51 protein-coding genes (1 of these 51 running past the window's edge) are annotated in these 56201 nt (G+C 69.9%); 20 read left to right on the plus strand and 31 right to left on the minus strand.

What is annotated here, in order from left to right:
• Positions 1-148 precede the first annotated feature (148 nt).
• The 3 genes from B7Z76_RS07600 to B7Z76_RS07610 are packed head-to-tail and all read right to left on the minus strand — an operon-like array spanning position 149 to position 3152.
• A complete protein-coding gene (locus tag B7Z76_RS07600; RefSeq protein ID WP_174504306.1) occupies positions 149-952 on the minus strand; it encodes an SDR family NAD(P)-dependent oxidoreductase in 804 nt (267 codons plus the stop codon).
• Entirely contained in the window at positions 949-2490 is a 1542-nt protein-coding gene (locus B7Z76_RS07605; protein ID WP_174504305.1) for a cryptochrome/photolyase family protein, read from the minus strand. Before B7Z76_RS07605 ends, B7Z76_RS07600 begins: the two co-directional genes overlap by 4 nt.
• Positions 2490-3152: a DUF6134 family protein gene (locus B7Z76_RS07610; protein WP_291343124.1), complete on the minus strand. Its 663-nt coding sequence runs from the start codon at positions 3150-3152 to the stop codon at positions 2490-2492. Before B7Z76_RS07610 ends, B7Z76_RS07605 begins: the two co-directional genes overlap by 1 nt.
• Before the next feature lie 161 nt (positions 3153-3313).
• Here B7Z76_RS07610 and B7Z76_RS07615 point away from each other — a divergent pair, with 161 nt between their 5' ends.
• Complete coding sequence (locus tag B7Z76_RS07615) at positions 3314-3835, plus strand: histidine phosphatase family protein (protein ID WP_174504303.1); 522 nt, start codon at positions 3314-3316, stop codon at positions 3833-3835.
• 137 nt (positions 3836-3972) lie between these two features.
• On the plus strand, positions 3973-5292 hold the full coding sequence (gene gltA, locus B7Z76_RS07620) for a citrate synthase (protein ID WP_174504302.1): 1320 nt from the start codon (positions 3973-3975) through the stop codon (positions 5290-5292).
• Here the strand turns inward: gltA and B7Z76_RS07625 are convergent.
• The gene (locus B7Z76_RS07625) at positions 5265-5417 is read right to left on the minus strand and encodes a hypothetical protein (RefSeq protein WP_291343127.1); all 153 of its coding nucleotides are present in this window, start codon (positions 5415-5417) and stop codon (positions 5265-5267) included. The two genes, gltA and B7Z76_RS07625, sit on opposite strands and share 28 nt — an antisense overlap.
• On the opposite strand from B7Z76_RS07625, the gene B7Z76_RS07630 reads away from it, so the two are divergent.
• The 3 genes from B7Z76_RS07630 (at position 5397) to B7Z76_RS07640 (ending at position 7647) form a co-directional block, all read left to right on the plus strand.
• Positions 5397-5744, plus strand: coding sequence for a helix-turn-helix transcriptional regulator (locus tag B7Z76_RS07630; RefSeq protein ID WP_291343129.1), 348 nt, complete (start codon positions 5397-5399; stop codon positions 5742-5744). The genes B7Z76_RS07625 and B7Z76_RS07630 overlap by 21 nt on opposite strands.
• A gap of 30 nt (positions 5745-5774) precedes the next feature.
• Positions 5775-6842, plus strand: coding sequence for an alkene reductase (locus tag B7Z76_RS07635; RefSeq protein WP_174504300.1), 1068 nt, complete (start codon positions 5775-5777; stop codon positions 6840-6842).
• A gap of 61 nt (positions 6843-6903) precedes the next feature.
• Positions 6904-7647 (plus strand): SDR family NAD(P)-dependent oxidoreductase, encoded by a 744-nt coding sequence (locus B7Z76_RS07640; RefSeq protein ID WP_291343131.1) that lies wholly within the window; start codon positions 6904-6906, stop codon positions 7645-7647.
• Between the two features lie 72 nt (positions 7648-7719).
• Here B7Z76_RS07640 and B7Z76_RS07645 read toward each other — a convergent pair whose 3' ends face one another.
• From B7Z76_RS07645 to B7Z76_RS07690, 10 genes are all read right to left on the minus strand, one after another.
• On the minus strand, positions 7720-11694 hold the full coding sequence (locus tag B7Z76_RS07645; RefSeq protein WP_291343132.1) for a translocation/assembly module TamB domain-containing protein: 3975 nt from the start codon (positions 11692-11694) through the stop codon (positions 7720-7722).
• Positions 11694-13610 carry an autotransporter assembly complex family protein gene (locus B7Z76_RS07650; protein ID WP_291343133.1) on the minus strand — a complete coding sequence of 639 codons (1917 nt, stop codon included), beginning with the start codon at positions 13608-13610 and terminating at the stop codon, positions 11694-11696. The genes B7Z76_RS07645 and B7Z76_RS07650 overlap by 1 nt, the downstream gene beginning before the upstream one ends.
• 217 nt (positions 13611-13827) lie before the next feature.
• Complete coding sequence (locus tag B7Z76_RS07655; protein WP_174504296.1) at positions 13828-15189, minus strand: UDP-glucose/GDP-mannose dehydrogenase family protein; 1362 nt, start codon at positions 15187-15189, stop codon at positions 13828-13830.
• Positions 15190-15193: 4 nt separating this feature from the next.
• Positions 15194-15823 (minus strand): histidine phosphatase family protein, encoded by a 630-nt coding sequence (locus tag B7Z76_RS07660; RefSeq protein WP_291343134.1) that lies wholly within the window; start codon positions 15821-15823, stop codon positions 15194-15196.
• Positions 15807-16649 carry a transporter gene (locus B7Z76_RS07665; protein WP_291343135.1) on the minus strand — a complete coding sequence of 281 codons (843 nt, stop codon included), beginning with the start codon at positions 16647-16649 and terminating at the stop codon, positions 15807-15809. The genes B7Z76_RS07660 and B7Z76_RS07665 overlap by 17 nt, the downstream gene beginning before the upstream one ends.
• Positions 16646-18454, minus strand: a complete 1809-nt coding sequence (locus B7Z76_RS07670) for an ABC transporter ATP-binding protein (RefSeq protein ID WP_291343136.1) — start codon at positions 18452-18454, stop codon at positions 16646-16648. The genes B7Z76_RS07665 and B7Z76_RS07670 overlap by 4 nt, the downstream gene beginning before the upstream one ends.
• Positions 18451-19650, minus strand: coding sequence for a glycosyltransferase family 4 protein (locus tag B7Z76_RS07675; protein ID WP_174504292.1), 1200 nt, complete (start codon positions 19648-19650; stop codon positions 18451-18453). The genes B7Z76_RS07670 and B7Z76_RS07675 overlap by 4 nt, the downstream gene beginning before the upstream one ends.
• Positions 19647-21014, minus strand: a complete 1368-nt coding sequence (locus tag B7Z76_RS07680) for a glycosyltransferase (protein WP_174504291.1) — start codon at positions 21012-21014, stop codon at positions 19647-19649. The genes B7Z76_RS07675 and B7Z76_RS07680 overlap by 4 nt, the downstream gene beginning before the upstream one ends.
• Positions 21014-22435, minus strand: coding sequence for a glycosyltransferase family protein (locus B7Z76_RS07685; RefSeq protein WP_291343139.1), 1422 nt, complete (start codon positions 22433-22435; stop codon positions 21014-21016). The genes B7Z76_RS07680 and B7Z76_RS07685 overlap by 1 nt, the downstream gene beginning before the upstream one ends.
• Before the next feature lie 162 nt (positions 22436-22597).
• Entirely contained in the window at positions 22598-23401 is an 804-nt protein-coding gene (locus B7Z76_RS07690; RefSeq protein WP_236656435.1) for a hypothetical protein, read from the minus strand.
• Between the two features lie 176 nt (positions 23402-23577).
• Between B7Z76_RS07690 and B7Z76_RS07695 the strand changes: the two genes are divergently transcribed.
• The 3 genes from B7Z76_RS07695 to B7Z76_RS07705 all read left to right on the plus strand — a co-directional run bounded on the left by B7Z76_RS07695 (position 23578) and on the right by B7Z76_RS07705 (position 26314).
• Positions 23578-24411, plus strand: coding sequence for a DUF6502 family protein (locus B7Z76_RS07695; protein WP_174504289.1), 834 nt, complete (start codon positions 23578-23580; stop codon positions 24409-24411).
• Positions 24392-25651 (plus strand): DUF5666 domain-containing protein, encoded by a 1260-nt coding sequence (locus tag B7Z76_RS07700; RefSeq protein WP_291343141.1) that lies wholly within the window; start codon positions 24392-24394, stop codon positions 25649-25651. The genes B7Z76_RS07695 and B7Z76_RS07700 overlap by 20 nt, the downstream gene beginning before the upstream one ends.
• Positions 25652-25783: 132 nt before the next feature.
• Positions 25784-26314 carry an Hsp20/alpha crystallin family protein gene (locus tag B7Z76_RS07705; protein ID WP_174504287.1) on the plus strand — a complete coding sequence of 177 codons (531 nt, stop codon included), beginning with the start codon at positions 25784-25786 and terminating at the stop codon, positions 26312-26314.
• A gap of 125 nt (positions 26315-26439) precedes the next feature.
• Here the strand turns inward: B7Z76_RS07705 and B7Z76_RS07710 are convergent, their stop codons facing one another.
• Positions 26440-27333 carry a M48 family metalloprotease gene (locus B7Z76_RS07710; protein WP_291343143.1) on the minus strand — a complete coding sequence of 298 codons (894 nt, stop codon included), beginning with the start codon at positions 27331-27333 and terminating at the stop codon, positions 26440-26442.
• A gap of 224 nt (positions 27334-27557) precedes the next feature.
• On the opposite strand from B7Z76_RS07710, the gene B7Z76_RS07715 reads away from it, so the two are divergent.
• Positions 27558-28271 carry a ribonuclease activity regulator RraA gene (locus B7Z76_RS07715; protein ID WP_174504285.1) on the plus strand — a complete coding sequence of 238 codons (714 nt, stop codon included), beginning with the start codon at positions 27558-27560 and terminating at the stop codon, positions 28269-28271.
• Positions 28272-28386: 115 nt separating this feature from the next.
• Here the strand turns inward: B7Z76_RS07715 and panE are convergent, their stop codons facing one another.
• From panE to ptsP, 5 genes are all read right to left on the minus strand, one after another.
• Positions 28387-29301, minus strand: coding sequence for a 2-dehydropantoate 2-reductase (panE, locus tag B7Z76_RS07720; protein WP_174504284.1), 915 nt, complete (start codon positions 29299-29301; stop codon positions 28387-28389).
• Between the two features lie 115 nt (positions 29302-29416).
• Positions 29417-29854 carry a PaaI family thioesterase gene (locus B7Z76_RS07725; RefSeq protein ID WP_291343146.1) on the minus strand — a complete coding sequence of 146 codons (438 nt, stop codon included), beginning with the start codon at positions 29852-29854 and terminating at the stop codon, positions 29417-29419.
• A 68-nt stretch (positions 29855-29922) separates the two neighbouring features.
• Positions 29923-31617, minus strand: coding sequence for a PTS fructose transporter subunit IIC (locus B7Z76_RS07730; RefSeq protein WP_291343148.1), 1695 nt, complete (start codon positions 31615-31617; stop codon positions 29923-29925).
• Positions 31614-32582 (minus strand): 1-phosphofructokinase, encoded by a 969-nt coding sequence (gene pfkB, locus B7Z76_RS07735; RefSeq protein WP_291343150.1) that lies wholly within the window; start codon positions 32580-32582, stop codon positions 31614-31616. Before pfkB ends, B7Z76_RS07730 begins: the two co-directional genes overlap by 4 nt.
• Positions 32579-35074, minus strand: a complete 2496-nt coding sequence (gene ptsP, locus B7Z76_RS07740; protein ID WP_291343152.1) for a phosphoenolpyruvate--protein phosphotransferase — start codon at positions 35072-35074, stop codon at positions 32579-32581. The genes pfkB and ptsP overlap by 4 nt, the downstream gene beginning before the upstream one ends.
• A gap of 303 nt (positions 35075-35377) precedes the next feature.
• On the opposite strand from ptsP, the gene B7Z76_RS07745 reads away from it, so the two are divergent.
• Positions 35378-36385, plus strand: coding sequence for a LacI family DNA-binding transcriptional regulator (locus B7Z76_RS07745; RefSeq protein ID WP_174504279.1), 1008 nt, complete (start codon positions 35378-35380; stop codon positions 36383-36385).
• A gap of 3 nt (positions 36386-36388) precedes the next feature.
• Here B7Z76_RS07745 and B7Z76_RS07750 read toward each other — a convergent pair whose 3' ends face one another.
• From B7Z76_RS07750 to B7Z76_RS07760, 3 genes are all read right to left on the minus strand, one after another.
• Positions 36389-38680: an adenosylcobalamin-dependent ribonucleoside-diphosphate reductase gene (locus B7Z76_RS07750; protein WP_291343154.1), complete on the minus strand. Its 2292-nt coding sequence runs from the start codon at positions 38678-38680 to the stop codon at positions 36389-36391.
• A 147-nt stretch (positions 38681-38827) separates the two neighbouring features.
• On the minus strand, positions 38828-39868 hold the full coding sequence (locus B7Z76_RS07755) for a CHAD domain-containing protein (protein ID WP_291343156.1): 1041 nt from the start codon (positions 39866-39868) through the stop codon (positions 38828-38830).
• A 63-nt stretch (positions 39869-39931) separates the two neighbouring features.
• Complete coding sequence (locus tag B7Z76_RS07760; protein WP_174504276.1) at positions 39932-41209, minus strand: DUF4010 domain-containing protein; 1278 nt, start codon at positions 41207-41209, stop codon at positions 39932-39934.
• 133 nt (positions 41210-41342) lie between these two features.
• Between B7Z76_RS07760 and B7Z76_RS07765 the strand changes: the two genes are divergently transcribed.
• Positions 41343-42416 (plus strand): tartrate dehydrogenase, encoded by a 1074-nt coding sequence (locus B7Z76_RS07765; RefSeq protein ID WP_174504275.1) that lies wholly within the window; start codon positions 41343-41345, stop codon positions 42414-42416.
• Between the two features lie 80 nt (positions 42417-42496).
• Entirely contained in the window at positions 42497-43492 is a 996-nt protein-coding gene (gene hemB / locus B7Z76_RS07770; RefSeq protein WP_174504274.1) for a porphobilinogen synthase, read from the plus strand.
• 133 nt (positions 43493-43625) lie between these two features.
• Here the strand turns inward: hemB and B7Z76_RS07775 are convergent, their stop codons facing one another.
• Entirely contained in the window at positions 43626-43901 is a 276-nt protein-coding gene (locus B7Z76_RS07775) for a DUF2312 domain-containing protein (RefSeq protein WP_007422238.1), read from the minus strand.
• A gap of 57 nt (positions 43902-43958) precedes the next feature.
• Positions 43959-44273 carry a DUF1244 domain-containing protein gene (locus B7Z76_RS07780; protein ID WP_174504273.1) on the minus strand — a complete coding sequence of 105 codons (315 nt, stop codon included), beginning with the start codon at positions 44271-44273 and terminating at the stop codon, positions 43959-43961.
• A 146-nt stretch (positions 44274-44419) separates the two neighbouring features.
• On the opposite strand from B7Z76_RS07780, the gene pyk reads away from it, so the two are divergent.
• The 4 genes from pyk (at position 44420) to B7Z76_RS07800 (ending at position 47593) form a co-directional block, all read left to right on the plus strand.
• Positions 44420-45844 (plus strand): pyruvate kinase, encoded by a 1425-nt coding sequence (gene pyk / locus B7Z76_RS07785; RefSeq protein ID WP_174504272.1) that lies wholly within the window; start codon positions 44420-44422, stop codon positions 45842-45844.
• A 61-nt stretch (positions 45845-45905) separates the two neighbouring features.
• On the plus strand, positions 45906-46217 hold the full coding sequence (locus tag B7Z76_RS07790) for an EthD family reductase (RefSeq protein WP_174504271.1): 312 nt from the start codon (positions 45906-45908) through the stop codon (positions 46215-46217).
• A gap of 106 nt (positions 46218-46323) precedes the next feature.
• Positions 46324-46818 carry a hypothetical protein gene (locus B7Z76_RS07795; RefSeq protein WP_174504270.1) on the plus strand — a complete coding sequence of 165 codons (495 nt, stop codon included), beginning with the start codon at positions 46324-46326 and terminating at the stop codon, positions 46816-46818.
• Positions 46819-46825: 7 nt separating this feature from the next.
• Positions 46826-47593: a tyrosine-protein phosphatase gene (locus B7Z76_RS07800; RefSeq protein WP_291343167.1), complete on the plus strand. Its 768-nt coding sequence runs from the start codon at positions 46826-46828 to the stop codon at positions 47591-47593.
• A 287-nt stretch (positions 47594-47880) separates the two neighbouring features.
• On the opposite strand, the gene B7Z76_RS07805 is transcribed toward B7Z76_RS07800, so the two are convergent.
• The 4 genes from B7Z76_RS07805 to B7Z76_RS07820 form a co-directional block, all read right to left on the minus strand.
• Positions 47881-48951: an OmpA family protein gene (locus B7Z76_RS07805; protein ID WP_174504268.1), complete on the minus strand. Its 1071-nt coding sequence runs from the start codon at positions 48949-48951 to the stop codon at positions 47881-47883.
• A gap of 385 nt (positions 48952-49336) precedes the next feature.
• Complete coding sequence (locus B7Z76_RS07810) at positions 49337-49903, minus strand: DUF2155 domain-containing protein (RefSeq protein WP_174504267.1); 567 nt, start codon at positions 49901-49903, stop codon at positions 49337-49339.
• Entirely contained in the window at positions 49900-50400 is a 501-nt protein-coding gene (gene mlaD, locus B7Z76_RS07815) for an outer membrane lipid asymmetry maintenance protein MlaD (RefSeq protein ID WP_174504918.1), read from the minus strand. The genes B7Z76_RS07810 and mlaD overlap by 4 nt, the downstream gene beginning before the upstream one ends.
• Positions 50401-50449: 49 nt before the next feature.
• A complete protein-coding gene (locus B7Z76_RS07820) occupies positions 50450-50887 on the minus strand; it encodes an NADH:ubiquinone oxidoreductase subunit NDUFA12 (RefSeq protein WP_371808638.1) in 438 nt (145 codons plus the stop codon).
• Between the two features lie 160 nt (positions 50888-51047).
• Here B7Z76_RS07820 and B7Z76_RS07825 point away from each other — a divergent pair, with 160 nt between their 5' ends.
• From B7Z76_RS07825 to eno, 3 genes are read left to right on the plus strand one after another with little or no spacing between them, the layout of a single operon-like run.
• Entirely contained in the window at positions 51048-52589 is a 1542-nt protein-coding gene (locus B7Z76_RS07825) for a TSCPD domain-containing protein (RefSeq protein WP_291343169.1), read from the plus strand.
• Positions 52590-52592: 3 nt separating this feature from the next.
• Entirely contained in the window at positions 52593-53054 is a 462-nt protein-coding gene (locus tag B7Z76_RS07830; protein ID WP_174504265.1) for a RidA family protein, read from the plus strand.
• 57 nt (positions 53055-53111) lie between these two features.
• Positions 53112-54389 (plus strand): phosphopyruvate hydratase, encoded by a 1278-nt coding sequence (eno, locus tag B7Z76_RS07835; protein ID WP_174504264.1) that lies wholly within the window; start codon positions 53112-53114, stop codon positions 54387-54389.
• Positions 54390-54509: 120 nt separating this feature from the next.
• Here eno and B7Z76_RS07840 read toward each other — a convergent pair whose 3' ends face one another.
• Positions 54510-55361: a hypothetical protein gene (locus B7Z76_RS07840; protein WP_291343172.1), complete on the minus strand. Its 852-nt coding sequence runs from the start codon at positions 55359-55361 to the stop codon at positions 54510-54512.
• Positions 55362-55549: 188 nt separating this feature from the next.
• Between B7Z76_RS07840 and B7Z76_RS07845 the strand changes: the two genes are divergently transcribed.
• Complete coding sequence (locus B7Z76_RS07845) at positions 55550-56101, plus strand: DUF4334 domain-containing protein (protein ID WP_201712629.1); 552 nt, start codon at positions 55550-55552, stop codon at positions 56099-56101.
• A 90-nt stretch (positions 56102-56191) separates the two neighbouring features.
• Here the strand turns inward: B7Z76_RS07845 and B7Z76_RS07850 are convergent, their stop codons facing one another.
• Positions 56192-56201, minus strand: the 3' end of a protein-coding gene (locus B7Z76_RS07850; protein ID WP_291343176.1) for a YoaK family protein. 740 nt of this gene lie beyond the right edge of the window; only the last 10 of its 750 coding nucleotides appear in the window; its start codon lies off the right edge, out of view; its stop codon occupies positions 56192-56194.

Genomic DNA, 56201 nt, shown 5'->3' on the forward strand with positions numbered 1-56201 from the left:
GACTTGAATCAGACGCCCCGTAGTCATGGCAATAGGTACAGAACCTAGAGCACGTTCCGATCCATCAGGATCGGATGTCGTGCTCTATCTTGTTGATAAATAGAGCATCTTTATCCGATCAGATGATTCCATCCGATCGGATGATGCTCTAGCTCTCCGGGTCCAGGTCCGGCTCCGCCCCGCCCTGGGTGCGCGAGCCAGTGAAGCGGGCGACGAGCGGGAAGAAGGCGGCATGGGGCAGCAGGCGCAGGATGCGCAGCGGGCGGGCCAGGCCTTCGGGGAAGGCGATGAGGAACCGCCCGGCATCGAGCCCGCGCATGATGGCGTGGGCGGCAGCGGGGGTTTCCATCAGGAAGGGCATCGGGAAGCGGTTCTGCGCGGTGAGCGGCGATTTCACGAAGCCGGGGCAGATCGCCGAGATCGCGACGCCGTGGCGGTCGAGATCGAATTTCAGGGCTTCGGCGGTGGCGATCAGCGCCGCCTTGGTCGTCGAATAAGAGACCGAGCCGGGCAGGCCGGCGAGGCCGGCGAGCGAGGACATCAGCGCGATCTGGCCGCGCTTGCGGGCGATCATCGCCGGCATCACCAGTTCGAGTCCGTGCGCGGTGCCGAGCAGGTTCAGCTCGACCTGGCGGCGCAAGCGCTCGGCGGTGAAGGTTTCGGCGGTGTCACGCTCATAGGTGCCGGCGTTGAGGATGGCGCGGGCGATCGGGCCGTCGCGGGTGATGGTGTTCACCGCCTCGCGCACAGCGTTGGGATCGGTGACGTCGGCCGGGGCGACGATGATGCGGCTCGGATGGGTTTCGGCGAGGGCGCGAAGCTCGACCTCGCGCCGGGCGGTGATGGCGACGCGCCAGCCCTGTGCGACATGCGCCTCGGCGAGGGCGCGGCCGATGCCGCTGGAGGCGCCGGTGATCCAGACGATGCCGTCGGCGCTGGTGACGGGTTTCACACTCGGTCTCCGTGTTGCAGGCGGCGGCGCAGGTCGGCGGCGCGGTCGCGCAGGGCGCGGCGCTTCGGCTCCGCCATCTTGTGCCATGTCCGCACCGGCATGGCCATGCGCGGATTGGCGGCGAAGCGATCGGCGTGGCGGGCGATGAAATCCCAGTAGAGCGCGTTGAAGGGGCAGGCGCGCGGGCCGGTCGCGTCCTTCACGTCGTAGCGGCAGCCGGCGCAGTAATCGCTCATCCGGGCGATGTAGGCGCCGGAGGCGGCGTAGGGTTTCGAGCCGACGATGCCGCCATCGGCGTGCAGCGCCATGCCGCGGGTGTTGGGCATCTCCACCCATTCATAGGCATCGGCGTAGACGGCGAGATACCAGCGATCGACCGCATCCGGCGCGATGCCGGCGAGGAGGGCGAAATTGCCGGTGACCATCAGGCGCTGGATGTGATGGGCATAGGCGCGGCGCAGCGTCTGCCCGATCGCCTGCGCCATGCAGCGCATGTCGGTCTCGCCGGTCCAGTAGAATTCGGGCAGCGGCAGCTCGGCGCCGAGGGCGTTCAGCGTCGCGTAGCCGGGCATGTGCCGCCAGTAGATGCCGCGGATGAATTCGCGCCAGCCGAGGATCTGGCGGATGAAGCCCTCGACGGCGTTGAGCGGGGCGCGGCCAGCTTCGTATTCCGCCTCGGCGCGGCGGCAGAGATCGAGCGGGTCGAGCAGGCCGAGATTGAGCGGGACGGAAACCAGCGAGTGGAACATGAAATCCCGGTCCGCCGCCATCGCGTCCTGCCAGTCGCCGAAGCCGGGGAGACGGCGGGCGAGGAAATCGGCGAAGCCCGCCTCGGCATCGCGCGCGGTGACCGGCCAGTCGAACCCGTCGAGGCTGCCGTAATGACCGGCGAAGCGGGCGGCGACGAGGGCGAGCACCTCGCGGGTTTCGGCCGTGGGCGGGAAGCGCTTCGCTTCGGGGGGCACAAGCCCGGCGGGCAGGGATTTGCGGTTCTCGGGGTCGTAGTTCCACTTGCCGCCGACCGGGTCGTCCCCCTCCATCAGGATGCGGTGGCGGCGGCGCATCTCGCGGTAGAAGAACTCCATTCGGAGCTGCTTCTTCGATCCCGCCCAGGCGGCGAAATCGACGCGGGAGCAGAGGAATCGCGTGTCGTCGCGGATGTCGCAGGGAATGCCGGTCTGCTCCGCCCAGCCGCGCATGGCTTCGAGCACGCGGTATTCGCCGGGTTCGGTGGCGATGATGGCGTCGGGCTTCAGCGCGGCGCAGGCGCGGGCAACCTCGCCGGCAAGCGTGCCGGTATTCGCCGGATCGTCGAGCGCGATGTAGCGGACGGCGACGCCGCGAGCGCTCAGCGCCCTGGCGAAGTGGCGCATCGCCGCGAGGACGAGCGCGATCTTCTGCGGATGATGCGGGACATAGGTGCACTCGCCCATCACCTCGGCCATCAGCACCGTGTCGGCGCCGGGATCGAGACCGGCGAGGGATGCGATGGCGGGGGAGAGCTGGTCGCCCAGGATGACGCGGAGATGGCCGGCCATCAGCCGAGGATCGGGCGATAGGTGATGTGGCCGCGATGGTGGAAGGCGAGGCCGGACCAGGTGTTGGTCTTGTCGTAATAGACTGCGAGGCGGATCGGGCCGGTGAGTTGGTAGCGTGAAGCGGTGACGCTGCCCGAGGGCATGGCGGGCAGGCGGAACCAGCCCTCATGGGTGACGGTCGGCCGGTCGGCATGGCCGGTCTGCATGTTGATCATCGGGCCGTCCAGCATCGCCTTGTTCCAGTAGGTGAGCGGCAGGGCGTCGCGCGGGGCGGTGTAGCGGGCGATGCGGTTGCCGGCGATGACGACGCCTGCATCCGTGCGCTCGACATCGAGGCGGATGCGGGTGCCATCGTTGTCGATGTCGCTGGTGGCGGCGTGGAAGGCGCCGCGCTGCCAGTGTTCGACGATATGGGCGCGGTAGGTGAAGAGCGGGATGCCGACAAGGCCGACCTTGAGATCGACGTGGTTGTCCACCGTCAGGCTTGTGCCATCGACAAGGAAGCGCAGGCGCTGGACGCCGACATGGCTGCCATTGCGATAGACGTCGAACGCGAGGCTGCGGTGCTGCGGCAGCTTTGGCGGCGTCAGCTTCGGCGGCGTCAGCAAGGCGCCGGCTGCCGCCGCGAGAACGCCGCGCCGGGCGATGGGGATATCGGTCATCGGTCCTCCTTCACGGTGTGGCGGTTACGGACGCTGGCGGCGAATGGATGTCGATCCGCCGCCAGCGCAAGGCTCATGTGTGATAAATAGGGAAGCCGCTCTGGATCGCGAGGGCGGAGCCGCGCATAAACGGGCGGCCATTCCCGCCGCGAAAGAAACACATGCACCAGCTCATCCTCATGCGCCACGCCAAAGCCGAACCGGCCAGGGGCGACCAGGCCGATCACGACCGCGCGCTGAGCCCGGCGGGGCGGGCGGCGGCGCAGCGCATGCGCGCCCGGCTGCGGGAGCTGGCGATCGAGCCGGACGTGGTGCTGGTATCCTCGGCGCGGCGCACGCGCGAGACGCTGGACGGCGTTGCGTTCTGGGATGGGCAACCGAACATCGAGGTGCTCGACGGGCTCTACATGGCGCCGGCGGCGCGGATGCTGGAGATGCTGCGCGAGCTGCGCGAGACGATGCTGAGCGTGCTGGTGGTCGGCCATAATCCGGGGCTGCACGAGCTGGCGCTGATGCTGGCCTCGGGCGCGCAGGAGCGCGGCGCGGCGCATGCGCGGCTGGAGGAGGGCTTCCCGACGATGCGGGCCGCCGAATTCCTCGTCCTCACGCCCTGGCGCGAGCTGAAGCCGAAAACCACGCGGTTGCAGCGGGTGATCGACCCGCCTCCCGCAGGTGGTGCATAAGTGTCATGTTGCAGGCGCGAAGGTTGCGCGATCATGCCCGAAGCATTTACAAAACAGTCACCCAGACCGATTAGTCTCGGCACTCGACCGGGAAGCGGATCAGGACGGTTCGACCGGACAGAAGAGGAATCTTGAGCATGAGCAGCACGACCGAAGGCGCGCGCGCGACGCACGCGACGCTTACGATACCCGGAAGCGACAAGACCGCCGAACTCCCGCTCCTGGCCGGCACGCTCGGCCCGCAGGTGGCTGATATCCGCAAGCTCCAGGCGCAGACCGGCATCTTCACCTTCGATCCCGGCTATGGCGAGACCGCCTCGTGCGAGAGCAAGATCACCTATATCGACGGCGATGAGGGGGTGCTGCTCTATCGCGGCTACCCGATCGACCAGCTCGCCGAGAAATCGACCTTTCTCGAGGTCGCGCATCTGCTGGTGTTCGGCGAACTGCCGACGGCCGCCGAGTTCGAGGCGTTCAACCGCGGCGTGACCATGCACACGATGCTGCACGAGCAGGTGCGCCGCTTCTTCGACGGGTTCCGGCGCGATGCGCACCCGATGGCGGTGCTGTGCGGCGTGGTCGGCGCGCTCTCGGCCTTCTATCCGGAAAGCGTCAACGTGAACGATGCGCGGGAGCGCGAGATCAGCGCGTTCCGGCTGATCGCCAAGATCCCGACGATCACCGCCTGGGCCTACAAATATTCGACCGGCCAGCCCTTCATGTATCCGCGGAACGATCTCTCCTATGCGGAGAACTTCCTCTACATGATGAACGCGGTGCCGCCGGAGCCGTATCGGAAGAACCCGATCCTGGAGCGGGCGATGGACCGCATCCTGATCCTGCACGCCGACCATGAGCAGAACGCCTCGACCTCGACCGTGCGGCTCGCCGGCTCGACCGGGGCCAACCCCTTCGCCTGCATCGCCGCCGGCATCGCCGCCCTCTGGGGCCCGGCGCATGGCGGCGCCAACGAGGCGGTGCTCAAGATGCTCGGCGAGATCGGCCACAAGGACAACATCCCAGCCTTCATCGCCGAGGTGAAGGACAAGAACAGCCACACCAAGCTGATGGGCTTCGGCCACCGGGTCTACAAGAATTTCGACCCGCGCGCGAAGATCATGCAGCAGACCTGCCACGAGGTGCTGGGCGAACTCGGGATCAAGCACGAGCCGCTGCTGGAACTCGCGATGGAGCTGGAAAAGATCGCGCTGGACGACGATTATTTCGTGCAGCGCAAGCTGTATCCGAACGTCGATTTCTATTCGGGCATCATCCTCAAGGCGATGGGCTTCCCGACCACGATGTTCACCCCGCTGTTCGCCCTGGCGCGCACCACCGGCTGGATCAGCCAGTGGATGGAAATGATCGCCGACCCGTCGCAGCGGATCGGCCGGCCGCGCCAGCTCTATACCGGTGCCGTGCGCCGCGATTACGTCTCGATCGACCAGCGGGGCTGAGATGATGCGGGATGCGCGCCGGACGGGCGGCGCGCATCCCTGCCCTGCATAAATTCGCCAAACCCGATCTTCATATCGGATTTTTCCGATCCATCTATCGTTGCATGACGATCGATGTCGATCATGACCGCGCGCCGGATCTGGATGAAGGGCTGAAGGCCCTGGTGCATCCGGTGCGGCGCGCGATCCTTGCCAAGCTCGCCGATCCGGAACGGCATTTCGTCGGGCAGCCGCACCCGCTCTCCTTCGGCGTCTGCGCGAAGGAGATCGAGCGGAGCTGCCCGCTGTCGCAATCGAGCATTTCGGCCCATCTCGCCGCCCTTCACGCGGCGGGGCTGGTCGAGACAAGGCGGGTTGGAACCTTCGTGTTCTACCGGCGCAATGACGGCGCGATCGAAGCGCTGATCAGGGGACTCGCGAAATCCCTTGGTCTGCCCGAAACCACTCCCTGAAGTCGCAGCATCAACCCGAAAGGCTGATCCATGTCGAAACTGTTTGAACCCCTGCAGGCAGGCGCCTTCACCTTGCGCAACCGCATCGTCATGGCGCCGCTGACCCGCGCGCGGTCCGGCGAGGCGCGCCTCCCCAACGCGCTGATGGGGCAATATTACGCGCAGCGCGCCGAGGCCGGAATGATCCTCTCCGAGGCGACCTCGGTGACGCCGATGGGCGTCGGCTATGCCGCGACACCGGGCCTGTGGTCCGATGAGCAGGTGGCGGGCTGGCGCATCGTCACCGAGGCGGTGCATCGCGAGGGCGGCATCATCCTTGCCCAGCTCTGGCATGTCGGGCGGATTTCCGACCCCATCTTCCTGAACGGCGAACTGCCCGTCGCCCCCAGCGCGATCGCCGCCGAGGGACATGTGAGCCTGGTGCGGCCGGAACGGCCCTTCGTGACGCCGCGCGCGCTGGAGACCGACGAGATTCCGGGCGTGATCGAGGCCTACCGGGTCGCGGCGCAGAACGCCAAGGCGGCCGGGTTCGACGGTGTCGAAGTGCATGGCGCGAACGGCTACCTGCTCGACCAGTTCCTGCAGGATTCGACCAACAAGCGCACCGACCGGTACGGCGGCTCGATCGAGAACCGCGCGCGGCTGCTGCTGGAGGTGACGGACGCGGTGATCGGCGTCTGGGGTGCCGACCGGGTGGGCGTGCATCTTTCGCCGCGCGGCGATGCGCACTCGATGGGCGATTCCGACAAGCTCGGCTTGTTCACCCATGTCGCCACCGAACTCGGCAAGCGGAAGATCGCCTTCATCGCGGCGCGCGAGCACAAGGCGGCGGACTGGATCGGGCCGAAGCTGAAGGCGGCGTTCGGCGGGGTGTATATCGCCAACGAGAAATTCACCCGCGAGAGCGCCGAGGCGGCGATCGAGGCGGGCGAGGTGGATGCGGTGGCCTTTGGCCAGCTCTACATCGCCAACCCCGACCTGGTTGCCCGCTTCCGCAACGGGCTGGCGCTGAACCCGCCCGATATGTCGACCTTCTACCAGGGCGGCGCCGAGGGCTATACCGACTATCCGACGGCGGCCAAGCAGAAGGCGGCCTGAACCGGCGGGCCGGGGCGCGTTTGCTCCGGCCATCCCACAACATGAAGGCGAGGAGCGGGCGATGCGGTTTGCGGGCAGGAAGGTCGTGGTGATGGGCGGAAGCCGGGGAATCGGCCTCGCCATCGCGATGGGATTTGCCGCCGAGGGAGCCGCGGTCGCGATCTGTGCCCGCGGCGCTGAGGCGCTGGACGTGGCGCGGCGCGAAATCGCCGGGCATGGCGGGGTGGTGTTCGCCGCCCCCTGCGACCTTGCCGATGCGGAACAGATCGCCCGGTTCGTGCCGGACGCCGCCGCCGCCCTGGGTGGCATCGACATTCTGGTGAACAATGCCTCGGGCTTCGGGATGACCGATGACGAGGCGGGCTGGACCGCCGCGATCGGGGTGGATGTGATGGCGGTGGTGCGGGCGAGCCATGCCACCCTGCCCTTCCTCGAGGCCGCCGAGGGGGCCGCGATCGTCAATCTCGCCTCGATTTCCGGCCTGCGCGCCTCGACCCGCAGCCAGCCCTATGCGGCGGTGAAGGCGGCGGTGATCAACTACACGATGTCGCAGGCGGCGACGCTGGCACCAAAGCGGATCCGGGTGAACGCGATCTCGCCCGGCTCGATCGCCTTTCCCGGCGGGCTGTGGGAACAGCGCAAGACGACCAATCCGAAGCTCTACGAGGCGACCCTCGCCTCGATTCCGTTCGGGCGGTTCGGCACGGCGGAGGAAATCGCCGAGGTGGCGATGTTCCTGGCCTCGCCGGCGGCGCGCTGGGTGACGGGGCAGAATATCGTCGTCGATGGCGGGCAGCTGTTATAGAGCACGTTCCGATCCATCCGGATCGGATGCCGTGCTCTGCCACATTGATAAAGATGCTCTGAACCCGCCTGCTCAATAGTCGAACTGGTAGGTCAGCCCGACGGATTCGCCGGGGCCGGTGCTGCCGCCGGTCCCGCTGTTGGACTGCACCTCGGTTTTCAGTTTCAGCCCCTTGTAGAGATTGATCTCGACCTTGGCACCGGTGCCGCCGCCGGTGGCCGATTGCTGCGCGCCGACATAAACCCCGGGGGCGACGTAGCGGCCGGCATTGATCGTCGGCGCGCTGGTGCCGCCGCCGATCGAGAGCTGGTCGAGCCCGAGCGCCTTGCGCAGCCCGCCGACCACATCCGGCCCGCCGCCGCCGATGCCGGCGAGATCGGCCAGCGAGGCGGCGAGCGAGGCGGCCTGCAGCGCCGAGAGACTCTGCGAGCCGGTGCCGTAGAGCAGATGCGCCAGCACCTCGTCCGACGGCAAGGACGGGAGGCTGGAGAGGGAAATCTTCGGCGCGCTGGCAGCGCCCGTCAGCGCCAGCGTCGAGACGGTGCCGTCCGAGGCGGTGCCGCTCACTTCGAGGTCGATCGCCGGGATCATGCCGTTGCCGTTGAAGTGGACGGTGCCGCGGCTGAGATCGAGCGTCTTGCCGCCAAGATTGAAATAGCCGCGGATCAGGTGGAAGCCGCCGGTCGGCTGCGGTGCGGCGAGTGTGCCGCCGACATGCAGGCGCCCGCCGAGATTGGCGAACAGCCCCTTGCCGCGCACGAAGACCTCGTTGCGGGCATCGACCGTGAGGTCGAGCGCCACGGGTGGCGCCGGGGCGGCGGGTGGCGGCGGACGGGCGCCCTTGCGCCGGATGTCGAGCCTGACCACCGAGGGCGGCAGGCCCTGCGGAATCTGGATATTCGCCGTCTCGATCGCGACGGTGCCGGCGAGCCTGGCGCCGGTGTCGATATCGCCGGTGAGGCTGAGCGCGCCGCCGAGGCGTTCGGTCAGGATGTCGCTCGCGATCGGGCTCGCGTGATGGAAGGCGAGCCGCAGATCGACCGGCATCGGTTTGGCGAGACCGAAACTGCCGGAGCCGTCGATCGTGCCAGCCCCGGCCTTGGCCGAGAGACGGTCGAGCCGGATGGTGCGACCGGCGGCGGTGATCGTGGCGTCGATCGCCGAGAGGTCGAGCCCGCTGGCGATGTTCTGCACCCGGCCGCCGGCCAGGGTGAGCGTGCCGGCGGCGCGGGGCGCGGCCAGCGTGCCGGTGACGCGGAGATCCGGCGTCACGGTGCCGCCGACCGCGGTGCCGCCGGCTGCGGTGAGCGGGTCGAGAAGGTGGAGATTGGCGGTTCCGGTCAGAGCAAGGTCGATCGCTCCGGCGGCCGCCAGCGGCGCGGTGCCGGTGAGGGTGAGATCCGCCCGGTTGCCGAGGGCAAGGCGCGCGGTGCCGCGGGCGCTGTGGCCGAGCAGGGTTTCATGCGCGGTGAGATCGGCCGGCGGCAGCGAGGCGGCGGGGCCGGTGAGCAGGCGCATGGATGTCGCCGCGAGATCGACCGTGCCGCGCGGCGCGCGCGGCGTGCCGGTCAGCCGGGCGCGGGCGGTGACGATGCCGGAGGCGGTGAGTTTCGGATCGGCCGCGTGCAGCAGCGAGGCCGAGAGATTGTCGAGCCGGAACGACAGGTCCATCGGGCCGGTGAGCGCAAGCGGGGCGGTGCCGTCGAGGCTGAGACGGGCAGGGCCGAGCGTTGCGGCGATGGTGCCGCGCAGGGCGTGGCCGAGCAGCGTCTCGCGGGCGGCAATGGTTGCGCGCGGCAGCTTCGCAGCCGTGCCGGACGCGAGGCCGAGCCCCCTGCCCTGCAGCGCGATCGTCCCGGTGGGGGCGGCGAGCGTGCCGGTGAGATGGGCGGTGGCGTCGAGCAGGCCGGTGGCGGCGAGGTTGGGATCGACGGCGCGGGCGATGCCGGCGGGGAGATTGGCGATTTTCGCATCGAGGGCGAGCGACGGGCGGATGGTGCCGTCGGCGGTGATTCGCGCCGCACCGCCGAGCCCGCCCAGGGCGAGGGCGAGATGGTGGATTTCGGTGGTCGCCCCGGCGCTGATGGTGGCGAGGCCAAGCAGGCGGGCGGTGACGCCGCGGGCGGCGGCATCGAGTTTCGCGAGGTGGATGGTGCGGGTCTTGCCATCGAGTGTCGCGGCGAGATCGAGCTGCGCCGGCTTGCCGGCGAGGCGCGCGAAACGGCCGGCGGCAGTAACGGCGAGCGCGGCCGCGCTGCCTTTGGCGGTGAGGGTCAGGTTGCCCGCTGCCGCCTTGCTGTCGAGGCCGGTGAGGGTCACGGTCGCGTCGATCGCTTGGGGCGTGGCGAGATGGTCGATCGTCGCGTCGATCCGCGCGGCGCGAAGGGCGGCGACGGTACCATAGGCGAGGTGGCTGGCGGTGAGCGCGATGGCGGCGGGCTGGCCGGAATGGTGGGTGAAATCGGCGGCGAACGCGCCGGCGAGCTTCATGTGCAGCAGTGGGGCGAGATCGGCGAGGCGCGTCATCGCGATGTGAATCGCGCCGTCCGGCAGCATCGCGCCCGGGGCGCGGGTGATGCGCCCCTGCCCCCGCAGCGATTTCCAGGACAGGGTTTTGAGGTCGAGATCGATCGCGCCGGCGGCGCTGCGGGCGAAAGTGGCGCTGAGCGAGAGCGGGGAATCGTAGAGCGCGCCGGTGCCCGTGAGCTGTCCCTGCGGCGCGCCGGGCAGGTTGGTGGCGTCGATCGCGAGGTGGAACGGGCCGGATTGCACGCCCTTCGCGGTTGCCAGACCATCCACCGTGCCGTGCAGGGCGAGATTGTCGGGCGGGCCGGCGAGGTCGAGATGTTCGGTGACGTGGCCGGCGAATTGCGGCGCGATGAGGGCGAGATCGGGCTGGGTGAACGTGCCCTTGAGCGCGAGATGCGACCGTGCGGCGGTGCCGGCGAGCTTTGCCCTTAGCGCCGCCATGTCGAGCGTCAGGCTGTGGATGGTGGTGATGCCGTGGGCCAGGGTGAAATCGCCCGCGAGCGTCGCGCGCTTGCCGACCAGGACGGGGACGGGTTTCGCCGCCTGCGTGATCTCAACCGTGTCGTCGAAGTGAAGTGTCGTGGCGTCGCCTCGATGTTTCGCGACGAGGTGCAGCACGGTGCGGCCGCCGAGCGTCTGCTTGCCGAGGGCGGCATAGGGCGCGAGTTCGGGAATGATGATGGTGAGATCGGCGCCGGGAGTGGCTGGCGAGAGGTCGACCGTGCCGGTGCCGTGCGCCTTGAGATCGCCGAGGGCGCTGGCGAAGTGCAGGGCGGCGGCATTGCGCGGGCCAGCGATGGTCAGCGAGAGATCGACAGGTTGCTTCGCGAGATCGGGCTGGCTGGCGGTGCCGGCGAAGGCGGCGATGGGGCCGCCGGGCGGTTCGTGGACGGTGAGATGCGCGTTCACCCTGTTGGCATCGAGGGTCGCGGCGAGGCGGTAGGTGCCGGGAGCGCCGAGCGAGGGGCCTTCGAGCGAGGTAGCGTCAAGCGTGGCGGCGATGTCGTCGAGCGATTTCGCGCGGGCCTGGCCGGTGATGTTCAGCGCGAGCGTGTGGCCGAGCACGGGTTTCGCGAGAGCAAGACGGCCGATTTCGAGACGGTGCAGGACCAGCGAGAGGTTCGGGATGCTGCTCGCGGCGGATTGTTTCGGCTTCGGTTTCGCGGCTGCGGGCGCGGGCCGGCGCAGGACGTCGATGCGTTTCGCGGCAAGCTCGCCGATGTCGATCCTGCGGTGCAGGAGCGCAAGCGGCGACCAGCGGAGGACGGCATCGTCGATGACGAGATACTGGCGCTTGCGATCGGCGATCGCGATGCGCCGTGCCGCGATGTATTTCGGGAAATGGCCGGCGAGGCCGGCGATCCTGACCGTGCCGCCGGAGAGCGCGCCGATCTCGTGCGTGGCGAAGGCGCGGCCGGCGCCAGTGTTCAGCGCGATGTCGAGCGCGAGGATGGCAAGGACCGGCAGGGCGATCAGGATGCCGGCGATCCAGAGGATGATCTTGAAGACCCGGCGCATCAGAAGGCCTGTCCGAGACCGATATAGACGGCGACGGAAGCGCTGCCGGGCGCACGGTTGAGCGGGACGCCGACATCGACGCGTAGCGGGCCGATGCCGGTGTAATAGAGCAGGCCGAGGCCGGCGCCGATGCGCAGCGTGCCGGTGAAGGGCGTGCCATGGGCCGAGACCTGGCCGGCATCGATGAAGGGGGCGATGCCGAAATGCTTGCCGATGCGCTGGCGGAACTCGGTTTCCAGCGCGTCGATCGCGGTGCCGCCCTGGGGGATGCCATCGGGGAAGAGCGGGCCGACCGTCTGGTAGGTGAAGCCGCGCACCGTGCCGGTGCCGCCGGCATAGAAGCGCTGGTCGGGCGGGATGCCGAATTGCGAGCCGCCGAAGATGCGGCCGAGCACGCCATGCAGCGCCAGCACGCCGCGGCCGGGCGCTTCGAGATTGATGTAGGTGCTGCCTGTAAGTTCGGTGATGACGAAAGGCTGTACGCCAGCACCGAGGGACAGGCTCGGGGTGACGCGCAGGGTGAGCTTCACGCCGCGCGTGGGGTCGAGGAGCGAATTTGCCGTGTCGTAGGAGAGGGTTACGGGAAGCTGGGCGAGGCGGTAGGTGCGGCTTTCGCCCTCCTGGTTCACCTTCTCGAAGATAAAGCCGGCGCCGTAATCGAGCGTCAGATGCGGGCCGAGCGGGCGCGCAGCGATGGCGCGGCCGAGAAAGGCGGTGCGGCTATAGGCCGGCAGGTATTGCTTGAGCGCCTCGATCGTCGCGGCGATCGACTGGCCGGGGCGGATGAAATCGGGCACCCGATAGGTCGCCTTCGCATCGTAGCCGGGGGCGACGACATACGTGTGCTTGCCGAAGGTCGCGGTCTGGCTGCGGCCGCTGCCGGCGATGCCGGTGGCGCCGAGCGACAAGATCAGGCTCTGCGCCCCGCCGAACAGGTTGCGGTCGGTCCAGGAGACATTGGCATCGATGCCGAGATCGGAGGAATAGGACGCACCGAGTGCCACGGTATGGCGCTTGCGCTCGCGCACCGCGAAGGCGATGGGCACCTGCCCGGCGGGGTGCGGTGAAGCGGCCGTGTGGACGGTGACGGAAGAAAACACGCCGAGGCCGAGCAACTGGTCGCGCGCCGCGTCCAGCGCCGTCTGGCTGTAGCGCTGGCCGGGCTTGAGCGCGATGTGCCGCGCCATGAAGCGGCGGTGCATCCGCTGCATGCCGGTGAAGGTGATGGCGCCGACATCGACGCGCTTGCCCATCGTCACCGGATAGGTGACGGCGAGCGTATGCGTCGTGTCATCGGCCTCGGCGACGGGCGGGGCGACGTTCGCGAAGGCGTAGCCGAGATTGCGCAGCTTCGTCTCCAGGCGGGACGCGGCGGCGACGAGCGGGGCAGCGGTGGCGGGCTCGCCCGGCTTCACGCCGAGTGAAGCGGCGGCGGCGGGATCGGTGAGGCCGGGGGTGCTGATGACGCCAACGTGATAGAGCGGGCCTTGCACGATCGCCACGCGGACGCGGGCGGGCGGGTTCGCCGGCGCCTTGCGCAGCAGGTCGGGCAAGGCGGGGTCGGACAAGGCATGACCGTCGATGGTGATGCTGATCGTGCCGGAATCGTAGCCCTCGCTTTCCAGCACGGTGCGGAACGTGTCGAGATCGGCGCGGGCGCGGGCGATCAGCGCGAAGGGGCCGACCGCGAGCTTGCCGCGAAGGGTTTCGAGGCTCGAACTCTGGCGGATCAGCGTGTCGAGCGGGGCGTTGCCGGTGGCCGCGAAAGCGACGTCATAGGGTTGCGGCTCGGCGGCATGGGCGACTTGTGCCGGAAGCAGCGCGCCCGCGGCGAGGACGAGCCCGACGACGGGCGCGAAACCGGGCAGGATGCGCGGCAGCCCGCGCGTCGCACTGCGAATTCCTCGCTCCTCCATTATTTTACACATAGGGGCGGACGAGAGGATGCGCCATGTCGCCAAACGAACAGCGCGGCTCACGATCCTGTGATTTTTGACCCTTCGAATGTCATCCGGTGCGCGAAGATGATATTCTAGAGCACGTTCCGATCCATCAGGATCGGATGTCGTGCTCTATCATATTGATAACTAGAGCATCATCCGATCAGATGATTCCATCTGATCGGATGATGCTCTAATCCGCCGCCGCGAGCGCCAGCTCCACCTCGCCGGCACGTGCTCGATGCGGCGCCGGCCGGCCGATCGCGTGGTGATCGAGCCCCGCCGCACGCATCGCCGCCGGGTCGAACACGTTGCGCAGATCGACGACGACGCGCCCGCGCATCGTCGCGCGCAGCCAGTCCGGCGCCAGGGCGCGGAACTCGTTCCATTCGGTGACCAGCACCGCGCCATCCGCGCCGGCAAGCGCCGCGGCGGCACTCGGCGCATAGACCACCTCCGCCGGCAGATCCCGCCGCGCCTGCTCCATCCCGGCCGGATCATAGGCCACCACCTCGGCGCCAAGCTCGACCAGCCGGTGCACGATCTGAATCGCCGGGGAGTCGCGCATGTCGTCGGTCTCCGGCTTGAAGGTCAGGCCCAGCACGGCGATCCGCTGCCGCCGCACCGTGCCGCCGAAGGCTGCGAGAATCCGCCCGGCCATCCCGGCCTTGCGCGCCTCGTTCACGCTCACGACGGTCTCGACCAGCCGCGCCGGCGCATGCGCATCCTGGGCGATCCGCATCAGCGCCTGGGTATCCTTCGGGAAGCACGAGCCGCCGAAGCCGGGGCCGGGATGCAGGAATTTCGGGCCGATCCGCCGGTCGAGCCCCATGCCGCGGGCGAGTTCGTGAACATCCGCCCCGACCTGCTCGCACAGATCCGCCATCTCGTTGATGAAGGTGATCTTCATCGCGAGGAAGGCGTTGGTCGCGTATTTGATCAGCTCCGCCGTCTCCAGCCCGGTGCAGAGCAGCGTCACCCCGGCCGGGTTGAGCGGGCGGTAGAGCGCGCGCAGCACCGCCTCGGCCTGCGCGCTGTCGGTGCCGACGACGATCCGGTCCGGCCGCATGAAATCCTCGATCGCGCTGCCCTCGCGCAGGAATTCCGGGTTCGAGGCCACAGCCACGTCGAGATCCGGCCGGATTTCGCGCATCAGCGCGGCGAGCCGCCGCCCGGTGCCCACCGGCACGGTCGATTTCGTCACCAGCACGGTCGGCCCCGGCAATGCAGCGGCCAGCTCGGCGGCGGCGGCGAACACATGGGACAGGTCGGCATGGCCATCGCCCCGGCGCGACGGCGTGCCGACGGCGAGGAACACGGCGTCGGCGCCGGGCAGCGCGCGGTCGAGCGCGGTTTCGAAGCGCAGCCGCCCCGCCCGCACGGAGTCGGCGACCAGCCGGTCCAGCCCCGGCTCATAGATCGGAATCCGCCCGGCCTGGAGCGCCTCGATGCGGCACGGATCCTTCTCCACGACGATCACCTCGGTGCCCATGCTGGCGAAGCAGGCACCGGAGACGAGCCCCACATAGCCGGCGCCGATCATGACGATGCGCATCGGTTCACTCCACGGTTTCATGATGGAAAGGCGGCGCCGCGACAGCCGCGCCGCAAAGGGAGAAGCGCCGCACCGCGCCCGGTGCGATCCTGATGCCGCGAAACCCGTCATCGCCGCGCCCTTCGGCGTCGAGACAGGCGAGGCGGATCATCCCGGCATGGGTGACGGCTAGAACGGCCCCGCCCTGCTCCGGCAGATCGGCGAGAAATCCATGCAGCCGCGCCCGCGCCTCGGAAAGCGTCTCGCCGCCGGGAAAGCGCATCCCGCCGGGATCGCGCTTCCAGCGCCGCAGCGCCTCGGGTGTCGCGGCGCGGATTTCGGCCTGGGTGCGTCCCTCCCAGTCGCCGAACGCGATCTCGGCCAGCCGGTCATCGACGATCACCGCGACGTCGCCACGCCGCGCGGCGATGCAGCCGGCCGTCTGCCGCGCCCGCAGCAGCGGGCTGGAATAGATCGAAGCGAGCGGCTCGTCGCCCAGCGCGGCGGCAAGCCCGGCGGCATCCGCCCAGCCCTCGGGCGAGAGCGGCAGGTCGCTGCGCCCCTGATAACGGCCCTCGCCGGTCCACGCCGTCCGTCCATGCCGGGCGAGCAGCAGCGCCCGGCCGCCGGCGCGCGGGTCAGTAATGCACCGCAACGCCCAGCTCCACCCGGCTGCCGGCATGAATCCCCTCGCCCGCCACGTTCACCTCGTAGAGCAGGAACGGCCGGACCGTCTTGGTCAGCCGCCAGGTCAGGCCGACCGCCGGCCGCACCAGATTGTAGATCTCGCCCTGCGCGCCGGGCGGAATCGTGCCGCTCTGCCGGATCGTCTTCACCGCGAACACCTCGCCGGTCAGCGCGAGGCGGCGGGTGAGATGGAGCGAGAGATCGATCGTCGCGCGCAGCTGCGTCGCCGCGCCGTCGAGGAAAACCCGCGCCCCCGTGACCATCGTCAGGCTGCCCCAGGGCCGCGTGATCCCGGCCTGGAAATCCGGCTCCACCGACCAACGCCCGGTGCCGAGCGCGGGCGAGGGCTTCGTCCGCCCCGCCGGGACGATGACGTTCAGCGTAAGGGAATCGGCGAAACGCGGCGTCTGGACCAGCCCGTAATTCAGGCCGATCTCCTCGTCCTGCAGGCCGGATGAAACGCTCGCTACCGGCCGGTGGTGACGGTCGGCGAAGCTGCGCACCCGGCCGCCGCGCAGATCGTATTCGATCGACAGGCCATCCCCGATCCCCTGCACGCCGGTGACGCGATATTGCGTCGAGCTCTCGCTCGAGCCGCGCAGCGCATTGGTGGTGAAGCCGCCGGCGGGAAACGCCTGGTTGCCGTGAAACAGCCGCACCATCGGCTTGACGACGCCATCCCCCGACGCCGGAATCCAGGGATCGGCGCGGGCGGCGCGCAGCGGCGCGGCAAGCGCCGCACCGGCGGCAAGGGCGGCGAGCAGGCGCGGAACGGCAGGCGCGGAACGGGTCATTGAGCCACCAGACGGAGTTGGGGAGCGGGAGAATCATCGCGCAGCGCCTGCCAGAGCGCGGCATATCGCCCGCCCTCGGCCAGCAGCGCGTCATGCGTGCCGCGCTGGACGATGCGGCCATCGTCGAGCACCAGGATTTCGTCGGCGGCGCGCACGGTGGAAAGCCGGTGCGCGATCACCAGGGCGGCGCGGTTCGCCGCCAGCCGGTCGAGCGCCGCCATCACCCGCCGCTCGGTGCCGGCATCAAGGCTGCTGCTCGGCTCGTCGAGAATGACGATCGGCGCATCGCACAGCATGGCGCGGGCGATGGCGATGCACTGGCGCTGGCCGCCGGACAGGCTCTGCCCACGCTCGGCGACCATGGTGTCGAACCCGTCGGGCAGGCCCTCGACCACCGCATCGATCCCGACCGCGCGCGCCGCCGCGATCGCCTCGTCCCGCCCCGCGCCCTCGCGCCCATAGGCGATGTTTTCCCAAACGCTCGCCTGGAACAGCACCGGGTCCTGCAGCACGAGAGCCACCTGCCGGCGCAGATCCGCGAGGCGCACGCCGCGGATATCCTGCCCGTCGAGCAGCACGGCACCGGATGTCGCGTCGTAGAAGCGCGGGATCAGGCTCGCGATCGTGCTCTTGCCCGAGCCGGTCGCGCCCACCAGCGCGATGGTGCGCCCGGCCTCCAGCGCGAAGGAGACGCCGTGCAGCACCTCGTGATCGTCGCGGTAGCCGAACCCGACCTCGCGGAATTCGATCCGCGTCGCCCGCCCGGCAAAGGGAAGCGCATCCCGCACCTCGGCGACGCTCGACCGCTCGGCCCGGTATTCGCCGATCCGCTCGATCGCGACGGATGCCCGGCCGAACACCCGCCCGGTCTTGGCGAGCTGCCGCGCCGGGGTGGCGATGCCGCGCAGATAGGCGAGAAAGATCAGCAATTCCCCCGGCGTGAGCGGGCCGCGAATCACCGTCGCCGCGCCATACCAGGCGATCGCCCCGGTCGCGACCGCGATGGCGAGGTTCATCGCCGGGCTGAACTGCGCCTGCACCGCATTGGCATGCAGCCCGGCCTCGAGGCTGCGCCCGGCATGGGCGCCGAACCGCCCGTCCTCGTGCGGCTCGCGGCCGAAGGCCTGCACCACCTGCACGCTGCCGAGGATTTCCTGCATCACGCCACTCAGCGTCGTCTCGTGCCGTCGCACCTGGCGCAGCGCGTTGCGCAGCCGCCCCGTATAGACCCGCGCGATCCAGAACAGCAGCGGTGCGACCGACAGCGCGATCAGCGCATACCGCCAGTCGATCAGCAGCATCACCGTCGCCATGCCGAGAATGGTCAGCCCGTGCGGCAGCAGGTCGATCCCCACCGCGACGATGAAATCCTGCAATTGCCGCACATCGCCGGTCAGCCGCGCCATCAGCTCGCCGGCGCGCTGGCGGCGGTGAAAGGCGAGCGACAGGCGTTGCAGATGCGCGAACAGATCGGCTCGGATGGCAAACACGATCCGCTGCCCCGCATCGAGAAACAGCCGGTTGCCGAGATAGACCAGCAGCGCATCGGCGATACCGAGCCCGAGCATGGCGAGGCCGAGCGTGTCGAGCAGCGCCATCCGGTGGGTCAGCGGATCGGGCAGCACGCCGTGCAGCCAGGGCGCCAGCCGGCGCTGGAAGATCACGTTGTCGATGATAAATTTCAGCGGCCAGGGCAGCATCAGCAAAACGCCGGCCCGCGCCGCCATCACCGCCGTGCCGGCCGAAAGGGCGCGCCATTCGGGCCGCAGATAAGCCCGCAGCCAGACGCCGCCCGGCCCGCTCATGCCGGCAACCGGGCCGGCGCGCAGGCGAGGCTGAACCGCACCACGTCGCGCCAGTCCCGCCCGGCAAGACCGGCACGTCCGCGCGCGCCCATCGCCCGGCAGCCCGCCGGATCATCGAGCAGGCGCGCCAGCGCGGCGCCGAGCGCACGCGTCTCGCCCGCCGGATAGAGCAGCCCGGTCTCGCCATCGGCGATGATCCCGCCGATCTCGCCGATCGCCGGGGCGATCACCGCGCGCCCGGCGGCGAGGGATTCGAAAATCTTGAGCGGCGAGAAATAGAAATCCGGCTGCGGCAGATAGGGGGCAACGGTGAAATCCATCGCCCCGAGCCAGGCCGGGATCTCGCCATGCGGAACCCGCCCCGGCAGCGTGACCCGCGCGCCGAGGCCGCGCGCCGCCACCAGCGCCGCCACCGCCTCGCGCTCCGGCCCGTCGCCCACCGCGACGAGATGCAACGCCGGATACCGCGCGGCGATTGTGGCAACCGCCTCGACCAGTCCGGCCACACCGTGCCAGGCCTTGAAACTGCCGATAAACCCGGCAATCCGCCGCCCGCCGAGGCCGAGCCGGGCGCGCAGCACCGCCCCCGCCGTATCGGCATCGGCGAAGCGGGCGAGATCGACCCCGTTGGGGACGACATGAACCCGGTCCGCCCGGCCGAGCACGGCGGCGACATGTGCGGCCACCTGCGGCGAGACGGCGATGATGGCATCCGCCCCGCGATAGGATTTTTCCTCCGCCGCCAGCGCCTCGTCCATCAGATGCAGTCCGCGAAACCGAAGCTGCTCCTCGACCAGCGGCGCGTTGACCTCGAGGATCCGCGGCACGCCGAGCCGCGCGGCAATGCACACGCCCGCGCGATGGAACAGCGCGTGGCGCTCATAGACGAGATCGGGCTTCACGCCGTACCGGTCCAGTGCCGCACAGATCCGGTCGCCGACCGAAAAATCATGCTCGATCCGCACGCGCTCGCGCCGCTCGATCTCGTTGCCGACCGACAGGTCCGCCGGCGGCGGCGCGAATTCGAGGATGCGCGCCGGCGGCGGCGGATTGCCGGTGCCGCGCGTGGTGCAGGCGAGGGTCACCTCATGGCCGAGCGATGAAGCCGCGGCGACGAATTCGCGGACATGGACCGAAGCGCCCTTGTCGCCCTCGACCGGAATGCCGCGATCGAGATTGAGATACAGGATCCTCACGACGATGCCCTTGCCAGCGATGAGGGTCCGGTGGGCGAATCGGCGCGAAACCGCGTCCCGCCGCTCTCCGGCGCCTCTGGCGCGCAGCCGGCGCAGCCGAGCAGCGCGTGCAGCCGGCGCGTCGTCGTCCACAGGTCGAACTCGCCTTCGAGCCGCGCCCGCCCGGCTTCGGCGAGACGCCGCGCCGTGGCGGGATCGGCCAGGATATCCTCGATCGCCGCGGCCAGCGCCGCCGGGTCGCGCGGCGGCACCAGCCGCCCGGTCTCGCCATCGCGCACCAGCTCGGGAATGCCGGACACGCTGGTCGAGACCACCGGCACGCCGATCGCCATCGCCTCGGCGATCACGTTGGGAATCCCGTCGCGGTCGCCATCCTCGGTGATTCGCGGCGCGAGCGCGAACACATCGGCGGTGGCGTAGAGCGCGATCAGGTCGGCATGCGTCATCGCGCCGTCGAGCGTCACCACCCCGTCCAGCCCATGCGCCGCGATCTGCGCCTGCAGCTCATCGCGCAGCGGCCCCTCGCCGATGATCCGGCAGCGAAAGGCAAGGCCGAGCCGGCGCAGCCGCGCACAGGCGGCGATCAGGTCGTCATGTCCTTTTTTCGGCACCAGCCGGCCGACCGAGAGGATCAGCGTCTCGCGGGCGGCCCCGGCCGCCTCGCCCTGCCGGCGCGCGCCGAACAGGCCGAGATCGATGCCGTGATAGACGAGCTTGATCTTGTCCGCCTCGCCCTCCAGCAGCCCGGCGAGATATTTCACGTTGTAGCCGGTGCATGTCGCAACGAAGCTGGCCGCCTGGGCGCGCTTGCGGATCACATGCGGCGGCGTGAGGTAGAGATCCTTGGCATGGGCGGTGAAGCTGAAGGGCAGCCCCGTCATCATGCTGGCGAACCACGCGGCGGCGGCCGGCGCGTTGGCGAAATGGGCGTGGATATGGCGGATGCCCTGGGCCCGGCACAGGCTCGCGATCACGCCGCCGCGCAGGAACTGCTTCCAGACCGAGAGCGGCCGCGGCGACCGGGCGGAAAACAGCATTGCCCGGCCGAAGGCGCCGAGATAGCGCGCGGGGGCGGCGGCGATGGCGCGGCCATGGGCGGCGGCAATCTGCCGGCGCCCCGCCGCCTCGCTCATCGGCGGCACGGGATGCAGCGGCGCCTCGACCTCGGCGACCATCGGGTGATGCGGCGGCGGCTCCGGCGGCAGCAGCGAGACGATGTGCAGCTTCGCCCCCAGCCGCTCCATCGCGCGGATCTCGTTGAGGATGAAGGTTTCCGTCAGCCGGGGATAGCGCTTCATGATGTAGACGACCGGCGCATCCCCGGCGGGAGACGCGGCGGAATCAAGGCTGGCGAAGACGGGCATCAGGCGATCTCCCACGCCGAGCCCGGCGCATCCTGCCGCTTCCCGGCCAGGGCGGCGAGATGATCGGCCACCCGCTCGGCACCGTTGAGATCGAGCTGCGCCCAGGTTTCGGGCAGCGGCTCGGGGGCGGCGAGGGCGGCGGGAATCTCGCGTGCGAGATCGGCGGCGAGATCCGGCCCCTGCTCGATCGCGCGCACGAGGCCAAGACCCGCCAGCAGCCGCGCCCGCATCCGCTGCTCCGCCCGCGGGGCCGGCCGAGGCACCAGGATCGCCCGCTTGCGTGCGGCGATCAGCTCGGCGCTGGTGTTGTAGCCCGCCATCGCGATGACGAGATCAGCGGCCCGCAGGCTCGGCAGCGGATCGGTGATGTAGTCCACCAGCTCGACATCGTCGCGCCCGCCGGCGGCGGCGGCGAGAGCCGCGCGCTGCGCCGGCTGCATCAGCGGCCCGGTCACGATGACGGAGTGGAACGAAGCCGGCTGCCGCTGCGGCAGGGCGCGCAGATACGCCTCCATCAGCGCGAACCCGTCGCCGCCGCCGCCCGCCGTCACCAGCACGACCTTCCGCCCCGCCGCGCGGAGCACGGACCAGCACGGCGGCGCCCCCGCATTGCCCGGCAGCAGCAGGTCGGCAGCGACGACATGCCCGCAATAGCGCACCCGTCCGGCCGCCGCCCCGCCGATGCCATAGGCCTCCGCGACGTCGAACAGCGCGCGCGATCCATACACAAGGATGTCGTCATAGGCGTGGTCGAGCAGATCGGGGATGTCCTGCTCGGCCCAGGTCGCCCGCACCGTCTCCGGACTATCCAGAATGTCGCGCAGGCCGAGCATGACCCGGGTCTGCGGCATGTCGCGCCGCATCATCGCCAGCGTGGGCAATATCTCCCCGTTCATTCCCGCCGGCGCGTGATCGACGAGAAACACGTCCGGCCGGTAACGCAGCGCGAGGGTCAGGATCAGCGCGGCGCGATAGCCTTTCACCAGGCCGAAACTCTGCCCCGCCTCGCGCGCCTTGTAGGTTTCCGCGCCGGTCTTCACCACCGGCGGCAGCGGATGCACATGCAGCCCCGGCGGCAGGCGCCACTGCCCGATCACCGGCGAGCCGGTGAGCAGGTGAACCGCGAATTGCCGCGTGTCGAGCAGGCGCTCGGCGATGGCGAGGTTGCGGCGCAGATGCCCGAGGCCGAACGTGTCATGCGAATATAGAAACACCACCGTCGGTCCGACCGGCCCGCCGCATCCCGGCATCCGCGCGCCGGCCCGGCGGGTCAGAAGGCCGCCCGGACGGCTTGCCGCCGCCGCGTCACCCTCCATCGCACCGCTGCCGAAGGGCGCGGCCGGGTCCATCCTCGTCTCCCGCCAGACAGCACCCGCGAACCCCGGCGCGCTGTCCCGCTCAACCACATGAACATCGCGCATACAGGGTTCCTTTCCACTGCCGGTGTCGCGCTGTTATCGTGGGAGAAAGTTCCACAGTCAAGCGAGAAAACGGCAGCAAACATGAACAAGCGGACAGGTCCGCGCCGCCGCGCGCCGCCGCGCGGATTCCCGTTTTTTCTGGTTAAACTATTGAAACAGCGCTCAGAAATGCGCCATGACGCCGAGTCCGGCGCCAAACGCGGCACTTTGCGACGTCAGCCCACGCGTAGCGTAAAGCTGCAATTCCCAACGGAAATTCATCCGCAGGTTATATGCCAGTATGGCGGAGGCCACCGCCGTCCGCCGTTTCTGGATCGGCGTGTGGCCAATCAGGATAACGCTGACGAACTGCCGGGGCGTCACCGCCACCGCCACCCCCGGCTCGAAGGTCACGACGTTCTGCAGATGCAGCCCCGGCAGGCGGCCGACCACGCGGTAGCCGAGCTGGAGGTAGGGGAACACCCGGTCGCCGATCCGCCAGATCGTCCGCACGCCGGCTTCCTCGTCGAACCGCCCGGTCCCGAGCCCCTTGCGATAGGAGGCGACCGGCAGCTTCACCTTCACATAGGGCTCGATGGCCGGCATCGGCCCGCGCGCGTGGTCGAGCCGGTATTCAGCCTTGACCCAGACATCGCCGAGCCCCTGGCGGGTGGCGCTGGACCCGTGGCCGGAAATGACCGCCTGCCCGGCCACGATCCCGGCCCCCGCCACGGCGATATAGGGCACTTCGACCCGCACCAGCAGCCGGTCGTGCCGATAGACGACCGACAAGGGCAGGTCATAGATGTGGATCGTGTGGTGGGTGCCGAACCGCCCGGTGAACAGCGAGGGTTCGAGCCCGATGGTGAACCCGTTGGGCGCCGCGGCGCGGGCGTGGCCCGGCAGGGCCATGGCAGCGAGCAGGGCGATCGCCGATCCCCCCCGACACCCTCCCGCCGCCGCGCGCAAGCTTCCCAAGACCGTCATCGCGCTCCCATAATGAACCGATCCAGTATCATAATGGAATATGTCATTCCAATGGCCGAGACTGCTGTCATCCGATTGCAAATTTTTGTACGTGTATTATGTGGGAGTTTATCACACATGGAACGCGGGGCGGATGGCGGCGAGCCACCCACGCCACGGTCGGCGGGCGAGCGGGAATGGAATCCGATATCGAGAACATGCTGGGCCGGTTGCTGCGCCCCCTCGTCGCCTACCTGATGCGGCGGGGCTGGGGCTATATCGCGTTCCGCGACCTGCTCAAGCGCGTCTATATCGATGAAGCCGTCCGCAACCACGAGGGCGGCACCAGCCCGACCGACAGCCAGATCAGCGCCGTCACCGGCATCAACCGCCGCGAAGTCAAGCGCCTGCGCGAGGCCGCCGCCACCGCGGCGCCGCCGCCGCCGCGCGACCCGATGGCCGGCGTCAACGCCGCGGCAAGGGTGATCGGGACCTGGGTCTCCGCCGCCGCCTTCCGCGATGCGACCGGCGCGCCGCGGCCGCTGACGGTGCGCGGCGAAGGCGACGATCCGGGGTTCGACGCCCTGCTCCGCGCCGCGAAGGTCGATGTGCGCGGCCGAACCATCATCGAGGAGCTCGAGCGCGCCGGCGTGATCGAGCGGCTGGCCGACGATCGCATAAGCCTGCTGCGCGCCGCCTTCACCCCCGGCGAGCCGCGCGACAAGCTGCTCTTCCTCGCCGCCAATGTCGGCGACCACATGCGCAGCGCCTTCCACAACCTCGCCGGCGACAGCCCGGTCTTCATCGAGCGGGCGCTGTTCCACAACGGCATCGGCGAAACCCGGCTGAACGCCGCCCGCCCCGTCCTGTCAGACATGGCAGACCGCCTTCTGCGCCAGTGCAACGAACACCTGCTCGAGGGCAATCTCGCCAGCACCGAGGCCGAGGGCGCGGGCGATGGCGAGGGCAAGCTGCGCCGGCTCCGCCTCGGGGTTTATTATTACGAGACCGATGCCGATGACCGTCCCTGAGCCGACCGCACCTCACCGCAAGCGCCGCCGCCGCGGCTTGCTGCTCGCACTCCTGCTCGGCATCCTGCCGGCAGCGGCTGGCGCGCAGGAGGCCGGCGGCATCGGCGGCACCGGGATCAGCCATGAAGCCGGCGGTATCGGTGGGACCGGCGTAAGCCGGGAAACCGGCGGCATCGGCGGCACCGGAATCACGCACGAACCCGGCGGCATCGGCGGCACCGGCATCGGCCGCGCAAGCGCGCCCATCGTCGGCTACGGCCCGATCCAGCGCTTCGGCAGCGTCTTCGTGAACAATCGGGAATACCGCATCACCGCCGGCACCCTGGTCACGATCGACGGTCAGCCGGCCACCGCCGCCGCCCTCCGGGTGGGCGACATGGCGATCGTCCACGGCGTCGCCGAGGGCGCGCATGGCGGCATCGCCCGCAGCATCGCCACCTGGCAGGCGATCATCGGCCCGGTCACCCACATCGCCGCCAACGGGCGGGAGATCACCGTGCTGCACCAGACCGTGCTGCTGCCCCGCCCGGTGCCGGGCGCAACACTGCATCCGGGGCAGACGGTCGGGATCTCCGCCCAGCGCCAGGCCGATGGCAACTGGGTCGCCTCCCGCGTCACCACCCTGCCCGAATCGCGCAGCTTCCGGCTCGAAACCACGCTCGGCGCGAGCCCGCCCGGGCAGGCGCGGCTCGGCGGCCTCGTCCTGCCGGCCAGGCCCGGCATGCTCGACGGGCTGCACCAGGGCGAGCGCGTCATCGCCACCGGCACCGTGATCGACGGGCATCCGGTGCTCGGCACAATCGTGCCGCGCCCGCTGCGGCTGGGCGCGCCGGGCACGCGGGTCGAGGCGGTGAATTTCTTCCGCTCCGCCGGCAACGGGCGCCTCGTCGCCGCCGACGGCATGCAGGCGAAGGCACCGGCCGGCGTGCACCGGTTCGATGGCCTCACCCGCGTCGAGGTGATCGGCGAGCTCTCCGAAGCCGGCGAGATCACGGCAACCGATGTGACCCCCGAACTCCCCGAACCGCCCGAAACCGGCCCGTCCGGCGGCAAGCCGGGGGAGATCGGCGAGCCCGCCCACGCCGCGCTGCCGGGACACCATCTCGAGCCGCCGGAAGTCGGCGAGGCGCCGGAGGCCGAGACGGTGGAGGACAGCGCGCCGGAAATCGAGGTCCCGAACCCGCAGACGCCGGAGCCGGACATCGACGCGCCCGAGATCGAGCCGCCCTCCGACCAGTAGCCGCGCGCCTGTCTGTCTGATTTCCCGAGTATCTCTGTCCGATCAGATGAATCCATCCGATCGGGCGATGCTCTAGATTTCTGGGAGTCGACACCGTCGGCTCAACCCTGTCACCCGGAAAGGATCGCAGCCATGTCGAGTACCCAGGTCGAACCCCGGCCCAAATCCGCCGAGCCGGAGCGCCGCCATGCCGGCATGCCGGATTTCTGGCGCCCCTTCGAATCCCTGCGCCGCGAGGTCAATCGCCTGTTCGAAGATTTCGACGGCATTCCGCCGCGCCGCGCCCGGCAGGCCGGCTTCCCGTTCGAGCCGTTCTGGTCGCGCGGGCCGGATTCCCCGGCCGTCGATGTCATCGAGCAGGACAAGGCGTTCGTCATCACCGCCGAGCTGCCGGGGCTCGCGCTCAAGGACGTCGAGATCAAGGCCACCGACGACACGCTGTCGATCTCCGGTGAAAAGCGCAGCGCGCAGGAAACCACGACGGCGGACTACCAGCTCAACGAACGCCGCTATGGTCGGTTCGAGCGGCGCTTCAGCCTGCCCGGCAGCGCCGATCCGGCGCGGATCGAGGCGCAGTTCGCCAACGGGGTGCTGACCATCACCCTGCCGAAACGGCCCGAGGCCATCCGCGCCGAGCGCAAGATCGAGATCAAGGCGGGCTGATCCGCAAGGGGCGCGCCACACCGGCGCGCCCAGCTCCGCATCGCCGCAATCCCCAATCCGCACACGGCATCATCCGATCGGATGGAATCAGCTGACCGGATAAAGATGCTCGGTTTGTCAGCGTGCTAGAGCATTACATCCGATCCGGCAGGATCGAAATGCGCTCTGGCGTCGAACTGCGCCATGCGGCGCAGCCGGGCGATGCGCTCGCGCAGCGGCGGATGGGTTGCGAACAGCGCATCGAACGTGGTGCCAGCGAGCGGGTTGACGATGAAGAGCGAGGCCGTCGCCGGGTTGCGCTCGGCATCGTCATTGCCGACCCAGCGCGCCGCCTCCCCGATCCGCGCCAGCGCCCGCGCCAGCGCCAGCGGCTGGCCGGTCAGCGCGGCCGCGCCGGCATCGGCGGCATATTCACGGGCGCGGGAAATGGCGAGCTGCACCAGCGTCGCCGAAAGCGGCGCGAGGATCAGCAGCAGCGCGCCGCCGATGCCGGCGAACGGGCTCGCCCGGCGCTCGTCGCCGCCGCCGAAGATCAGCGCGAGATTGGACATCATGCCGATCGCCCCGGCCAGCGTCGCGGTGACCGTCATCGTCAGCGTGTCGCGATGGCGGATATGCGAGAGTTCGTGCGCGAGCACGCCGGCCAGCTCCGCCTCGTCCAGCGCGCCCAGCAGCCCGGTGGTGACGGCAACCGCCGCATGCGCCGGATCGCGCCCGGTGGCGAAGGCGTTCGGCTGGTCCGCCTCGATCACGAACACACGCGGCACCGGCAGCCCCGCCTTGCGCGCCAGCAGCTCGACCAGCGCGACGAGGCGGGGAAACGCCGCCGGATCAGCCGGCCGCGCCCCATAGGCCGCCAGCACCGCCCGGTCCGCCACCCAATAGGTCACGAGATTTCCCGCCGCCGCGATCGCGAAGGCGATCGATGCACCCGTGCCGCCGCCCACACCATAGCCAACCGCCATGAACAGCGCGGTGAGCAACGCCATCAGCAAGCCGGTCCGGACCAGGTTCGCCATGACACGCCGCCTTTCATCAGCACCGGGAGCAGAGCCGGGAGCAATACCGGGAGCAGCGCCGGCATCATGTCTGATAGGCCACGGGCGGGCCGGCATCATTGAGGTGAATCAACCCCCGCGCATTGACCCCGCGCCAGCTTGTGTGATCTGCTCGCACATAGTCCTCATCACCCCGCCGGACCGGCGCATAGCAGCCCGGCCGCCTTGCCCCCGCGAGATGCGACATGCTCAAGCCGGACACACGCGCGCAACTCACCCGCGTCAGCACCGCCACCCTTGCCACCGCCCTGTTCCGGCGCGGCCTGCGCCAGCAGGTGATCCAGGGCGCGCTGCCGCTCAGCCCGCCGCGTCAGAGCATGGTCGGCGAGGCCTTCACCCTGCGCTACATCCCGGCGCGCGAGGATCTCAACCCGATCACCGTGTTCCGCAACCGCGACCACAAACAGCGCCAGGCGATCGAGACCTGCCCGCAAGGTGCGGTTCTGGTGATCGACAGCCGCAAGGACGCCCGCGCCGCCTCGGCCGGCGGCATTCTCGTCACCCGGCTGATGCAGCGCGGCGCAGCCGGCATCGTCACCGATGGCGGCTTCCGCGACAGCGCCGAGATCGCCGCTCTCGGCTTTCCCGCCTATCACACGAGGCCGAGCGCGCCGACCAACCTCACCCTCCACCAGGCGATCGCGATCGACGACCCGATCAGCTGCGGCGACGCGCCGGTCTTCCCCGGCGACGTGATCGTGGGCGATGCCGATGGCGTGATCGTGCTGCCCGCCCATCTGGCCGACGAACTCGCACGGGAAGCGACGGAGATGACGGCGTTCGAGGATTTCGTCACCGAGCGGGTGCGCGAAGGCGCCTCCATTCTCGGCCTCTACCCGGCGACCGACCCCGCAACCGAGACCGACTTCGCCGCCTGGCGCGCCCGCACCGGCCGCTAGGGCAGGTTCCGATCCATCCGGATCGGATGCCGTGCTCTATCTTGTTGATAATTAGAGCATCTTTATCCGATCAGATGATTCCATCTGATCGGATGAAACCGGGTACGCGCGCGCGTTACCCGGCGCGGCGGATCTCATAGGCGCGCAGATGCGCATCGGCGATGGCGAGCAGCTTGCAGGCCGCCGGATCGCCCCGCCGCAGCAGGTCGCCGATGATGTGCGCGCCCTCGATCCGCCCGCCCTGCTCGATGTCCCGCAGCATCGAGGCGGTCATCGTCGAGCCTCGGGTGGCGAGCCATTCCTTCAGCCGCGCCGATGCCGCCGGGCGCAGCTCGAAGCCGTGCCGCGCGGCAATGCCGGCGCATTCGGCCGCCAGCCCGAGCGCGATCTCGGCACCGCCAGCCTCGACGATCACCCCCACCGGCGCGCGCATCAGGCAGGTAATGCCCGCGAGCGCGGCGATGAACACCCATTTCTCCCACATGTCCTGCATGATCGCATCGCTCAGCCTTGTGACGAAGCCGGCCCTGCCGAACAGCTCGGCGATCGTCCGCGCCCGCGCATCCTGCCCGGAGGCGCGCGGGCCGAAGGTCAGCGTGTGCGCGTCGTTGAGATGCAGCACCCTCCCCTCGGCATCGAGGGCGGCGGAAATCACGCACTGCCCGCCCAGCACGATTGGCGCGCCGAACCGCGCATCCAGCACGTCGAGATGGCGCATGCCGTTGAGCAGCGGCAGGACCAGCGTATGCGGGCCGATGGCTGGCGCCATCGCCGCCACCGCATCGTCGAGATCATAGGCCTTGCAGCTCAGCAGCACGAGATCGAAGACCGGCTCCAGCCGGTCGGCCGTCACTACCGAGGGTGCGGGCAGATGGACATCGCCCTTCACGCTGCGGATGACGAGACCGCCCGCCGCCAGCGCCTGCGCCCGCGCCGGACGCACGAGGAACGTCACGTCGAGGCCGGCCTCGGCCAGCCTGCCGCCGAAATACCCACCGGTGCCGCCGGCACCGACCACCAGAATGCGCATGGAGTCTCTCCTTAGAACACGTTCCGATCCATCAGGATCGGATGCCGTGCTTCATTTTGTTGATAATAAGAGCATCTTTATTCGATCAGATGATTCCATCTGATCGGATGATGCTCTAGCGCTGCATGACGATGAGAGTCGAAGTCGCGGAAGCATAGAGCCGTCCGCTCACATCCGTCAGCTTCGCTTCCGAGAAGCCGGCGCGCCGGCCGAGCGAGATCACCGTGCCCACCGCCCGCACCACCCCGGTCTCGGCCGTCATCGCCCGGTGATACGAAACCTTCAGCTCCAGCGTCGAATAGGCCTGCTCGGCGGTGAGCATCGTATGCACGGCGCAGCCGCAGGCGGAATCGAGCAGTGCTGCGGCGTAGCCCCCATGCACCGTGCCGAGCGGATTATAAACCTCGCGCCCCGGGCTGCCCTCGAACACCACCCGCCCCTCGGCGATCTCGACCAGGCGGAACCCCAGCGTCCGCCCCATCGCGAGCAGATCGGAATCCATCACGGCGCGAAGCTGGTCGATGCCGGGAAGCGGCGGCATGGTATCGGACATAGGGTATCCTGTCTGTCGTTGAGCGCCATGCCTAACCCGGCCTGCCGCAAGCGGCAATCCCGCGCATCTCATCCCTCCGGCGTGGCCAGCCGCGCCTTCACCAGCCCCAACATCAAAGCCGTCACCGCCGATCCGGCGAGGATGGCGACGACATAGAGCCCCAGATGCGTCACCGCGTTCGGGATCGGCAGCACGAACACCCCGCCATGCGGCACGCGCAGCTTCACATCCGCCACCATCGAGATCGCTCCGGCCACCGCCGATCCGGTCATGGTGCAGGGGATCACGCGGAACGGGTCCTCGGCGGCGTAGGGAATCGCCCCCTCGGTGATGAAGGACAGACCAAGCACCGCGGTCGGCAGGCCGGATTCGCGCTCGATCGTGGTGAAGCGGCTGGCGAACAGCCTGGTCGCCAGTGCCACGCCGAGCGGCGGCGTCATCCCCGCCGCCATCACCGCCGCCATCGGCGTATAGACCCGCGCCGACAGCAGGCCGACCGCGAAGGTGTAGGCCGCCTTGTTCACCGGCCCGCCCATGTCGAACGCCATCATCGCGCCGAGCAGCAGGCCGAGGGCAAGCGCGCCCGACCCCTGCATCGAACGCAGCACATGCGTCATCAGGTGCAGCAGCTCGGCGACCGGACGGCCGATCACATAGACCATCAACAGCCCGGTGAAGAGCGTGCCGAGGACCGGCAGCAGCAGCACCGGCTTCAACCCCTGCAAGCCGCGCGGCAGGCGCAGGGTCTCGTTCAGCCAGCGCGTCGCATAGCCGCCGATGAAGCCGGCGAGGATCGCGCCGAGAAATCCCGCCCCGGTCAGCGCGGCGAGCAATCCGCCGATCATCCCCGGTGCGAGCCCCGGCCGATCGGCGATGGAATAGGCGATGTAGCCGCCGAGCACCGGCACGAACAGGGTGAAGGCCGATTTCGCGCCGATCTCGAACAGCGCGCCGGCGAAGCTGCGCGCCGCCGCCGCGTCGGTCGCGTGGATGCCGCCAAGGGCGAAGGCCAGCGCGATCAGCAGCCCGCCGGCGGTGACGAACGGGATCATGAACGAAACGCCGGTCATCAGGTGCCGGTACGGCCCAGGCCGCGCCCGCGCAGCACCGGCGCGGGAGTCCGGCCGCACCGTGCCACCCTGGACCTCGGCCTCGTCGAGCGCGCGGGCGATCAGCGCCTTGCCATCGTTGATCGCGGCCTTGGTGCCGCTGTGGAACACGCGCTTGCCGGCGAACCGGGCGAGATCCACCTGCCGGTCGGCGGCGATCAGCACGAGATCCGCCGCCGCGATTTCCGCCCCGGTCAGCTTCGTTCCCGCACCAACCGATCCCTGCGTCTCGACGCGGATTTCGTCGCCCAGCGCCGCCGCCGCCCGCAACAACGCCTCGGCGGCCATGAAGGTATGGGCGATGCCGGTGGGGCAGGAGGTGACCGCGACGATCCGCCGCCCGCCGGCAGGAGGACTGTCCAGCGCGCGGCGCAGCACGGCGCCGGCATCCGCCAGCACCTCGTCCAGCGTCGCGCCGTACCGCCGCATCCCGGCGAAGCGGGGATCGCCCGCCGCCTGCGGACCGATCTCGATCGCCAGCGAAGCCGCAGCGATCCGCGCGGCGGCGAGCGGATCGCGCACGCCATCGTCGCCGCCGATCTCGATCGCGATATCATGCCCCGCATCGAGCGCCGCGCGGCGCAGCGCCTCCGCCGCGAGCAGGCGCGAGACAGCACCCGGCCCGCCGGCAATCACCGCAACGATGACACTCATGCCGCCCCCACCCCCTCATGCTCGACGACAACCGCCCGCGCCAGCGCCTCGACCGCGTCGCGCCCGGGCAGGTTGGCCCCCGGCGCGCGCAGCTTGGCGGCGGCGAAGGCGGTGCCGAGCCGGGCGATCCGTTCCAGCCCCGCCGCCGCATGCATCCCGGCGATGATGCCGGCGACCATCGCATCCCCGGCTCCGACCGTGCTGGCAACCCGCATCGGCGGCAGCGCCGCGCGCAGACAGCCGCGACCGGTGACGAACAGCGCCCCCTCGGCGCCGAGCGAGACCGCGACCAGCGCCACACCGCGCCCGACCAGCCCGCGCGCCGCATCCCGCAGCGAAGCCGCATCGGCAAGGCGCCGCCCGGCCAGCGCCTCCAGCTCGGCGCGGTTCGGCTTGATGCACCAGGGCGGCGCGGCGCCGGCCAGGGCGCGGGCGAGCGGCGGGCCGGAACTGTCGAGCAGCACCCGCGCGCCGCGCGCGGCGAGGGCGGCGGCGAGCTCGGCGTAAAACCCCGCATCCACCCCCGCCGGCAGGCTGCCAGCGAGCAGCACGACCGCGCCCGGCACCGCGAGGCGGAGCAGAAGCGCGCTCACCGCCCGCAGCGATGACGCCGTCACCTCCAGCCCCGGCAGGTTGATGTCGGTGGTCTCGCCCGCATGCGCGAGCTTGACATTGGTGCGGGTCTCGCCCGGCACGCGGATACATTCGTCGCGGATCGCCTTGGCCGCGAACAGCCGGACGAAGGGCGCTTCATTGGCGCGGCCGAGCAAACCCGCGGCGATCACCGGAATCCCGCCCCAATCGGCCAGGCAACTCGCGACATTGACCCCCTTGCCCCCGGCATGGAACACGACGCCGCGCGCCCGGTGCACCGTGCCGGGGGCAAGGGCATCCAGCTCGATCGTCTCGTCGATCGCCGGGTTCAGCGTCAGCGTGATCACCGGAGCGGTGCGGGGGGCAATCATGCGCCCGCCTCCAGCGCCCGCACCTCGTCCGCCGTCGCGGCGGCGAGCGCGCGGGCGGCCAGCGCCCGCAGCGCCTCGACCCGCGCGCCGCACAGCCGCGCCTTCACCGCCGCGATATCCGGCGGCGCCATCGACAGCGCCGTCACCCCGAGCCCGGCGAGCAGGGCGGCGCCGGCCGGATCGCCGGCCATCCCGCCGCATACGCTGACCGGGCATCCACGCGTCGCCGCCCCCGTCACAACCTGCGCCACCAGCCGCAGCACGGCCGGATGCAGGCTGTCCGCCGCGGCGGCGAGGTCGGGGTTCTGCCGGTCGGTCGCAAGGGTGTACTGTGTCAGGTCGTTGGTGCCGATCGAGAGGAAATCGCACTGCGCGGCCAGACGATCCGCCATGACCGCCGCCGCCGGCACCTCGATCATGATGCCCACTGGCAGCACCGGCGCGCCAAGGGCCGCGCGCACCCGCTCGCAGGCGGCGCGCAGCCGGACGATCTCATCCTCCGAGGTCACCATCGGGAACATCACCGCCACATCCCCGCCCGCCATCGCCGCGCGATAGATCGCGCGCAGCTGCGGCTCCAGCAGGTCCGGCCGGCGCAGCAGCAGCCGTGCCCCGCGCACGCCGAGAAACGGATTCGCCTCGCGCTTCAGGCCGAGATGCGGCGCCTGCTTGTCGCCGCCGAGATCGAGCGCGCGGATCACCAGCCGCCGCCCGTCCACCGCCGCGATCATCGCGCGGTAGACCTCCAGCTGCGCGGCCTCGTCCGGCGGCGCAGTGGCATCGAGGACGAGGAACTCGGTGCGCATCAGCCCGACGCCCTCGCCGCCCGCCGCGAGCGCCGCCGCCACGAGGCCGGGCCGGTCGACATTGGCGGCGATGCCGATGCGCTGGCCATCCTGCGTCACCGCCGGCGCAGCTGCTGCGCGGGCCGCCACCGCCTGCCGCACGCGGGACGAAGCGCGCCAGGCGATGGCCGCATCGAGCGCCGCCGCCGGCGGATCGGGGTAGAGGCATCCCGTTGCGCCATCGAGGATCGCCATCACGCCGGAGGGCAGGCCGAGCAGCGCGTCGCCGCCGCCGACCAGCGCCGGCAGGCCGAGCGTGCGGGCGAGAATGGCGGTGTGCGCGGCCGGCCCGCCCGCCGCCGTCGCCAGCCCGACCACGCGCGCGGGATCGAGCCCCGCCATCTCCGAGGGCGGGAGATCCGGTGCGACGAGAATCCACTCTCCCTCCGGCAGCGCCGCCAGCCCATCGACCGCAGACGCGGGGTCGAGACAGGCGAGCACCCGCCGGCCGGCATCGCGCAGATCGGCCGCGCGCCCGGCCAGCACCGGATCGTCCAGCGCCGCCAGCGAAGCCGCACGCTGGCCGACCGCCGCCTGCCACGCCGAGGCCGGTCCATGCCCCTCGACCATCCGTCGGCAGGCCGCGACGATCAGCTCGTCATCGTGCAGCAGCTCCGCCTGGGCGCGGAAGATCGCCGCCTCGCCGGCGCCGAGCCGGGTTGAAGCCGTTGTCGCGAGCGCGTGCAGCGCCGCGCGCGCCGCCGCCAGCGCCGCCTCCAGCCGTGCCGCGCCCTCGGCCAGCGGCAGCGTCTCGTCGGCAATCTCCGCCGCGCTGCCCGCCATCACATGCAGCCTGCCAATCGCAAGGCCGGGGCTTGCCGCGATCCCGCCGATCACGGCGAGTGGTCCGGGCGGCGTCCAGCCCCGCGCGGATCGCGGGGCGGGCGCCTGCGCTGCCGGCGCGGCAAGCGAGGCAAGCCGCGCCCGCAGCCAGGCGAGGCCGGCGGCGTCATCCTCCCCCTCGGCGGAGATCACCACGCGGTCGCCGGCGCGCAGGCCGAGATGCAGCAAGGCGACGAGATTGCGCCCGTCCGCCACCTCGTCGCCATGTCGCACCCGAACCCTGAGGCCGCTCTGCCGCGCCGCCTCCGCCCAGGCGGCGGCCGGCCGCGCGTGCAGCCCGGCGGGATCGGTCACCACCATCTCGAACCGGTGCGCGAAATCCGCCGCCGCTTCATCGGATTGCGGCAGTTCGCGCGCCTCCTCGCCCGCCAGCGCCTCGACGATCTCCAGCACCTCCGCCGTCGCGGCAAGGGAAGCGAGCCTGTCCCGATCCTGCATCAGCGCGGCGAGGCGGCGCAGGATGGCGAGATGCGCCTCCCCCCGCGCGGCGATGGCGACGATGAGCCGCGCCACCTGCCCCGCCCCCCAATCCACCCCGCCCGGCACCTGCAACACCGCAATGCCGTCGCGCCGGATCAGGTGCCGGTCATCGCCCATGCCATGCGGGATGGCGACGCCATGGCCGAGAAACGTGCCGGTCACAGCTTCCCGGTGCAGCATGCTCCGCGTATATTCCGGCGCGATGCAGCCCGCATCTTCGAGCAGGCGGGCGGCCGCGCCGATCGCCGCCTCCTTCGAGGCGGGTGCTGCGCCGAGCCCGACCAGCGCGGGGCCGAAAGCGACATCCTGCAAGGCGGGCGGCATTGGCGGTTTCCTCGTTTCCCCAGAGCGCTTTCCGTTCAGATGGCTCCATCTGAACGGATGATGCTCTGTCATACTTCTAAAGCGGGCATCTTTATCCGATCAGATGGCTCCATCTGAACGGATGATGCCCTAGGCCTGAAGCGAAAACGTTTTCAGTTTTTCCTGTCAACAACATTCTCGTGTTTTGCGGAAAATTTGCAGCCAGCGCCCAGATTTTCACTTGCCGCGCCGGCTTGTTTCATGCTGAGTCTCTGAGAACGATTTCGAGAGCCCGTTGCGGCAGGCAGGAAAGACACCGCCCCGATGGCCGTCAGTATCAAGGATGTGGCCCGCGCCGCCGGGGTATCGCCGGCGACGGTATCGCGCACGCTCGGCGGCGGCGCGGTCAGCGCCGCCCTGCGCGACAAGGTCGAGGACGCAGTGCGCCGCACCGGCTACCGGCCCAACCTGTCCGCCCGCCGCCTCCGCTCGCAGCACTCGCAGACGGTCGGGCTGATCGTCGCCGACATCTCGAACCCGTTCTTCACCGCCGTCGCCCGCGCCGTCGAGCATGCCGCCTACGCCGCCGGCCTGCGCGTCATTCTCTGCAATACCGACGAGAACCCGGAGAAGGAGGCGATGTATCTCCAGCTCATGGAGCAGGAGCGCGTCACCGGGGTGATCTTCGCGCCCACCCGCGCCTCGGTCGAGCGGCTCGATCGCGGCGGAAGGCCGCCTTACCCGATGGTGCTGATCGACCGCGCCGGCCGCGCCAGCGGGCAGGACGCTGTGGTGCTCGACAATTTCGCCGCCGGAAGCATGCTGGTCGAGCATCTTCTCGGCCAGGGCTACCGTCGCATCGCCGGGCTGTTCGGCAATGCCAGCACCACCGGGATCGAGCGGCGGGATGGCTACGAGGCGGCGATGCGCCGCGCCGGCCTCGCCCCCGCCGCGCATTTCGCCGCCCCCAGCATCGAGGCGGCGGAGCAGGAAATCGCCCGCTGGTTCGCGCGCGGCACCCTGCCGGAGGCGCTGATCGCCAGCAACGGGCTGCTGCTGATGGGCGCCGTCCGCGCCCTGCGCGCTGCCGGCAGGCGCATGCCGGAGGATCTCGCGGTCGCCGGGTTCGACAATGAAAGCTGGACCGACCTGATCGGCCCGGGCATCACCGTCATCGAGCAGCCGGTCGCCCAGATCGGCGCCGAGGCGATGCGCCTGCTGCTGGAGCGGCTCGCCGCGCCCGAGGCCCCGGTGCGCAAGATCGTGCTCGGCGGGCGCTGCGTCATCCGCGGCTCGACCGCGCCGCGCCCCGTCAACGAAGCCGCCGAATAAGCCTCAGCCGCATTTCGACCAGCCGCACTGCAGGCAGCTCAGGCAGCCCGCCTCGCGCACCAGCCCGGGCTGGCTGCATTTGGGGCAGAGCGCGCCGAGCGGGGCCGCTTCCGGCGTCGCCGCCACGCGCTTCTGGTCCGAAGGCGGCACCAGGAACCCGGTCTCGACCATGTGCCGCTCGATCACGTCGCCGATCGCCGCGACCAGCGAGGGCACGTAGCGCCCGCCGCTCCACTGTCCGCCGCGCGGGTCGAACACCTGCTTCAGCTCCTCGGCAACGAAAGCGACCTCGCCGCCCCGGCGGAACACCGCCGAGATCATCCGCGTCAGCGCCACCACCCAGGCGTAATGTTCGAGGTTCTTCGAGTTGACGAACACCTCGAACGGCCGGCGCACCCCATCCTGCTCGATATCGTTGATCGTGACATACATCGCGTGCTCGCTGTCCGGCCAGCGCAGCTTGTAGGTGGCACCGATCAGCTTGTCGGCGCGGACCAGCAGCCCGGCAGCGGTGGTCGCGGGCGGGGCTGACTGCGGCGCCGGCTTCGCCTCCGCGGGCGGTGTGACCTCCAGCACCGAGCCGGTCACCGCGTTCGGCCGATAGGTGGTGCAACCCTTGCAGCCGCTGCGATAGGCGTCGAGATAGACCTCCTGGAACGCCTCGAAGCCGATATCCTCCGGCACGTTGACCGTCTTGGAGATCGCGCTGTCGACATGGCGTTGCACCGCCGCCTGCATCCGCACATGCTCGGCCGGGGTCAGCTCCTGCGCTGTGACGAAATGCGCCGGCAGGGCCGCGGTCTCGCCGAATTTCGCGCGGAACAGCCGCAGCGCATAGTCGGTCACCTCCTCCTCGCGCCGGCTGCCATCGCGTTGCAGCACCTTGCGCGTATAGGCCAGGGCGAACACCGGCTCGACCCCGCTCGACACATTGTCCGACAGCAGCGAGATCGTCCCCGTCGGTGCGACCGAGGTGAGCAGCGCGTTGCGGATGCCGCCGGCCGCGATGGCGGCGCGGACATCCTCGTCGAGCCCGGCGACGGTCTCGCCGGCGAGGTATTGTGCGGCGTCGTAGAGCGGGAACGCGCCCTTCTCGGCGGCGAGTGCGGCGGAAGCGAGATAGGCGGCGCGCTCGATCTGCCGCGCCCAGTCGCCGGCCCGCGCGGCGGCCTCCGGCGTGCCGTAGCGCAGGCCGCACATCATCAGCGCATCCGCCAGCCCGGTCATGCCGAGGCCGACGCGCCGCTTGGCCACCGCCTCCTCGCGCTGCGCCTCCAGCGGGAAGCCCGAGGCGTCGATCGTGTCATCCAGCATGCGGACGGCGACGGTGACCAGTTCGGCAAGCTCCGCCTCGTCGATCCGCGCGCCGGGGCCGAAGGGATCGCGCACCAGCCGGGCGAGGTTGATCGAGCCGAGCAGGCAGGCGCCATAGGGCGGCAGCGGCTGCTCGCCGCAGGGATTGGTCGCGTGGATCGTCTCGCAATAATGGAGGTTGTTGCGCTTGTTGATCCGGTCGATGAAGATTACCCCCGGCTCGGCGTAATCATAGGTCGCGCGGGTGATCGCCTCCCACAGCGCGCGCGCCTGCAGCGTGCGATAGACCTTGCCCTCGAAGACGAGATCCCACGCCGCATCCGCCTCGACCGCGCGCATGAAATCATCGGTGACCAGCACCGAGAGGTTGAAGTTCCGCAGCCGGCCCGGCTCGCGCTTGGCGGCAATGAAGGCCTCGACATCGGGGTGGTCGCAGCGCATCGTCGCCATCATCGCGCCGCGTCGCGCCCCGGCGGACATGATGGTGCGGCACATCGAATCCCACACATCCATGAACGAGAGCGGACCCGACGCATCCGCCCCCACGCCGCGCACCGCCGCCCCCTTCGGCCGGAGCGAGGAGAAATCATAGCCGATGCCGCCGCCCTGCTGCATGGTCAGCGCCGCCTCGCGCAGATGGGCGAAGATCCGGCCGAGATCGTCCTCGATGTCGCCCATCACGAAACAGTTGAACAGCGTCACCCGCCGCGCCGTGCCGGCGCCGGAAATGATCCGCCCGGCGGGGACGAAGCGGAAATCGCGCAGCGCCTCGTAGAACGGCGCCTCCCAGCGCGCGGGCTCGCGCTCGGTCGCGGCCAGGGCGCGGGCGACGCGCCGCCAGGTGTCCTCGACCGTAAGGTCGACCGGCGCGCCGGTCTCGTCCTTGAGGCGGTATTTCGCGTCCCAGATCTGCGCCGAGATCGACGCCATCGTCTCGATCACGGAGGCGTGGGACGCGGGAAAATCTGCTGGCATATCCATATCGAAGTCTCCGATCAGGCGTTCGGGGGCGCAAGCCGCGCCGACTCGGGCAAAAAGCGAGTATACCAGCGTGGCCCCCCGCACCGCCACCGCGACACGTGCCTGGGCACGTTCCGACCAGATGGCTCCATCTGATCGGATGATCCTCTACGACCAGGGGCGGGGCGCTGCGCGGAACGCCTTCCAGGCCGGTTCCAGGCGCCGCCGCGCCTTGCGCGCCCGCCGCTTCGCCCAGCGCCGCACCGGGGCCGCCCCCTGCCCGGCTGCATCTTCGGTCCCGAGCGCATCGCGGGAGGCGAGCGCATCCGCCAACCCGCGCGCAACCCCGGCATCGTTGAACCGGCCGAGCTGGTCCAGCGCTGCCCCGGCGGTGGTGCGGAACGCGCCGAGTGCTAGGCCGGGTGCGACACCCTCCAGCGCCTCGGCGGCATAGTTCGCCCGCTTCAGTGCCCGGCGCAGCGCGTGCAGCTCCTTCGCCGAGAGCCGATCGATGCCCCGGCCGCGCCGGCGGGCAAGCCGGTCCAGCCGGCGCAGCAGGACGGGGCCGATCGTCGCGATCGGGCGGAACCGCACCGCCGGGTCGAGCACCGTGGGTCCGGCGGCCCAGCTTGCGATATCGCCGGCGAGATCGGCGCATTCCGCCGCCGCCCCGCTCGCCGCGAGTGCGGCGCGCGCCTCCTGCCGCGCCGCATCCGACGCCGCCAGCAGCGCCGCCACTGCCGCCGCATCCCCCCCCTCCATCGCCGCCGGGAAGGATCTCAGGCAGGCCACATCCCAGTCCCGCACCAGGCCATAGGCGCGGCCAAGCTCGCGCAGCGCGACATCGTAGCGTCGCCGCTCAACCTTATCGAGGCAGGGGGCGAACAGGGCCAGCACGCTGCGCAGCCGGCGGATCGCGACCCGGCGGCGATGCACCGAATCGGCATCGCTGGCAGCCTCGCGGCCAAGCTCGGCGCAGCCCGCGGCGACGATCCGCCGCCAGGCCGTGCGCGCGCGCAAAAGCGGCCGGCGCGCCGCCGCCCCGGCTTTGGCTTTGGCTTTGGCTTTGGCTTTGGCTTTGGCTTTGGCTTTGGCTTTGGCTTTGGCTTTGGCTTTGGCTTTGGCTTCGGCTTCGGCTTCGGCTTCGGCACCAGCTTCGACTTCGGCTTCGGCTCTGGCAGCGGGTCGGGCCACGCTCTCAGCCACCATCACACCCCTCCGCGATCCCGGTCGGACCGCCCTCCCAACCCTGCGCCCGCGCGGCGCGCGGGGTCAATGCACCAGAATTGCCGCGCCGAGGCTCGCCGCCGCCATCAGCGCCATGAACACGACCAGCGGCGCGCCAGTCGCACCCCGCGAATAGACGCTGGCATAGATCGCGTGGAAGATATGGTTCGAGCCGGTGGCGATCAGCACAGCGGCCATCTCCACCGGGTCCGGCGCGGCGCCTGCGCCATGCGTCGCGAGGCTGATGATGAAGGGGTTGATATCGGTCACGCCGACGATGCCGGCCAGGGTGTAAAGCCCGGAACTGCCATAGATCCGCATCGTCACCGAGGCGAGGATCGAGACGATGACGAACAGCACCCCGAACGTCGCCGCGGTGCCGAGGCCGAGCGGGTTGGAGACATTGGCGATCGGCGGGACGGCCGTCTTGCGGTCGCGCAGCCGGTACCAGCCGAGCGCGATCAGCCCGCCAAAGGCGCCGACCGCGAGCATCCACGGCGCCAGCGCCAGCGCCATGTCCGGGTTGAACAGCAGGATCACCGCGAGCAGCCGCGGATACATCACCGCGTTCGCCACCACGATGCCGCTCTGCGCCTCGACCACCGCCCCCGCCTCGGCGCCGGCGCGGCGGGCGAGCACCACGGTGGTCACGGTCGAGGAATAGATGCCGCCGAGAAAGGCGACCAGCAGCCCCGAGCCGCGCGGCACCACGTAGCGGCGCAGCAGGTAGCTCGCATATGAGATCGACGAGACCGCGACCATCGCCAGCCACGCCTCGTGCGGGGTGACGCGGGTGATCGTCGTCACCGGCCGGTCCGGCAGCAGCGGCAGCACGAGGCCGGTGATCAGCAAGAACCGCCCGGCATTGACGATCTCGGCGAGGTCGATCCCGCGCGCGAGGCCGTGCAGCGTCTCGCGCGCCGTCAGCAGCAGCGTCGCCGCGACGGTGAGCCCCACCGCCATCCAGAACGGCCCGGCCAGCGCCAGCGGGCCGATCAGGAAGGCGACCAGGTTGGACAGCGGCGCCATCAGCCCGACATTGCGCGACCCGTCCGGCGCAAGCTCCTCCATCCCGCGCCAGTAATAGAGGCCGAGCCAGAGACCGAGCACGGCGAGCCCGGTGCCGAGCAGCAGCGGCGGCGCGGGATCGAGCGCGTAGAGCACGCCGCCGGCAAGGGCGAGCAGCGGGAAGCTGCGCACCCCGCCGGGCCTGCGGCTGCCGGCGCGGGCGTTGAAATCCTCGTAGGCGAGGCCGAAGAAGAAGCCGAGCCCGACGATGATGAGCCAGGCGGCGAAGCCGGTATGGGTCAGCGTCGTCACCATTGCCTGCCGCGTCCTCCGGTGAAGCCGGTTTTGCCCCGGCGCGAGTCATGGTACCGGGATCGACGATGCGCCGCGCCCGCCCGTCGGGCAAGATGGCGCTGGATGCCCCGATCGCAGCACAGGAGCCCGCGCCATGAAGACCCACCGGATCGCCGCCATCCCCGGCGATGGCATCGGCCCCGAGGTGATCGGCGCCGGGCTCGACGTGCTCGCCGCCCTCGCCCGCCGCGATGGCGGCTTCGCGCTCGACGTCACCAGCTTCGATTACGGCTCGGCGCATTACCGCCGCCACGGCGTGATGATGCCGGATGGCGCGCTGGAGCGGCTGAAAACGTTCGACGCGCTTTATTTCGGCGCCGTCGGCGCGCCGGACATCCCCGACCATGTCACCCTCTGGGGCCTGCGCCTCGCGATCTGCCAGGGGTTCGACCAATATGCCAATGTCCGCCCGACCCGGGTGCTGCGCGGCCTCGCCTCGCCGCTGCGCCACTGCGCCCCGGCGGATCTCGACTGGGTGATCGTGCGCGAGAACAGCGAGGGCGAATATGCCGGCCAGGGCGGCCGCTCGCATCGCGGCCACGCCGAGGAGGTCGCGACCGAGGTCGCGATCTTCACCCGCGCCGGGGTCGCGCGGATCATGCGCTTCGCCTTCGCCCTCGCCGCATCGCGCCCGCGCCGGCACCTCACCGTCGTCACCAAGTCGAACGCGCAGCGCCACGGCATGGTGCTGTGGGACGAGGTCGCCGCCGCCACCGCGCGCGACTTCCCCACGGTGACGTGGGACCGGATGCTGGTCGATGCGATGACGGTGCGCATGGTCCACGATCCGGCGAGCATCGACACGGTGGTCGCGACCAACCTGCACGCTGACATCCTCTCCGACCTCGCCGCCGCTCTCGCCGGCTCGATCGGCATCGCGCCGACGGCCAACCTCAACCCGGAGCGGACCTACCCCTCGATGTTCGAGCCGATCCACGGCTCCGCCTTCGACATCACCGGCAAGGGCATCGCCAATCCGGTCGGCGCGTTCTGGACGGCGGCGCAGATGCTGGAGCATCTCGGCGAGGCGGATGCGGCGCGGCGTCTGATGGCGGCGGTGGAGCGGGTGACCGAGGCCGGCATCCGCACCCGCGATCTCGGCGGCACCGCCACCACGGCCGCAGTGACGGCGGCGGTCATCGCCGCGATCGAGGGCGGCAACGCATAGGCGGCGCGCGGCGGGCACCTCTTGCGTCGGCCCCGCCCATGCGCAATTCGTTAATCATGTAACGCGCACGAGGAGCAGCGATGATCACCGGCAGCTTTCCGACCACCCGCCTGCGCCGCAACCGCCGCGATGGCTGGACGCGGCGCATGGTCGCCGAGACCACGCTGTCGGTCGACAACCTGATCTGGCCGATTTTCGTCCGCGCCGGCGATGGCGAGCCGACCCCGGTGGCGACCATGCCGGGCGTCGTGCGGGTGGGGCTCGACCGCCTCGCCGCCCATGTCGAGCCGGCAGCAAGGCTCGGCATTCCGGCCATCGCCCTGTTTCCCGCGACCCCGCCGGAACTCAAGAACCCCGAGGGCACCGAGGCGCTGAACCCGGACAACCTGATGTGCCAGGCCGCCCGGCTGCTCAAGCGCGAATTCCCCGAACTCGGCCTGATCGGCGATGTGGCGCTCGATCCCTATACCGATCACGGGCATGACGGCGTGCTGCGCGAGGGCTATGTCGCCAATGACGAATCGGTCGAGATCCTCGAACGCCAGGCGGTGAACCAGGCGCTCGCCGGGATCGACGTGATCGCGCCGTCGGACATGATGGACGGGCGGATCGGCAGCATCCGCGCCGCCCTCGATTCCGAGGGGCTGATCGACACACGGATCATGAGCTACGCCGCCAAATACGCCTCCGCCTTCTACGGCCCGTTCCGCGAGGCGCTCGGCTCCAACGCGGCGCTGAAGGGCGACAAGAAGACCTACCAGATGAACCCCGCCAATACCGACGAGGCGCTGCGCGAGGTGGCGATGGACATCGACGAAGGCGCCGACATGGTGATGGTCAAGCCGGGCATGCCCTATCTCGACATCATCCGCCGCGTCCACGAGCGCTTCGCGGTGCCGACTTTCGCCTATCAGGTGAGCGGCGAATACGCGATGCTCGCCACCGCGATGGAGCACGGGCTGCTCGACCGCGAACGCGGCATTCTCGAAACCCTGATGGGCTTCCGCCGCGCCGGCGCCGCCGGGGTGCTGACCTATTTCGCCGTCGAGGCCGCGACCCTGCTGCGCCGGGGCTGAGCGGGCGGCTACACGCCGCCCAGGTCTTCAACTAGCCGGGCGGCTGAACGCCGCGCAGGTCTTCAACTAGCCGGGCGGCTGAACGCCGCGCAGGTCTTCAACTAGCCGGGCGGCTGAACGCCGCCCGGGTCACTCACATGCCGAGCGCGCGGCGATAGACGTCGATCAGCATTTCCTGCTCCTCGACCTCGGCCGGCTCCTGCTTGCGCAGCCGGATCAGCTGGCGCAGCACCTTGACGTCGAACCCCGCCGATTTCGCCTCGGCATAGATGTCCTTGATGTCCGAGCCGAGCGCTTTGCGCTCCTCCTCGAGCCGCTCGATGCGCTCGACGATGCTGCGCAGCCGGTCGGCCGCGATGTTGCCGTGGCTCGCATTGTCTTCCTGGGTTTCTGCCGCATCGAACGCCATCTGTCTTCCTCCGTCGGGTCGGTCGGACGCGCGGGATAGAGCGCGCGCCCGCGCCGGTCAATGGTCCTGCCGGCTCGAAGCGGCGAAGGCCGCCTTCTGCGCGTCGCTGGCCGGGGTCTGGTGGCGCGCCTGCCACTCCTTGTAAGGCATGCCGTACACGATTTCGCGCGCATCCGGATCGCTCAGCTCCAGCCCGCGCGCCTCCGCCGCCTCGCGATACCAGCGCGAGAGACAGTTCCGGCAGAAGCCGGCGAGGTTCATCATGTCGATATTCTGCACATCCGTCCGCTCGCGCAGATGCGCGACCAGCCGGCGGAAGGCCGCGGCTTCCAGCTCGGTGCGGGTGGCGTCGTCGAATCGGTCGTCGTTCATGGAAAAGATCTCCTTCCGCGCGCGGCAGGTGGTCATCGCCGCGCTTGTTTGCCATAGAGACGTGTAACACGACGCCGGAGACGGCGCGACACGACAACCCGGACACCGGGGACTTGGCAGGAAGACAGATCAAAAAGGGGGTCATCATGGCATCCAGGCTGCGGCGCCATCGGCGCACGAAGATCGTTGCGACCATCGGACCGGCGAGTTCGACGCCGGAAATGCTCGCCCAGCTCTTCGAGACCGGTGCGGACGTGTTCCGGCTCAATTTCAGCCACGGCACGCATGAGGACCACCTGGCGCGGCTGCAGCTGATCCGCGCGCTGGAGCGGAAGTTCGACCGCCCGATCGGCATCCTCGCCGACGTGCAGGGGCCGAAGCTGCGGGTCGGCCAGTTCCGCGGCGGGCGCGTGCAGCTGCAGGCCGGTGCCGAATTCCAGCTCGACCTCAACCCCGCCCCCGGCGATACCCGCCGCGTCAACCTGCCGCATCCCGAGATCATCGCGGCCGCCAGCATCGGCGCCACCTTGCTGCTCGATGACGGCAAGCTCCGCCTGCGGGTGCTGCGCAAGCGCGAGGACCAGCTGCTCACCGAGGTCGTCACCGGCGGCCCGCTCTCCGACCGCAAGGGCGTCAACGTGCCCGACGTGGTGCTGCCGATCCCGGCGCTGACGAAGAAGGACCGCGCCGACCTCGCTTTCGCGCTCGAACACGGCATCGACTATATCGGCCTGTCCTTCGTCCAGCGCGCCGCCGACGTGCTGGAGGCGAAGGAGATCGCCGCCGGCCGCGCCCTGGTGATGACCAAGATGGAAAAGCCCCAGGCGCTCGACAATCTCGACGAGATCATGGACGCGACCGATGCCGTCATGGTCGCGCGCGGCGATCTCGGCGTCGAACTGCCGCCCGAGGAAGTGCCGATCGTGCAGAAGCGCATCATCCGCGCCGCCCAGCAGCGCGGCCTGCCGGTGGTGGTCGCGACCCAGATGCTGGAGAGCATGATCTCCGCCCCCGCCCCCACCCGCGCCGAGGCGTCGGACGTCGCGACGGCGGTGTTCGACGGCGCCGATGCGGTGATGCTCTCGGCCGAGAGCGCCGCCGGCCAGTATCCGCGCGAGGCGGTCAACATGATGGACCGCATCGTCGCCCGGGTGGAGCGCGACGATGACTGGCGGCGGACGATCGACGCCAAGCGGCCGGACCCCGAACCCCATTCGGCCGACGCCATCGCCCGCGCCGCCGAGCAGGTCGCGCACACGATCGGCGCGCGCGCCATCGTCGCCTTCACCAGTTCCGGCGCCAGCGCGCTGCGGGTGGCTCGCGAGCGGCCGGACTGCCCGGTGATCGGGCTTACGCCCAGCACCATCACCGCCCGTCGCCTCGCCGCGGTCTGGGGCGTGCATGCGGTGGTCGCGCAGGATGTCGGCTCGATGACCGAGGCGGTCGCACTCTCGGCCAAGGTCGCGCGGCAGGAGGGTTTCGCCCAGCCGGGCGAGGAGATCGTCGTCGTCGCCGGCGTGCCCTTCGGCCAGAGCGGGACGACCAACGCGCTGCGCGTCGCCAGAGTGTAACGCGCGCCCCCTTGCATCACGCCTTCACCCGGGCAAGACTGTTCCTCAGGGAGGATATTCCATGATCGCAATCACCGTTCTCTATCCGAAGACCGAAACCTCGACCTTCGACACCGCCTATTACCACGACAAGCACATGAAGCTGGTCGGCGAGCGCTGGAACACGATGGGCCTCAAGGGCGCCACCGTGCTGCACGGCACGAACGGGCCGGACGGCTCGGCCCCGCCCTATGCCGTCATCACCACCCTGCATTTCGAGAGCCTCGCCGCATTCGGCAAGGCGGTCGAGACCCATGGCGCCGAGGTGATGGGCGATATCGGCAATTTCACCAACGTGCATCCGGTGCTGCAGTTCAGCGAAATCGCCGCCTGACATCAAATTTTACCTGACATTTCTTTACTTCCCGGCGCTTCCGGGCGTAATTTGAGGCGGTCGCCGGTTCCGGCGGCCGCCTTTTCCGTTGCCGATCGGAGTACGCATGCGCCGGATTGCCCTGTTCCTGTCCGCTGCCCTGGCCTATGCCGGCCCGGCCTCTGCCTGTCTCACGCCGACCAACCAGGAGGCGCTGGAGGTCATCGGCCTGAAGAGCACGCTGATGGTCTCGGCCCTCACCTGCGGCCAGCGCGACGAATACGATCGCTTCATGACCCGCTTCCAGCCCTACATCCTGCGCGAGCAGCATGTGATGGACGCCTATTTCCGCGCCCGGCATGGCCGCGCCTTCCACCACTACGAAGACAACTACGTGACCAACCTCGCCAATGTGCAGTCCACCGCCGGAATCCACCAGGGTTCGGCGTTCTGCGCCTCCAGCGCGCAGCTCTTCGGCAAGGTTCTGGCAACGCCCGACCAGACATCCCTCACCATGTTCGCCCGGCAGCACCCGGCGACCCAGCCGGGCGTGGTGCTGGCCTGCGGCATCGAGGAAAGCAGCAGCTTCCGCCGCATCGAGCGCTTCGCGCCAGCGCCCTGACCGCCGCATGACCAGGCTGGCGAACGCGCCCAATTTCCGCGATGTCGGCGCCCTGCCGCTCGCCGGCGGCGGAACGCTGCGCGCGGGCACGATCTACCGTTCCGGCCAGCTCTCCAGCCTCGATGCGGCGGATCTGCGGCAGGTGGAAACCCTCGGCATCCGCCTTGTCTGCGACCTGCGCAGCAGCGGCGAGCGGCAGCGCTTCGCCTCGCGCTGGCCCGCCCTCGCCCCGGCACGGACGATCGAGATGCCCGCCAGCACCGACCACGGCGCCGGGATGCAGAACCTGATCGACCGGCTCGCCGGCGAGCCCGGTGCCGCCGGCGCGCGGCGGGCGATGCTCGATCTCTATGCCAGCCTTCCCGGCCTGCTTTCGCCGACCCTCGCCACCGCCAGCGAGGCGATGGCCAGCGGCTGGGGCGTGCCGGTGCTGCTGCACTGCCATGTTGGCAAGGACCGCACCGGGGTTGCCACCGCGCTGCTGCTCAAGGCGCTCGATGTCAGCCACGACGCGATCCTCGCCGATTACGAGGAAACCGGCCGGCGCATCGATATCGCCGAGGAAACCCGATACATCGCCCGCGGCCTCAACAAGCGGCTGGGCACCACGGTCGATCCCGGTGCGCTGGATGCGCTCGGCCGCACCGATCCGGCCTATCTCGACTGCGCCTTCGCCGCGATCGATCGCGAATGGGGCGGGGTGGATGCCTATCTGACCGCCGTCGGCATCACCGCGAGTCGCCGGGCGCGCCTCGCGGCGCTGTTCCACGCCTGAACCTTACCGCCTGAACCTCACCGCCTGATCATCTCTCCGCCGACCACGCGCTCCGCTTGTGCGGGGGGCGTCGTCGTTGCATGGGCGGCCTTCAGCCTGCCGGTCGTCACGCCGGACATTGGTGCTAGAGCACTTACCGATCCTTCCGGATCGGATGTAGTGCTCTATCTTGTTGATAAATAGAGCATCTTTATCCGATCAGATGATTCCATCTGATCGGATGATGCTCTAACGAAAACACCCCGGCATTGCTGCCGGGGTGTTCCGAACTTTTATGCAGATTTCGCTTAGTGGAGGATGATTTCCACGCGGCGGTTCTGCGGCTCGCGAACGTTCGGGCCGGTCGGCACCAGCAGGTGCGTCTCGCCAAAGCCCTTGATCACGATGTCGTTCTTCGACACGCCGTCGGCCACCAGCTGGGCGGCGACGTTGTTCGCGCGACGGAGCGACAGCTTCATGTTGTAGCCCGCGGCGCCCGAGGTGTCGGTGTAGCCGTTGACGTTCAGGCGGGTGACCTTGGTGGTCTGCGACGCCTTCGCGGCCTCGGAGACGATCTGCTGCGCGCGCGGCGTCAGGTTCGCCTTGTCCCAGTCAAAGAAGACGAGGTAGGTGCGAGCCGGAGCCGGAGCCGGAGCGGCGACCGGGGTCGGCGCGGGAGCCGCGGCCGGAGCCGGCGGTGCCGGCGGGAACAGCTCGTAGCGGAGCCCGACCATCACCATGTTGTTGCCTTCGTCGCCAACCTTCACGCTGCCGGCAGTGCTGCGATAGCTCACGCTGCTGGTGGTGCCGAGATAGCGGTATTCGACGGTCGCGGACAGGCCGGGGGCCGCCGGGATCGGGAAGGACAGGCCGGCGATCGCCTGATAGGCGAAGGTGCCGGGCGTGCCGTTGATCCGCAGGGCGGAGGTGCCGGCATTGTTCCACTCGAGGAACTGGTAGCCGACGCCGGCGCCGACATACGGATAGACGTAGGGCATGCCGATGTCGAAATCATACAGCGCGTTCGCCATCACGCCGTATTTCTGCTCCTTGCCGGAGGCAGTGTACTGCGCAGTGCCGACATGCAGCTTGGCGACCTGGTTGCTGAAATAGTCGCCCTCGAGCTCGACGCGGAAACCGTTGCCGAAGCCGTAGCCAACGGAAGCCTGACCGGTGAAGCCGTTATGGAACAGCGCCTTGGTCTTGCCTGCACCCGTCAGGGCCGCCGGGCCGCTCTTCACGGTGCGGCTGCTCATGATGTTGTAGCCGAGGCCAAGGCTGACATAGGGGCCGGTCACCGGCTGGGCCATCGCCGCGGCGGGAAGCAGGGCGGGGGCCGCGATGAAGGTGGCCGCCATAAGTGTGGTGCGCAATTTCATTATCTTCTCTCCTCGAGCGCCGGAGCGTGTTTGAAACATCGACGGATAACCGTTCGTCGCCCGTTATGTAGCACCGGTGCGGCCGGTTCAGGAGGGTATCCTTTCGTTAACGCCGCCATTTCCCATCGGTGTTGCGATAAAACCACAGACTTGATGACAGCGTGACAATCCGGTGTCAGGCCGGGATCGCAGGGCGACACGGAAACGATTGCAGGAAAACAGTTTTTCGCGCCGGCGCACCGGGAATGCCAATCGCAAAGCGGCAGCCGCACCGCGGGGCCTGCGTCCGCAATCTGCCGCGCATCAATCGGCATCAGCCGCTTTTGTTAACGATTCTTCATCCGTACTTGAGCAACGATGATGGTCCGGCGGACGGTCGGCGGGATCAGGAACAGCCGACCAGCCGGAACGTCACCGCCGCATCGCCCACCACCGCGGCGCCCGGTTCGGAGCGGATCAGCCAGCCGCGGAACAGCATGTGGCCGGAGGCGTTATGCCGGACGCTGAGATAGACGGCGGCATCGGGCGGCATGTCCGGCGGGCGGACGACGCAGGCGCCGACCCTGATCCGTAGCGTTCCCTCGGTCAGCCGGTCGCCGACCGCGGCGGTCACCCGGCTGACCGCGCCATCCGCCTTGAACAGCACATCGAGCGTCGCCGATTGCTTCGGCATCCAGTCCGGCTTGACCTGTTCCGGCACGGCGGGCGGTGTAGCGGCTTGCGGCGAGGCGGATGACGGCGGCGCGATGACCGGGCCGCTGGTCAGGCCGGGGAGATCCGGCGCATTCGGCAGGTTCGGCGCGGGCAACGCGCCCTCAGGCATGGCAGATCCGGGCGGTGGGAGCGGCGCGCCCGAGACCGGCGGGCCAGAGCGCGCGAGGACCGACCCAGGCAGCAGGGCCAGAGACGCGGCGGCGAAGGCCCCGACGGCCTCGGCGCGCAGCCGCCTCATTTCCCGCCCGCCGCGTCGGCCGCGCCGCCCTGCGCCTTGCTGGCGGAGCTGGCGAAATTGGCGGCGCTGAAAACGAACTTGCCGAGCAGCGACTCGATATTGATGGCCGACTGGGTGGCGGTGATCGCCTGTCCCGACGCCAGCATCGTCTCCGATCCGCCGGGCGAGATCGAGAGATAGTCGCCGCCGAGCAGCGAGGCGCTCTCGATCGCCGCACTGCTGTCCTTCGGAATTTTGATGTCCGGCTGGATGCGGAAGCGCACGATCGCGGCATAGGTCTGCGGGTCGAGCGCGGTGCGCGTCACCTCGCCGATCGTCACCCCGGCGATCTTCACCGGCGCGCCGACCGCGAGCGGGCCAATGCTGCCGAACCGGGCGGTCAGGTCATAGCCGCCGCCGCCGACGCTGCGGGTGCGCGACGCGGCATAGGCCAGGAAGACGCAGGCCGCGAGGATCACGACCAGTCCGGCAAGGATTTCGGAAATCCGCTTGTTCATCACGCCTTTTCCGCCTTGAGCAGGAACATGGGATCGCCGCCGCGGCGGCTCAGCCTTCCGGCGTCCAGGATTCGTAATCGCCCGTGGTCACGCGCCGCTCGCCGCCGCGATACTCGTGCCCGCGCGGGCGATAGGCGCCGGCGGAGCCCGTCTGGTTGGGCTGGTGCGGCTTCTGCCAGGGGCGGCGGGCGGTTTCGGAGAGCGGCTCGTCGGTCAGGAAATGCAGCCAGGCGTGCCATTCCGCCGGCACCATCGAGGCCTCGCGCGCGCCGCCGGCATAGATCACCCAGCGGCGCTTGCGGCCGTCGGGGCGGGTCGGCGTGCGTTCCTCGAAATACCGGTTGCCGAAACTGTCCTGCCCGACCGCTGCGCCATGGCGCAGCGTGTGCAGTGTCAGGCCGGGATTGGCCAGCAGGCGCCGCAGCCCTCCGAGGGAGGCCAGCGTCGGGGCCGCCGCGGCACCCGCCATATCGCGGTTTTCCTTCATGTCCTGCGCTATACAACAGTCGGGAGATGCGGTCCATCCGCCGGGGCCGTCGGATGGCACGGCCGTTATCCACAAGATTTTGTGCAACCGCCCGGCGATATCCACAATATAAGCAAAAGCCGCGCTGGAAACCGGCGCTGGAACGGGATAGGCTCGACCCATGATCAAGGATCGCCCCGGCAAGCGCCGCCCTCCGCAGCACAGCATCTGGCGCGGCATCCGGCTGCAGCGGCTCATGGCCGGCGCCGATCCGGACGCCTCGCCCGAGCCCGCGATCGTCCCCGCGAGCTGGCCGGTGCAGGCGGCGGCGGGGCTGGTCGCGCTGCGGGCGGAACCGGGGCTGATCGGCGCCGACGAGGCGGCAGCGGCGTGGATCGCGCCGATCGAGGCGGCGGCGGTGGAGCTGGGCCGCGGGGCGGAGCTTGGCCGCGGCGCGGAGCTGGGCGGGATGCTGCACGGGCTGGTTGCCTCCGGCCGCGCGGCGCCGAGCCCCGGCATCTGGCGCGGACAGGCCGAGCCGGTGCCCGGTTTCGTGTTCAACCTGCCGGGCTTTCTCGACGAGGATGACAGGTTCGATGCCGCCGGGTTCGGCGCCGCGGTCGAAGCCGCGGTGACGGCGCTGGCGCTGGCGCGTCCGGCGGCGCAGCGGCTCGCACTCGGCATGGCCGATCTCGCGCTGCTGCTGGCCCGGCTCGATATCGACTATGCGAGCGCCGCGGCGCGGGACGTCGCGGTGACGATCGGCGCGCTGCTGGCCGCCCATGCGGATATCGCCTCCGCCGGCTTGCTGGCGCGCGGGATCGCGCCGGGGGTTCCGGTCACGGCGGTGCCGGTGCCGTCGCGCTGCGCCCTGCCCGTTCTGCGCGAGGCGCTGCTCGCGGCGCGCGAGCGCGCGCTGGCCTGCGGGGTGCGGCAGCATCGGAGCCTGACCGGGCTGCTGCCGCCGGGGCCGGTGGAAATGCTGCTGGGCGTCGAGACGGTGGGGATCGCCGCCCCGCTCTCGGCCCTCGATTCCGAGGGCGGGCTCGCCCGCTGGGCGCGGGCGCGGCTGGCCGCCTCCGGCCGGAGTGCCGAGTCGGCGCTGGCCGCGACGCTCGCGGGTGCCGATCCGTTCGGGGTGACCGATGCCGCCGGGATCGCGGCGATGCGCGAGGCGATCGCGCCGGTCTGCGCCATCCTGCCCGAGGCGCCGTCCCTCCCCGCGCCGCGCGGGACGGCCGGGCGCGGCAAGCTGCCGGCGCGGCATGGCGGCTACACCCAGAAAGTCTCGGTGGGCGGGCACCGGCTGTTCCTGCGCACCGGCGAATATCCCGACGGCCGGCTGGGCGAGATCATGATTTCGCTGCCCAAGGATTCCGCGACGCTGCGCGGCATGGCCGAGGCCTTCGCCGGCGCGGTCAGCATCGGGTTGCAGCATGGCGTGCCGCTCGACGAGTTCGTCGACGAGTTCGCCTTCACCCGCTTCGCCCCGTCCGGCGCGGTGGAGGGGGATGCGGCGATCAGCCAGGCGACCTCGCTGCTCGACTACGTGTTCCGCCACCTCGCCGCGACCTATTCGCAGCGCCCCGACCTCGTGGAACTCGACCTCGCCGACGAGGCCGCCGGGGCCGACGCCGCCGCCCCGCTGCTGCCGCTCGACCTGCCGGAGACCGGCAGCGCACGGCCGAAGCGCCAGCGCCCCATCCTGAAACTCGTGAGCTGATCCATGGACATTCGCGCCCGCCTCGCCGCGACCGGCATCACCCTTCCGCCAGCGGCGAAGGCTGTGGCCAATTACGTGCCGGTGGTGGTGGCCGGCGGGATGGCGATCGTCAGCGGGCAATTGCCGCTCGTGGGCGGGACGCTCGCGGCGAGCGGCAAGCTCGGCGACCAGGTTTCGATCGAGGATGGCACCGCGGCGGCGCGGGCCTGTTTCATCAACCTGCTCGCGCAGCTCGACGCGCATGTCGAGGGTGGGCTCGATGCCGTTGCCCGGGTGGTGCGGCTCGGCGGGTTCATCGCGGCGACGGCGTCGTTCACCGAGCACGCGAAGGTGATGAACGGGGCGTCCGACCTCGCGGTCGAGATTTTCGGCGAGGCCGGGCGGCATGCGCGCTCGACCATCGGCGTCGCCTCGCTGCCGCTGGATGCGGCGGTCGAGGTCGAGGGGATGTTTTTGCTGCGCTGATTGCGCCTCGCTGCCCATGCGCGTATTTCCCTTTTGCACTGCAAAAGGGGAGATCAGATGAGCGCCATCGCCGATATCACCGCACGGGAAATTCTCGACAGCCGCGGGAACCCGACCGTAGAGGTCGATGTGATCCTGGATTCGGGCGCGATGGGACGCGCCGCCGTTCCCTCCGGCGCCTCGACCGGGGCGCATGAAGCCGTCGAGCTGCGCGATGGCGACAAGGCGCGCTTCGGCGGCAAGGGCGTGCAGCGCGCGGTCGCGGCGGTCGAGCGCGAGATTTTCGACGCGATCGGCGGGATGGATGCGAGCGAGCAGGTCGTCATCGACGAGATCATGATCGATCTCGACGGCACGCCCAACAAGTCCCGCCTCGGTGCGAACGCCATTCTCGGCGTCTCGCTCGCGGTGGCCAAGGCGGCGGCGGACGAGATCGGGCTGCCGCTCTACCGCTATCTCGGCGGTGTCTATGCCCGCACCCTGCCGGTGCCGATGATGAACATCATCAATGGCGGCAAGCATGCGGACAATCCGATCGACATCCAGGAATTCATGATCCAGCCGGTGGGGGCCGCGAGCCTCGCCGATGCGGTGCGGATGGGCGCGGAAGTGTTCCAGGCGCTGAAGAAGATTCTTCACGATGCCGGGCACAACACCAATGTCGGTGACGAGGGCGGGTTCGCGCCGGGGCTGAAATCGGCCGAGGAGGCGCTCGGCTTCATGACGCGCGCGGTCGAGGCGGCCGGGTATCGCGCCGGCGAGGACATCGCCTTCGCGCTCGATTGCGCGGCGACCGAATTCTACAAGGACGGCAAGTATCATCTCGAAGGCGAGGGCAAGGTGCTCGATGCCGGCGGGATGACCGACTATATAGCCGCCCTGGCGAAGCGCTTTCCGATCATCTCGGTCGAGGACCCGCTGGCCGAGGATGACTGGGAGGGCTGGGCGCACTACACAAGCACGCTCGGCGGCACGATGCAGGTGGTGGGCGATGACCTGTTCGTCACCAACCCGACGCGGCTGCGGCGCGGGATCGAGGCGAAATCGGCCAATTCGATCCTGATCAAGGTGAACCAGATCGGCACGCTGAGCGAGACGCTGGAAGCGGTGGAGCTGGCGCAGCGGGCGGGGATGACGGCGGTGATCAGCCATCGTTCGGGCGAGACCGAGGATTCCACCATCGCCGATATCGCGGTGGCGACCAATGCCGGGCAGATCAAGACCGGGTCGCTCGCGCGGTCGGACCGGGTGGCGAAATACAACCAGCTGATCCGCATCGAGGCGGAACTCGGGGCGGCGGCGCGCTTCGCCGGGCGCACCATCCTGCGCGGCTGACGCACGCATCCGCCGCAGGAGCCAAGCTGGCGGCGGTGGGGTGCGGGCTTGATCGTGATTGCGATTTCGGGAGGGCGGTGACGCGACGCGTTGCCGCCCTTTTCGTATCCGGCGCGGGGGTCAGCCGGTGTCGAGCAGGAGGTCGGGGCTGATCGGGCAGGTGCGGTTGCCTGGCGGCAGGATGAAGGGCGAGTCTGGCAAGGGGGGCAAGGGCGGCAAGGGCGGCGCGTCTGGGGAGACCGGCGCTTGTGTGCGGGCGCGGCTTCGCGCGGCGGGAGGATGCGGGAGTCTCGCGGCGTTTTTCCGTGGGGCGCGGGCACGGGCATGGCCCGGACGCGCGGGGCGGCGCAGATGCGGCGGTGGCCGGAGGCCGAGCAGGTGGCAGAGCGGGCGCAGGGCGCGGCCGGTGGCGGGGCGCGCTTCAATCAGCGCGACCATCGCCGGATCGTCGAGCAAATGGCGGATCTGCGCGCCGATCGCGGCGGTGGGCGGCAGGACGCGGATGAGCCAGGCGAAGCGGCGCGGCGGCATGCAGTGCCAGAAAGGCGCGAGAGCGGTGGAACTGTCAGGCGCATCCGCGCGGGAGACGAATTGCGCATCCGCTGGACTGTCAGGCGCGTCCGCGCGGGAGACGAATTGCGCGTCCGCGCGCGGGCCGGTTGCCGGCGGGCGCGGGGCTTTGGCGCGGCGCGAAACCGGCCTGCTGGCGGCGGCGGCGAAGCTGGCGCCGAGACGGGACAGGCGGCGGGCGATGCCGACAATGACCGGGCCGGCGAGGCCGGCGGCGAGGCCGCGCGCGGCGACCAGCGCCGTCAGCCCGGCGAGGATGCGGGCCAGACGGTCGGCGAGGCTGGCGGCGAGGCTGGCGGCAAGGCTGGCGGCGAGATCGGCGCCGAGGTCAGCGCCGAGGTCGGCGCCAAGGCCTGCGCCGAGGCCTGCGCCAAGGCCAGCAATGTCGTCAGTACCGCTCATGTCGATGTTTGAACCACAAACGGGCCGGGGTGGGCAAGGCGCGAGTGGCAGGGCGCGGATGGGTCCGGCGGGCTTTTCGGATGACTGGAAATTTCTCACCGGATTGATGATGCTCCGGTTATCATCAGGACAAGGCGGCATCCGATCGAGCGGGATCGGAAAGTGCTCTAGGCGCGGGAGGGCGGCGGATGGGCGGGACGACGGACATGGGCATGGACGCGACGATGGATGCGACCATGGGCGCGGCGATGACCACGGCGGCGGCGGTGGCGCTGTTCGACCGGCTGGAGCCGGCGCCGGCGGAGATGATGACCGGGCGCTGGCGGGGCGAGGGCATTCGCACCGGGCACGCGATGGACGGGATGCTGGAGGCGACGCGCTGGCACGGCAAGATATTCGACGGGCCGGATGCGGTGCATCCGCTGGTGCATCGCGGCCTCGGCGGCGGACTCTATTGCGTCAACCCGGCGCTGCTGGCGATCAGGGCGACGACGGCGATGCCGTTCCGCGACGCGATCCTGCGGGCGGTGTTTCCGCTGGCCGGGCCGTTGCTCGCGACACGGCGGCACCGGGCGCGGCTGCGCACCATCCGGTTCCGCGGCCGGCTTCACGCGGCGATGCTCTACGACGCGAAACCAATCAACGACGTGTTCGCCCGGATCGACGACGACCGGGTGATGGGCTGGATGGACTTCAAGGGCATGGAACAGCCCTATTTCTTCAGGCTGGTCCGGGAGTGACCGGCAGGATCTGGAGCATTATCCGATCAGATGAGTCCATCTGATCGGATGATGCTCCATCGTATAGATCAACAGAGCATCTTTATCCGATCAGATGAGT

It is taken from the genome of Acidiphilium sp. 20-67-58, assembly GCF_002255515.1.
Taxonomy (GTDB): Bacteria; Pseudomonadota; Alphaproteobacteria; order Acetobacterales; family Acetobacteraceae; genus Acidiphilium.

Bases quoted from the DNA above. Each gene is read 5' to 3' on its own strand.
- B7Z76_RS07635 (WP_174504300.1), top strand. From the start codon at position 5,775: ATGTCGAAACTGTTTGAACCCCTGCAGGCAGGCGCCTTCACCTTGCGC.
- B7Z76_RS07745 (WP_174504279.1), top strand. From the start codon at position 35,378: ATGGCCGTCAGTATCAAGGATGTGGCCCGCGCCGCCGGGGTATCGCCG.
- B7Z76_RS07820 (WP_371808638.1), bottom strand. From the start codon at position 50,887: ATGAAGGAAAACCGCGATATGGCGGGTGCCGCGGCGGCCCCGACGCTG.
- B7Z76_RS07670 (WP_291343136.1), bottom strand. From the start codon at position 18,454: ATGAGCGGGCCGGGCGGCGTCTGGCTGCGGGCTTATCTGCGGCCCGAA.
- B7Z76_RS07650 (WP_291343133.1), bottom strand. From the start codon at position 13,610: ATGGAGGAGCGAGGAATTCGCAGTGCGACGCGCGGGCTGCCGCGCATC.
- B7Z76_RS07845 (WP_201712629.1), top strand. From the start codon at position 55,550: ATGGGCGGGACGACGGACATGGGCATGGACGCGACGATGGATGCGACC.
- pfkB (WP_291343150.1), bottom strand. From the start codon at position 32,582: ATGATTGCCCCCCGCACCGCTCCGGTGATCACGCTGACGCTGAACCCG.
- B7Z76_RS07800 (WP_291343167.1), top strand. From the start codon at position 46,826: ATGACCAGGCTGGCGAACGCGCCCAATTTCCGCGATGTCGGCGCCCTG.
- eno (WP_174504264.1), top strand. From the start codon at position 53,112: ATGAGCGCCATCGCCGATATCACCGCACGGGAAATTCTCGACAGCCGC.
- B7Z76_RS07840 (WP_291343172.1), bottom strand. From the start codon at position 55,361: ATGAGCGGTACTGACGACATTGCTGGCCTTGGCGCAGGCCTCGGCGCA.
- mlaD (WP_174504918.1), bottom strand. From the start codon at position 50,400: ATGAACAAGCGGATTTCCGAAATCCTTGCCGGACTGGTCGTGATCCTC.
- B7Z76_RS07630 (WP_291343129.1), top strand. From the start codon at position 5,397: ATGACGATCGATGTCGATCATGACCGCGCGCCGGATCTGGATGAAGGG.
- B7Z76_RS07625 (WP_291343127.1), bottom strand. From the start codon at position 5,417: ATGATCGACATCGATCGTCATGCAACGATAGATGGATCGGAAAAATCC.
- B7Z76_RS07610 (WP_291343124.1), bottom strand. From the start codon at position 3,152: ATGACCGATATCCCCATCGCCCGGCGCGGCGTTCTCGCGGCGGCAGCC.
- B7Z76_RS07695 (WP_174504289.1), top strand. From the start codon at position 23,578: ATGGAATCCGATATCGAGAACATGCTGGGCCGGTTGCTGCGCCCCCTC.
- B7Z76_RS07615 (WP_174504303.1), top strand. From the start codon at position 3,314: ATGCACCAGCTCATCCTCATGCGCCACGCCAAAGCCGAACCGGCCAGG.
- B7Z76_RS07750 (WP_291343154.1), bottom strand. From the start codon at position 38,680: ATGGATATGCCAGCAGATTTTCCCGCGTCCCACGCCTCCGTGATCGAG.
- B7Z76_RS07765 (WP_174504275.1), top strand. From the start codon at position 41,343: ATGAAGACCCACCGGATCGCCGCCATCCCCGGCGATGGCATCGGCCCC.
- B7Z76_RS07810 (WP_174504267.1), bottom strand. From the start codon at position 49,903: ATGAGGCGGCTGCGCGCCGAGGCCGTCGGGGCCTTCGCCGCCGCGTCT.
- B7Z76_RS07655 (WP_174504296.1), bottom strand. From the start codon at position 15,189: ATGCGCATCGTCATGATCGGCGCCGGCTATGTGGGGCTCGTCTCCGGT.
- B7Z76_RS07725 (WP_291343146.1), bottom strand. From the start codon at position 29,854: ATGTCCGATACCATGCCGCCGCTTCCCGGCATCGACCAGCTTCGCGCC.
- panE (WP_174504284.1), bottom strand. From the start codon at position 29,301: ATGCGCATTCTGGTGGTCGGTGCCGGCGGCACCGGTGGGTATTTCGGC.
- gltA (WP_174504302.1), top strand. From the start codon at position 3,973: ATGAGCAGCACGACCGAAGGCGCGCGCGCGACGCACGCGACGCTTACG.
- B7Z76_RS07780 (WP_174504273.1), bottom strand. From the start codon at position 44,273: ATGAACGACGACCGATTCGACGACGCCACCCGCACCGAGCTGGAAGCC.
- B7Z76_RS07705 (WP_174504287.1), top strand. From the start codon at position 25,784: ATGTCGAGTACCCAGGTCGAACCCCGGCCCAAATCCGCCGAGCCGGAG.
- B7Z76_RS07645 (WP_291343132.1), bottom strand. From the start codon at position 11,694: ATGCGCCGGGTCTTCAAGATCATCCTCTGGATCGCCGGCATCCTGATC.
- B7Z76_RS07640 (WP_291343131.1), top strand. From the start codon at position 6,904: ATGCGGTTTGCGGGCAGGAAGGTCGTGGTGATGGGCGGAAGCCGGGGA.
- B7Z76_RS07795 (WP_174504270.1), top strand. From the start codon at position 46,324: ATGCGCCGGATTGCCCTGTTCCTGTCCGCTGCCCTGGCCTATGCCGGC.
- B7Z76_RS07605 (WP_174504305.1), bottom strand. From the start codon at position 2,490: ATGGCCGGCCATCTCCGCGTCATCCTGGGCGACCAGCTCTCCCCCGCC.
- B7Z76_RS07665 (WP_291343135.1), bottom strand. From the start codon at position 16,649: ATGACCCGTTCCGCGCCTGCCGTTCCGCGCCTGCTCGCCGCCCTTGCC.
- B7Z76_RS07715 (WP_174504285.1), top strand. From the start codon at position 27,558: ATGCTCAAGCCGGACACACGCGCGCAACTCACCCGCGTCAGCACCGCC.
- pyk (WP_174504272.1), top strand. From the start codon at position 44,420: ATGGCATCCAGGCTGCGGCGCCATCGGCGCACGAAGATCGTTGCGACC.
- B7Z76_RS07825 (WP_291343169.1), top strand. From the start codon at position 51,048: ATGATCAAGGATCGCCCCGGCAAGCGCCGCCCTCCGCAGCACAGCATC.
- B7Z76_RS07755 (WP_291343156.1), bottom strand. From the start codon at position 39,868: ATGGTGGCTGAGAGCGTGGCCCGACCCGCTGCCAGAGCCGAAGCCGAA.
- B7Z76_RS07690 (WP_236656435.1), bottom strand. From the start codon at position 23,401: ATGACGGTCTTGGGAAGCTTGCGCGCGGCGGCGGGAGGGTGTCGGGGG.
- B7Z76_RS07730 (WP_291343148.1), bottom strand. From the start codon at position 31,617: ATGAGTGTCATCGTTGCGGTGATTGCCGGCGGGCCGGGTGCTGTCTCG.
- ptsP (WP_291343152.1), bottom strand. From the start codon at position 35,074: ATGCCGCCCGCCTTGCAGGATGTCGCTTTCGGCCCCGCGCTGGTCGGG.
- B7Z76_RS07685 (WP_291343139.1), bottom strand. From the start codon at position 22,435: ATGCGCGATGTTCATGTGGTTGAGCGGGACAGCGCGCCGGGGTTCGCG.
- hemB (WP_174504274.1), top strand. From the start codon at position 42,497: ATGATCACCGGCAGCTTTCCGACCACCCGCCTGCGCCGCAACCGCCGC.
- B7Z76_RS07700 (WP_291343141.1), top strand. From the start codon at position 24,392: ATGCCGATGACCGTCCCTGAGCCGACCGCACCTCACCGCAAGCGCCGC.
- B7Z76_RS07680 (WP_174504291.1), bottom strand. From the start codon at position 21,014: ATGCCCGTCTTCGCCAGCCTTGATTCCGCCGCGTCTCCCGCCGGGGAT.
- B7Z76_RS07805 (WP_174504268.1), bottom strand. From the start codon at position 48,951: ATGAAATTGCGCACCACACTTATGGCGGCCACCTTCATCGCGGCCCCC.
- B7Z76_RS07830 (WP_174504265.1), top strand. From the start codon at position 52,593: ATGGACATTCGCGCCCGCCTCGCCGCGACCGGCATCACCCTTCCGCCA.
- B7Z76_RS07710 (WP_291343143.1), bottom strand. From the start codon at position 27,333: ATGGCGAACCTGGTCCGGACCGGCTTGCTGATGGCGTTGCTCACCGCG.
- B7Z76_RS07760 (WP_174504276.1), bottom strand. From the start codon at position 41,209: ATGGTGACGACGCTGACCCATACCGGCTTCGCCGCCTGGCTCATCATC.
- B7Z76_RS07790 (WP_174504271.1), top strand. From the start codon at position 45,906: ATGATCGCAATCACCGTTCTCTATCCGAAGACCGAAACCTCGACCTTC.
- B7Z76_RS07775 (WP_007422238.1), bottom strand. From the start codon at position 43,901: ATGGCGTTCGATGCGGCAGAAACCCAGGAAGACAATGCGAGCCACGGC.